At 57.8% G+C, this 55,754-nt stretch carries 60 protein-coding genes, 1 tRNA gene and 2 pseudogenes (1 of these 63 running past the window's edge); 23 read left to right on the forward strand and 40 right to left on the reverse strand.

Annotated elements, in window-relative coordinates; all coding sequences use genetic code 11:
• From DU29_RS0124010 to DU29_RS0124030, 5 genes are all read left to right on the forward strand, one after another.
• On the forward strand, nt 1-594 hold a 594-nt coding region (locus DU29_RS0124010; RefSeq protein WP_028624005.1), incomplete at its 5' end, for an ABC transporter substrate-binding protein.
• Nucleotides 595-744: 150 nt separating this feature from the next.
• A complete protein-coding gene (locus DU29_RS0124015) occupies nt 745-1,656 on the forward strand; it encodes a branched-chain amino acid ABC transporter permease (RefSeq protein WP_028624006.1) in 912 nt (303 codons plus the stop codon).
• Nucleotides 1,657-1,666: 10 nt separating this feature from the next.
• Nucleotides 1,667-2,689, forward strand: coding sequence for a branched-chain amino acid ABC transporter permease (locus tag DU29_RS0124020; protein WP_028624007.1), 1,023 nt, complete (start codon nt 1,667-1,669; stop codon nt 2,687-2,689).
• The gene (locus DU29_RS0124025; RefSeq protein ID WP_028624008.1) at nt 2,686-3,435 is read left to right on the forward strand and encodes an ABC transporter ATP-binding protein; all 750 of its coding nucleotides are present in this window, start codon (nt 2,686-2,688) and stop codon (nt 3,433-3,435) included. The genes DU29_RS0124020 and DU29_RS0124025 overlap by 4 nt, the downstream gene beginning before the upstream one ends.
• Nucleotides 3,428-4,114, forward strand: a complete 687-nt coding sequence (locus DU29_RS0124030) for an ABC transporter ATP-binding protein (protein WP_028624009.1) — start codon at nt 3,428-3,430, stop codon at nt 4,112-4,114. The genes DU29_RS0124025 and DU29_RS0124030 overlap by 8 nt, the downstream gene beginning before the upstream one ends.
• Before the next feature lie 237 nt (nt 4,115-4,351).
• On the opposite strand, the pseudogene DU29_RS0124035 reads toward DU29_RS0124030, so the two are convergent.
• From DU29_RS0124035 to DU29_RS0124100, 14 genes and pseudogenes are all read right to left on the reverse strand, one after another.
• Nucleotides 4,352-4,558 (reverse strand): annotated as a pseudogene (locus DU29_RS0124035) (NIPSNAP family protein); the annotation flags it as partial.
• Between the two features lie 112 nt (nt 4,559-4,670).
• Complete coding sequence (locus tag DU29_RS0124040) at nt 4,671-5,669, reverse strand: 3-hydroxybutyryl-CoA dehydrogenase (protein WP_028624011.1); 999 nt, start codon at nt 5,667-5,669, stop codon at nt 4,671-4,673.
• On the reverse strand, nt 5,666-6,772 hold the full coding sequence (locus DU29_RS0124045) for an NAD/NADP-dependent octopine/nopaline dehydrogenase family protein (protein WP_028624012.1): 1,107 nt from the start codon (nt 6,770-6,772) through the stop codon (nt 5,666-5,668). Before DU29_RS0124045 ends, DU29_RS0124040 begins: the two co-directional genes overlap by 4 nt.
• A gap of 363 nt (nt 6,773-7,135) precedes the next feature.
• Nucleotides 7,136-7,345: an alpha-hydroxy-acid oxidizing protein gene (locus tag DU29_RS1000000131780; protein WP_236645645.1), complete on the reverse strand. Its 210-nt coding sequence runs from the start codon at nt 7,343-7,345 to the stop codon at nt 7,136-7,138.
• Nucleotides 7,346-7,414: 69 nt separating this feature from the next.
• Nucleotides 7,415-8,692 carry an OprD family porin gene (locus DU29_RS0124055; protein ID WP_028624013.1) on the reverse strand — a complete coding sequence of 426 codons (1,278 nt, stop codon included), beginning with the start codon at nt 8,690-8,692 and terminating at the stop codon, nt 7,415-7,417.
• A gap of 220 nt (nt 8,693-8,912) precedes the next feature.
• On the reverse strand, nt 8,913-9,413 hold the full coding sequence (locus DU29_RS0124060; RefSeq protein ID WP_028624014.1) for a flavin reductase: 501 nt from the start codon (nt 9,411-9,413) through the stop codon (nt 8,913-8,915).
• Between the two features lie 19 nt (nt 9,414-9,432).
• Complete coding sequence (locus tag DU29_RS0124065; RefSeq protein WP_028624015.1) at nt 9,433-10,392, reverse strand: PDR/VanB family oxidoreductase; 960 nt, start codon at nt 10,390-10,392, stop codon at nt 9,433-9,435.
• Nucleotides 10,393-10,484: 92 nt separating this feature from the next.
• Nucleotides 10,485-11,225, reverse strand: coding sequence for an SDR family NAD(P)-dependent oxidoreductase (locus tag DU29_RS0124070; protein WP_028624016.1), 741 nt, complete (start codon nt 11,223-11,225; stop codon nt 10,485-10,487).
• A gap of 10 nt (nt 11,226-11,235) precedes the next feature.
• Nucleotides 11,236-11,712 (reverse strand): aromatic-ring-hydroxylating dioxygenase subunit beta, encoded by a 477-nt coding sequence (locus DU29_RS0124075; protein WP_028624017.1) that lies wholly within the window; start codon nt 11,710-11,712, stop codon nt 11,236-11,238.
• Nucleotides 11,713-11,731: 19 nt separating this feature from the next.
• Nucleotides 11,732-13,006 carry an aromatic ring-hydroxylating oxygenase subunit alpha gene (locus DU29_RS0124080; protein ID WP_028624018.1) on the reverse strand — a complete coding sequence of 425 codons (1,275 nt, stop codon included), beginning with the start codon at nt 13,004-13,006 and terminating at the stop codon, nt 11,732-11,734.
• Between the two features lie 52 nt (nt 13,007-13,058).
• Entirely contained in the window at nt 13,059-13,592 is a 534-nt protein-coding gene (locus DU29_RS0124085) for a nuclear transport factor 2 family protein (protein ID WP_028624019.1), read from the reverse strand.
• Nucleotides 13,593-13,608: 16 nt separating this feature from the next.
• The gene (locus tag DU29_RS0124090; RefSeq protein WP_028624020.1) at nt 13,609-13,968 is read right to left on the reverse strand and encodes a hypothetical protein; all 360 of its coding nucleotides are present in this window, start codon (nt 13,966-13,968) and stop codon (nt 13,609-13,611) included.
• Nucleotides 13,969-13,995: 27 nt separating this feature from the next.
• Entirely contained in the window at nt 13,996-15,168 is a 1,173-nt protein-coding gene (locus DU29_RS0124095) for an acyl-CoA dehydrogenase family protein (protein WP_028624021.1), read from the reverse strand.
• 26 nt (nt 15,169-15,194) lie between these two features.
• Nucleotides 15,195-16,310, reverse strand: coding sequence for an amidase (locus DU29_RS0124100; protein WP_028624022.1), 1,116 nt, complete (start codon nt 16,308-16,310; stop codon nt 15,195-15,197).
• Nucleotides 16,311-17,031: 721 nt separating this feature from the next.
• Here DU29_RS0124100 and DU29_RS0124105 point away from each other — a divergent pair.
• From DU29_RS0124105 to DU29_RS0124130, 6 genes are all read left to right on the forward strand, one after another.
• A complete protein-coding gene (locus DU29_RS0124105; protein WP_028624023.1) occupies nt 17,032-18,183 on the forward strand; it encodes an ABC transporter substrate-binding protein in 1,152 nt (383 codons plus the stop codon).
• Between the two features lie 91 nt (nt 18,184-18,274).
• Nucleotides 18,275-19,312 carry a branched-chain amino acid ABC transporter permease gene (locus DU29_RS0124110; protein ID WP_028624024.1) on the forward strand — a complete coding sequence of 346 codons (1,038 nt, stop codon included), beginning with the start codon at nt 18,275-18,277 and terminating at the stop codon, nt 19,310-19,312.
• Nucleotides 19,309-21,111: a branched-chain amino acid ABC transporter ATP-binding protein/permease gene (locus tag DU29_RS0124115; RefSeq protein ID WP_050483168.1), complete on the forward strand. Its 1,803-nt coding sequence runs from the start codon at nt 19,309-19,311 to the stop codon at nt 21,109-21,111. Before DU29_RS0124110 ends, DU29_RS0124115 begins: the two co-directional genes overlap by 4 nt.
• Nucleotides 21,108-21,902, forward strand: coding sequence for an ABC transporter ATP-binding protein (locus tag DU29_RS0124120; protein ID WP_177326982.1), 795 nt, complete (start codon nt 21,108-21,110; stop codon nt 21,900-21,902). The genes DU29_RS0124115 and DU29_RS0124120 overlap by 4 nt, the downstream gene beginning before the upstream one ends.
• A 165-nt stretch (nt 21,903-22,067) precedes the next feature.
• Nucleotides 22,068-23,054 (forward strand): ketopantoate reductase family protein, encoded by a 987-nt coding sequence (locus tag DU29_RS0124125; protein WP_028624027.1) that lies wholly within the window; start codon nt 22,068-22,070, stop codon nt 23,052-23,054.
• Nucleotides 23,055-23,076: 22 nt separating this feature from the next.
• On the forward strand, nt 23,077-23,841 hold the full coding sequence (locus DU29_RS0124130; protein WP_028624028.1) for a class II aldolase/adducin family protein: 765 nt from the start codon (nt 23,077-23,079) through the stop codon (nt 23,839-23,841).
• An 88-nt stretch (nt 23,842-23,929) separates the two neighbouring features.
• On the opposite strand, the gene DU29_RS0124135 is transcribed toward DU29_RS0124130, so the two are convergent.
• Nucleotides 23,930-24,910, reverse strand: coding sequence for an AraC family transcriptional regulator (locus DU29_RS0124135; RefSeq protein WP_028624029.1), 981 nt, complete (start codon nt 24,908-24,910; stop codon nt 23,930-23,932).
• 325 nt (nt 24,911-25,235) lie between these two features.
• On the opposite strand from DU29_RS0124135, the gene DU29_RS0124140 reads away from it, so the two are divergent.
• Together DU29_RS0124140 and DU29_RS0124145 are read left to right on the forward strand one after the other, a co-directional pair.
• Nucleotides 25,236-26,579, forward strand: a complete 1,344-nt coding sequence (locus DU29_RS0124140) for a spinster family MFS transporter (protein ID WP_028624030.1) — start codon at nt 25,236-25,238, stop codon at nt 26,577-26,579.
• Nucleotides 26,580-26,676: 97 nt separating this feature from the next.
• Entirely contained in the window at nt 26,677-27,153 is a 477-nt protein-coding gene (locus DU29_RS0124145; RefSeq protein ID WP_028624031.1) for a MarR family winged helix-turn-helix transcriptional regulator, read from the forward strand.
• A 589-nt stretch (nt 27,154-27,742) separates the two neighbouring features.
• Here the strand turns inward: DU29_RS0124145 and DU29_RS1000000133400 are convergent.
• The 10 genes and pseudogenes from DU29_RS1000000133400 to thrS all read right to left on the reverse strand — a co-directional run.
• A pseudogene (locus tag DU29_RS1000000133400) lies at nt 27,743-28,051 on the reverse strand (LysR family transcriptional regulator); the annotation flags it as partial.
• 903 nt (nt 28,052-28,954) lie between these two features.
• Nucleotides 28,955-29,031 (reverse strand) — tRNA-Pro (locus DU29_RS0124160).
• 89 nt (nt 29,032-29,120) lie between these two features.
• A complete protein-coding gene (locus DU29_RS0124165; protein ID WP_003179985.1) occupies nt 29,121-29,477 on the reverse strand; it encodes a MerR family transcriptional regulator in 357 nt (118 codons plus the stop codon).
• Nucleotides 29,458-29,760, reverse strand: a complete 303-nt coding sequence (gene ihfA, locus DU29_RS0124170) for an integration host factor subunit alpha (RefSeq protein ID WP_002553164.1) — start codon at nt 29,758-29,760, stop codon at nt 29,458-29,460. Before ihfA ends, DU29_RS0124165 begins: the two co-directional genes overlap by 20 nt.
• A 3-nt stretch (nt 29,761-29,763) precedes the next feature.
• Nucleotides 29,764-32,145: a phenylalanine--tRNA ligase subunit beta gene (pheT, locus tag DU29_RS0124175; RefSeq protein ID WP_028624034.1), complete on the reverse strand. Its 2,382-nt coding sequence runs from the start codon at nt 32,143-32,145 to the stop codon at nt 29,764-29,766.
• A gap of 26 nt (nt 32,146-32,171) precedes the next feature.
• Complete coding sequence (gene pheS / locus DU29_RS0124180; protein WP_007905876.1) at nt 32,172-33,188, reverse strand: phenylalanine--tRNA ligase subunit alpha; 1,017 nt, start codon at nt 33,186-33,188, stop codon at nt 32,172-32,174.
• Nucleotides 33,189-33,297: 109 nt separating this feature from the next.
• On the reverse strand, nt 33,298-33,654 hold the full coding sequence (rplT, locus tag DU29_RS0124185) for a 50S ribosomal protein L20 (protein ID WP_007905879.1): 357 nt from the start codon (nt 33,652-33,654) through the stop codon (nt 33,298-33,300).
• Between the two features lie 29 nt (nt 33,655-33,683).
• Nucleotides 33,684-33,878 carry a 50S ribosomal protein L35 gene (gene rpmI / locus DU29_RS0124190; protein ID WP_003442181.1) on the reverse strand — a complete coding sequence of 65 codons (195 nt, stop codon included), beginning with the start codon at nt 33,876-33,878 and terminating at the stop codon, nt 33,684-33,686.
• Nucleotides 33,879-33,938: 60 nt separating this feature from the next.
• On the reverse strand, nt 33,939-34,490 hold the full coding sequence (gene infC, locus DU29_RS0124195) for a translation initiation factor IF-3 (RefSeq protein ID WP_176469887.1): 552 nt from the start codon (nt 34,488-34,490) through the stop codon (nt 33,939-33,941).
• Complete coding sequence (gene thrS / locus DU29_RS0124200; RefSeq protein WP_028624035.1) at nt 34,490-36,412, reverse strand: threonine--tRNA ligase; 1,923 nt, start codon at nt 36,410-36,412, stop codon at nt 34,490-34,492. The genes infC and thrS overlap by 1 nt, the downstream gene beginning before the upstream one ends.
• 373 nt (nt 36,413-36,785) lie before the next feature.
• On the opposite strand from thrS, the gene DU29_RS0124205 reads away from it, so the two are divergent.
• On the forward strand, nt 36,786-37,088 hold the full coding sequence (locus DU29_RS0124205; protein ID WP_028624036.1) for a hypothetical protein: 303 nt from the start codon (nt 36,786-36,788) through the stop codon (nt 37,086-37,088).
• A 289-nt stretch (nt 37,089-37,377) separates the two neighbouring features.
• A complete protein-coding gene (locus tag DU29_RS0124210; RefSeq protein WP_007905882.1) occupies nt 37,378-37,590 on the forward strand; it encodes a cold-shock protein in 213 nt (70 codons plus the stop codon).
• Nucleotides 37,591-37,661: 71 nt separating this feature from the next.
• Here DU29_RS0124210 and DU29_RS0124215 read toward each other — a convergent pair whose 3' ends face one another.
• On the reverse strand, nt 37,662-37,982 hold the full coding sequence (locus DU29_RS0124215; RefSeq protein WP_028624037.1) for an I78 family peptidase inhibitor: 321 nt from the start codon (nt 37,980-37,982) through the stop codon (nt 37,662-37,664).
• A gap of 163 nt (nt 37,983-38,145) precedes the next feature.
• Entirely contained in the window at nt 38,146-38,451 is a 306-nt protein-coding gene (locus DU29_RS0124220; protein WP_028624038.1) for a hypothetical protein, read from the reverse strand.
• Nucleotides 38,452-38,582: 131 nt separating this feature from the next.
• Here DU29_RS0124220 and DU29_RS0124225 point away from each other — a divergent pair, with 131 nt between their 5' ends.
• A complete protein-coding gene (locus DU29_RS0124225; RefSeq protein ID WP_028624039.1) occupies nt 38,583-38,795 on the forward strand; it encodes a hypothetical protein in 213 nt (70 codons plus the stop codon).
• Nucleotides 38,796-38,827: 32 nt separating this feature from the next.
• Here the strand turns inward: DU29_RS0124225 and DU29_RS0124230 are convergent, their stop codons facing one another.
• The 8 genes from DU29_RS0124230 to DU29_RS0124265 all read right to left on the reverse strand — a co-directional run bounded on the left by DU29_RS0124230 (nt 38,828) and on the right by DU29_RS0124265 (nt 46,447).
• Nucleotides 38,828-39,856: a nucleoside hydrolase gene (locus DU29_RS0124230; RefSeq protein WP_028624040.1), complete on the reverse strand. Its 1,029-nt coding sequence runs from the start codon at nt 39,854-39,856 to the stop codon at nt 38,828-38,830.
• Between the two features lie 43 nt (nt 39,857-39,899).
• Nucleotides 39,900-40,304 carry a D-ribose pyranase gene (gene rbsD / locus DU29_RS0124235; protein WP_028624041.1) on the reverse strand — a complete coding sequence of 135 codons (405 nt, stop codon included), beginning with the start codon at nt 40,302-40,304 and terminating at the stop codon, nt 39,900-39,902.
• A complete protein-coding gene (gene rbsK, locus DU29_RS0124240) occupies nt 40,301-41,218 on the reverse strand; it encodes a ribokinase (RefSeq protein ID WP_028624042.1) in 918 nt (305 codons plus the stop codon). The genes rbsD and rbsK overlap by 4 nt, the downstream gene beginning before the upstream one ends.
• Before the next feature lie 45 nt (nt 41,219-41,263).
• Complete coding sequence (locus DU29_RS0124245; protein WP_028624043.1) at nt 41,264-42,283, reverse strand: LacI family DNA-binding transcriptional regulator; 1,020 nt, start codon at nt 42,281-42,283, stop codon at nt 41,264-41,266.
• Between the two features lie 3 nt (nt 42,284-42,286).
• Nucleotides 42,287-43,264 carry an ABC transporter permease gene (locus tag DU29_RS0124250; protein ID WP_028624044.1) on the reverse strand — a complete coding sequence of 326 codons (978 nt, stop codon included), beginning with the start codon at nt 43,262-43,264 and terminating at the stop codon, nt 42,287-42,289.
• Nucleotides 43,261-44,814: a sugar ABC transporter ATP-binding protein gene (locus DU29_RS0124255; protein ID WP_028624045.1), complete on the reverse strand. Its 1,554-nt coding sequence runs from the start codon at nt 44,812-44,814 to the stop codon at nt 43,261-43,263. Before DU29_RS0124255 ends, DU29_RS0124250 begins: the two co-directional genes overlap by 4 nt.
• Before the next feature lie 57 nt (nt 44,815-44,871).
• Entirely contained in the window at nt 44,872-45,828 is a 957-nt protein-coding gene (locus DU29_RS0124260) for a sugar ABC transporter substrate-binding protein (RefSeq protein WP_028624046.1), read from the reverse strand.
• A gap of 169 nt (nt 45,829-45,997) precedes the next feature.
• Nucleotides 45,998-46,447 carry a hypothetical protein gene (locus DU29_RS0124265; protein WP_028624047.1) on the reverse strand — a complete coding sequence of 150 codons (450 nt, stop codon included), beginning with the start codon at nt 46,445-46,447 and terminating at the stop codon, nt 45,998-46,000.
• A gap of 350 nt (nt 46,448-46,797) precedes the next feature.
• Here DU29_RS0124265 and DU29_RS0124270 point away from each other — a divergent pair, with 350 nt between their 5' ends.
• The 3 genes from DU29_RS0124270 to DU29_RS0124280 all read left to right on the forward strand — a co-directional run bounded on the left by DU29_RS0124270 (nt 46,798) and on the right by DU29_RS0124280 (nt 49,036).
• Nucleotides 46,798-47,886, forward strand: a complete 1,089-nt coding sequence (locus tag DU29_RS0124270; protein WP_028624048.1) for an asparaginase — start codon at nt 46,798-46,800, stop codon at nt 47,884-47,886.
• A 159-nt stretch (nt 47,887-48,045) separates the two neighbouring features.
• Nucleotides 48,046-48,336, forward strand: a complete 291-nt coding sequence (locus tag DU29_RS0124275; protein ID WP_033050875.1) for a DUF1654 domain-containing protein — start codon at nt 48,046-48,048, stop codon at nt 48,334-48,336.
• 4 nt (nt 48,337-48,340) lie between these two features.
• Entirely contained in the window at nt 48,341-49,036 is a 696-nt protein-coding gene (locus DU29_RS0124280) for an endonuclease (RefSeq protein WP_028624050.1), read from the forward strand.
• 78 nt (nt 49,037-49,114) lie between these two features.
• Here DU29_RS0124280 and DU29_RS0124285 read toward each other — a convergent pair whose 3' ends face one another.
• Entirely contained in the window at nt 49,115-49,480 is a 366-nt protein-coding gene (locus tag DU29_RS0124285; protein ID WP_028624051.1) for an SPOR domain-containing protein, read from the reverse strand.
• A gap of 250 nt (nt 49,481-49,730) precedes the next feature.
• Here DU29_RS0124285 and csrA point away from each other — a divergent pair, with 250 nt between their 5' ends.
• Nucleotides 49,731-49,922, forward strand: a complete 192-nt coding sequence (gene csrA / locus DU29_RS0124290) for a carbon storage regulator CsrA (RefSeq protein ID WP_008028241.1) — start codon at nt 49,731-49,733, stop codon at nt 49,920-49,922.
• A 301-nt stretch (nt 49,923-50,223) separates the two neighbouring features.
• Entirely contained in the window at nt 50,224-50,436 is a 213-nt protein-coding gene (locus tag DU29_RS0124295; RefSeq protein WP_028624052.1) for a hypothetical protein, read from the forward strand.
• Between the two features lie 162 nt (nt 50,437-50,598).
• Here the strand turns inward: DU29_RS0124295 and DU29_RS0124300 are convergent, their stop codons facing one another.
• The gene (locus DU29_RS0124300) at nt 50,599-51,057 is read right to left on the reverse strand and encodes a DUF2214 family protein (protein ID WP_028624053.1); all 459 of its coding nucleotides are present in this window, start codon (nt 51,055-51,057) and stop codon (nt 50,599-50,601) included.
• Nucleotides 51,058-51,222: 165 nt separating this feature from the next.
• Here DU29_RS0124300 and DU29_RS1000000133035 point away from each other — a divergent pair, with 165 nt between their 5' ends.
• A complete protein-coding gene (locus DU29_RS1000000133035; RefSeq protein ID WP_177326983.1) occupies nt 51,223-51,360 on the forward strand; it encodes a hypothetical protein in 138 nt (45 codons plus the stop codon).
• A gap of 333 nt (nt 51,361-51,693) precedes the next feature.
• On the opposite strand, the gene DU29_RS0124315 is transcribed toward DU29_RS1000000133035, so the two are convergent.
• From DU29_RS0124315 to DU29_RS0124330, 3 genes are all read right to left on the reverse strand, one after another.
• The gene (locus DU29_RS0124315; protein WP_028624054.1) at nt 51,694-52,053 is read right to left on the reverse strand and encodes a hypothetical protein; all 360 of its coding nucleotides are present in this window, start codon (nt 52,051-52,053) and stop codon (nt 51,694-51,696) included.
• Between the two features lie 40 nt (nt 52,054-52,093).
• Nucleotides 52,094-53,248, reverse strand: a complete 1,155-nt coding sequence (locus DU29_RS0124320; protein ID WP_028624055.1) for a polymorphic toxin type 44 domain-containing protein — start codon at nt 53,246-53,248, stop codon at nt 52,094-52,096.
• A gap of 272 nt (nt 53,249-53,520) precedes the next feature.
• Nucleotides 53,521-54,843 (reverse strand): hypothetical protein, encoded by a 1,323-nt coding sequence (locus DU29_RS0124330; RefSeq protein WP_028624056.1) that lies wholly within the window; start codon nt 54,841-54,843, stop codon nt 53,521-53,523.
• Between the two features lie 658 nt (nt 54,844-55,501).
• Here DU29_RS0124330 and DU29_RS0124335 point away from each other — a divergent pair.
• A protein-coding gene (locus DU29_RS0124335) for a ParA family protein (protein WP_050483169.1) crosses the window boundary here: on the forward strand, nt 55,502-55,754 show its 5' end (the start). 782 nt of this gene lie beyond the right edge of the window; only the first 253 of its 1,035 coding nucleotides appear in the window; the start codon lies at nt 55,502-55,504; the stop codon falls past the right edge of the window.

Here is a 55,754-nt window from a genome sequence, read left to right on the forward strand (position 1 = left end):
TACACCAAGCTCAACCAACTGGATTTCTCGGTCGAACTGGCACGCGTGCGTTCACTGGCGCCGGATGCAATTTTCGAGTTCCACCCCGGTGGTGCTGGCATCAACTTCGCCAAGCAATACGGCAGCTCGGGCCTGAGCAAAACGATCCCGATGGTAGTGCCTGTGTTCTCCATGGACGAACGCATGCTCGCCGCCACCGGCGATGTCGCCAAAGGCATGAACATCGTGACCTTGTGGAACCCTGGATCGAACAACCCGGCCAACCAGGCATTCGTCAAAGCCTTCAGCGAAAAATACAAGCGCGTGCCAACGGTCTATGCCGCTCAGACCTATGACACGGCGCGTCTGATCGGTGCAGCACTGAAGAGTGTGGGCGGCAACATGAAAGATCCCGAAGCCTTTCGACACGCACTGCGCAACGTCAAGTTCGACTCGATCCGTGGCGATTTCGCTTTCGGCAAAAACCAGCATGCGGTCATCGACTGGTACTTGCTGCGCGTAGAAGCCGATGCCAACGGCAAGCTGATTCAGGTGCCGGTGCAGACGATCGCCAAATCGCAAGTGGACAGCTTCGCCGCCGAATGCGCCCTGTGACCTGTGGCGAGGGAGATTGCCACCGCGGGACTGCGCAGCAGGCCGCTCTTTTGAAAATAAAGAGCGGGGGCCGCTTCGCGCCCCAGCGGGAGCGAGCTCCCTCGCCACGGGACTGCGCACATTTCCGGCACTTTTCACAGGATTCCCAGCATGCTGTTACTTGAACAAATTCTGAACGGCCTGCAGTACAGCGCCTTGCTGTTTTTGCTCGCCTCGGGCCTGACGTTGATTTTCGGCATCATGGGCGTCATCAATCTGGCCCATGGCGCCTTCTACATGGTCGGGGCGTTCTGCGCCGCCTACACCGCTTCGCTCAGCGGCTCGTTCTGGCTTGCCGGGCTGGCGGCGGTGATGGGCTCCGCACTGTACGGGCTGCTGATTGAAACCAGCATCATGCGCCGTCTCTACACCCGCGATCACCTCGACCAGGTGCTAGCCACCCTGGCCGTGGTGTTTTTCACCAACGAGTTGATCACCGTGCTGTTCGGTCGCAGCCCGCCGGCCATGCCGACACCCGAGTGGTACGGCACCTTCGTCGAAGTTTTGCCAGGGTTGATGTACCCGGTCAGCCGCCTGCTGTTCATCGCTGCCGGGGCATTGGTGGCGGTTGCGATGTGGCTGCTGATCAACCATACCCGCCTGGGAATGCTGATACGTGCCGGCGCCGACGATCACGAGATGGTGGGTGCCTTGGGCGTGAACATCGCTCGCCTCTACACCCTGGTGTTCGTCTTCGGCTGTGTGCTCTGCGGACTCGCCGGTTTCATGGCCGCCCCGCTGCTGTCGGTGGAAATCAGCATGGGCGAAAAAGTCCTGATCACCACGTTTGTCGTGATCGTCGTCGGCGGTGTCGGCTCAGTGCGCGGCGCGCTCGCCGGTGCCTTATTGATTGGCATGGTCGACGGCCTCGGGCGAGCGTACATCCCGCAATTGCTCGACCAACTGTTGCCTGCCGAAGTCAGCGGCACCTTGAGTGGCGGGCTTATTTCCGCCAGTGCCTACATCGTCATGGCCGTCGTCCTGCTGGTCCGTCCACGCGGCCTGTTGCCCGCCCGCGCCTGAGGAAAACTACATGTCCCGTCGAGTCCTGATCGATCTGCTCTGCCTGGCGACGTTCGCCCTTCTGCCGCTGCTTGCGTCGCTGCTGCACGAACCCTTCCTCATCAGCCTGTTCACCCGCCTGGCGATCTACGGCATGGCCGCGGCCAGCCTGGACCTGCTGATCGGCTATGGCGCGATGATCAGCTTCGGTCATGCGGCGTTCTTTGGTCTGGGCGGCTACGTGGTCGGCGTCATCGGTTTCCATACCTCTCAGGCCATGCCGCTGTGGGGCTGGGACGGTTCCAGCAGCGCGCTGATCGTCTGGCCGCTGTCGCTGTTGGTTTGCGCGCTGTTCGCCCTGGTGGTCGGCTATCTCTCGCTGCGTACCAGCGGTGTGCAGTTCATCATGATCACGTTGGCGTTCGGCCAGATGCTGTATTTCCTCCTCAGTTCGCTGTCGTTGTACGGCGGCGACGACGGCATCCTGCTCAGCGAGCGCAATACGCTGCCGGGTCTGGATCTGGACAACCCGGTGCAGTTTTACTACCTGTGCCTGGGGTTGCTGGTGGCCTGGCTGCTGTTCTGCCGGCGACTGGTGAACTCGCGCTTCGGCTACGTGCTGCGCGGCCTCAAGCAGAGCGAACGGCGCAGCGTCAGCCTGGGTCTGCATCCGCTGCGCTATCGGCTCACGGCCTTCGTCATTGCCGGGGTCGGCGGTGGCCTGGCCGGTATCTTGTGGGCCAACTATGCGATGTTTGTCAGCCCGGACATGGGCGCTTGGCACAAGTCCGGCGAGTTGATGGCAATGGTCATTCTGGGGGGCGTTGGCACTCTGCTCGGTCCGGTACTTGGCGCGGCGGTGTACCTGGGACTGGAGCAGGTGTTGAGCCTGTGGACCGAGCACTGGCTACTGATCTTCGGTCCGTTGTTGCTGGTGGTGGTGCTGTTCGGCAAAAAAGGCCTGTACGGCCTGCTGCTCAGCCCGTGGCCGCAACGGCGCAAGACTTCCGTGACGCCAACCACGTCCGCCATTGCCAGCGAGGTGCGCCCATGAATCCGCAACTGTCGATCCAGGCGTTGGAAAAATCCTTTGGTGCGGTGAAGGCCACCAACGGTGCAAGCTTCGATATTGCACCGGGGGAACTGCACGCGATCATCGGCCCCAATGGCGCTGGCAAATCCACGCTGATTTCGCAGATCGCCGGGGAGATTCGTCCGGACAAGGGGCGGATCTTTCTCAGCGGTCAGGACATCACCGACGTGCCCGCCCACCAGCGCCCTCGCCTCGGCCTGGCGCGCGCCTTTCAGGTCAGCCAGCTGTATCCGGAATTTACCCTGCTGGAAAACATTGCCTTGGCAATCGCTGCCCGGGATGGCCAGACATTTGGCATGTGGAAGCCGCTGGGCAGTGACGCTCGTCTGTTGGCGCCGGCAGCAGATTATCTGCAACGCGTGGGGCTAGATTCACGTGGGCAGGCGCTGGTCAGTGAGTTGTCCCACGGTGAACGGCGCCAGCTGGAAATTGCCCTGGCTCTGGCTCAAGAGGCCTCGGTGTTGTTGCTCGATGAGCCAATGGCGGGGATGGGCGCGGAGGAGTCGGCACGGATGACGCAGTTGTTGCTCGAACTCAAGGGTCGCTACGCGATCCTGCTGGTGGAGCACGACATGGACGCGGTGTTCGCCCTGGCGGACCGCATTACCGTGCTGGTGTACGGCCAGACCATCCTGACCGGCAGCGTCGAACAGATTCGCAACGACCCGCAAGTACGCGCCGCCTACCTGGGAGAAGAACATGCTTGAGGTCAGTGGATTGCAGGCCGGTTACGGCCTGAGCCAGGTGCTGTTCGACATGCACCTGAAGATCGAACAGGGTCAGGTGGTGTCGCTGATCGGACGCAACGGCATGGGCAAGACCACGACGGTGAAGTCGATCATGGGGCTGCTCAAACCGACCGCGGGCAGCATTCTGATTCACGGTCGGGAGATGCGTGGCGCCCCGCCCTATCGCATCGCCCAGGCTGGGTTGGGATTGGTCCCTGAGGGCCGCCGCGGATTTGGCAGTCTGAGTGTGCGGGAGAATCTGCTGGCGACGGCGACCCGGGGCAAGTGGGATCTGCCGCGGATCTACGCGCTGTTCCCACGTTTACAGGAGCGCCAGGATCAGTTGTCGAAGACGCTTTCCGGTGGCGAGCAGCAGATGATGGTGGTTGCCCGAGCGCTGCTGACCAACCCGCAGTTGTTGATTCTCGATGAGGCCACAGAAGGGCTGGCGCCGATCATTCGTGAAACGATCTGGAGTTGTCTGGCGAGTTTGAAAGCTGAAGGCGAGACGATTCTGGTGATCGACAAGAATTTGAAAGAGATGGCGCGCGTGGTGGATTGTCACCACATCATTGAGAAAGGGCGGCAGGTGTGGAGTGGGACGCCGGGGCAGCTCAGTGATACGCCGGAGTTGTCTCGGCGGTATTTGGGGGTTTGACGGCGGACGTCTTTACAGCGGCCCGACGCGATCTACTGTAGGAGCCGGCTTGCTGGCGATGGCGGTGCGTCATTCAACATTGATGGCGGCTGATACACCGCAATCGCCAGCAAGCCGGCTCCTACAGGCATTGGCGGAGTCGGGAAATCCCTGGCACGCCGCAGGCATCGTAGGAGCTGGCTTGCCAGCGATGGACGTGAACGCTAACGCGTGCTCGCAGGATAAACGCGCCAGCACTCACTGCAACGGCGAAAAACTTGCCGGCAGGTAAATCGTCGAATGCATTTCCAGCAGCTGCGGGCCCGAATTCTCCGGGGGCCAAACGCCGTCTTGTACGGCGCGAGTGCGCACGTCCAGGCGTTGTTCGAGCGAGGCGTAGGGCCAGATGTGCAGGTAACGTGGCAGTTGACCGTCGGTGGCATAGAAGGCCGCATACACCGGCGCAGCTTCATGACAACCTCGATTCACTACCAGAAAAAGTATGTTTTTAGACTGCGTTCGGCTCGGGCCGCGATCGAACGCAGCAGGTGCGGAATCGGGCGCGCGGTATTCCAGGTCAGGACCTCACCACCCCACCATTGAATACCGGCGACAATCCCATCAACTCAAGCTTGCGGGTGAACTCACCCAGCCGCAGCAATTTGTAGGCTTCAAGATCCACGTCCTGATAATCATAAAATCCCTGCCCCTCGCGCAGCCCGTTGTGCCCGAGGGCCATGTTGTCGGCGATGACTTTGGGCGGCAGGAAGCGGGGATCGATGGCTTGCGCCAGGTAGTGCGAGGCATAGAACAGAATGTCGCCGCCGCCCCAGTCGATGAATTCGAGCATCCCCAATACCGAAAAACGCAGGCCGAAACCTACGCGAATCGCCGTGTCGATATCCTCGGCGCTGGCCACGCCCTCCTCGACCATCCGCGCCGCTTCATTCATCGCCAACGCCTGGATTCTCGGCACGATGTAACCGGCCGCCGCGGAACACTGCACCGGGACTTTGCCGATCCGCTTGAGCAAGGCCATCAGGCGCTGTACTGCCTGCGGGCTAGTAGTCTCGCTGCGGCTGACTTCGACCAGCGGCATGAGGAACGCAGGGTTCAGCCAATGCGCGTTGACGAAGCGCTGCGGGTGGGTGACCAGCGCTGCCAGCTGCGTCACCAGGAACGTTGAAGTGGTCGATGCGATCACCGTTTCAGCGTTGCACGACTCACTTAACCAGGCAAAGGTTTGCGCCTTGAGTTCCAGGACCTCGGGGACGGCCTCGAACACCACGGCGGCGGCTTGCAAATCGCCGACGCTCTGCTCGCGATCACACACGCGCAAACGGCTCAGCGCCTGTTCGGCTTGCGCGGCGTCGAGTGAACCCAGGTGCGCCAGTGTTGCCAGTTCGCTGCGCAAGTGGTCCTCGATCTGGAGAAAGTAGTGGTCCTGCGCCGCCGCATCGCGCTGCTTGATGTCGATCAGAGTCACCGGCAACCCGGCGAACATGAATGCCAGGGCAATCCCTTCGCCCATCCGCCCGGCACCGACGATGCAGATGCGCTGCTCGACGGCGCTCACGCCTGCAGTCCTTGGGTCAGGCAGTGCTGCATGGCGCTGCGACTCAGTTGATCCAGGCCGAGGTTTTCCAGGGTTCGTCCCTCGCCGTACAGGTCGATGCCGCTGACCACTGTGGCCAGGCTCAGCAAGCCTTGGGCGACTGGCGTCGGCACATTGGCCCAGCGTCCGACCGAGACCAGAAATGACAGGCCCAGGCGTGTGTCTTCAAGCATGTAGCGGTGTTTTTGCAGGTCGATGTCTTCTCGCCAGTCGCCGCTATCGGTCAGCTTGCCGTGGGCGCCGCGGCCGTACATCCACTCATCGCCGTCGCTCGCGTAGTGGTCAGCCAAGGGGAAATGCGGCGCGCCATAGCCCATGGCTTCACGGATGGCGATACGTTCAGCGTCAAGGGCGTTGGTCACTCGACGGATCGAAGGCACCGTGCCTTCGTTGTGAATATCCCAGGTGTCGAAATGTTCAAGGGGGCCGGCATTCATCAGGATCAGCGGCGGATGGATGATCGGCCCGGCGTTCATCAGTGCGCCGCTGAGGGCGTCTTCGATGGGTTCGACGCTTGGGTAGGCTTCTCGCAATACGGCGAATGCGGACTCGCTCAGACGACTCGGGAACACCCCGGTTGGCAGACGGGTTGCGTAGCCGCTGATCACCACCTGATTGTCGCCGTGTTTGCGAGCGAGATAGGGCAAGGTGCCGGTTTCGGCGAACGCCACTTCGGCGTGGTTGCCGGCCTTGGCCATCGCTTGGGCGAACACCATGCTGCCGAATGTACCTGGCGGCAGGAACACCACCTGGCCGTCGCGCAGCAGAGGGGCAAGTTCGGTAGCGAGGGCCTGGTGGGAGGTCGATGGCAAGGCAATGACCAGCAGCTGCGCATCGGCTACGGCTTGTTTCAGGTTGAACGCAAGGGTCAGACTGTCGCCGGGCTGGCCCAGGCTAATTTTGCGTTCACCACGGAAGTCGCGCACCAGCAGATGACCAAGCCCCTGCAAGGTTTCCAGCGCGGCACTGTCCCGGCGCCACAGCCGCACCGAATGGCCTTTTTCCGTCAGCTCGATCGCTGCCGCATAACAACCATGACCACCGCCGATAACACTGATATTCATGAATTCACACTCCTGTAGATAAGCCCCGATCCTAGCAACGGCCCTGGCGAATCACTGGCCGAAACGCGCAAGCTTCATTCCGATTCTGCAACGCAATACCCCCACTGACCTGTAGGAGTGAGTCTGCTCGCGAAGGGGCCGGCACATTCAAAATCTCTGCTGCCTGAAGCGCCGCCTTCGCGGGCAAGTCGAATCGTCGCACCGCCGCTCCCACAGGTTCTTCGTATGGGTTGGGATTTGTGGCGTTGCGCAGATCATTGTGGGAGTGAGCCTGCTCGCGATGGGGTCGGCACATTCAACATCTCCATTGGTTGTTGCTCCGCCATCGCGAGCAGGCTCACTCCCACAGGCTTTCGGTATGGCTCAGGGTTTGTGCGGTTGCATGCGGCGCTGGAACAGGCTGTCGGGCTCCAGGTGGTTGAGGTGGGTGCAGCCCATCAGGTTCATGCTGCGCGTCAGTTCTTCGCTTAATAAATCCACAGCGCGGGTGACTCCGGCTTCTCCTGCCACCGCCACGCCGTAGAGGCTTTGAATAGAGCAAAAAAAATGCCCGGGAGGAGCGATCCGGGCCAAGGAAAAACCATCTGGAAAATTGCCCGATGCGCAGGCAATACTGGAAGCCGCGAACGGCTCCCGCAGACTTCAGAACTTCCAGGTGTAAGTGGTGATCAGGCGGTTTTCCTGATAGTCCGGACCTGACGCATTCCCATTGCCATAACGGGTCTTGACGTCGATGCGCCGCCATTCGAAACCAACGTCCTTGAGCGCCCCGCTCTGCACCACGTAGCCGAGCACGATGTTGCGTTCGCTCTCGACGTTCTGGTCGAGGGCGTTATTGCCCCGATCGACACCGGTGCCGCGCATGTACCGCGTCATGAACTTCAGCCCCGGCAAACCCATGCCGGCAAAGTTATAGTCGTAGCGCAGTTGCCAGGAGCTTTCGTTTGGCTTGACGAACGCCACCGTCGACCAGTTCACCAGGTAGGGTTGCGGCGCATAGCCGTTCAGCGTCGGGAAGCTCGATTCGCCAAGCATGCGCTGGTATCCGACGCCGAACGTGTGGGCACCCTTTTTCAGGGAGGTCATGATCCCGTAGGACTTGTTGTCGATATCGCCATACAGCGCTTTGCCGTCCTCACTGTTATTGAAGTAGCGAAGGTCGGTCTTCAAGCCGTAGCCGGCACCCAGGTCATGGTTATAGGCCAAGCCCAGATAATGTTGTTTATATATGTCTTCCAGCTGACCGAAAAAATAAGTACCGGACAGATTCGGCGTAAACATGTAAGTGGCACCGCCGAAATTCAAACCATCACTGCGACGCTTAACATTGGGACCGTTAAACAGATACATCTTTTCCCTGTTGGAAGACTCCCGAGAGCTGATTTCGGTAAAGCGCCCACCGGTCAGCGTCAGCTTGTCTACTTCTTTGGATTCGATCTGCACACCGTGATAGGTAGTGATCAACTGCCGGGAATCATCGATATAAGCCACCGGCAAGGTCGGACGAAGTTCACCGACCTTGAGTTCGGTCTTGTTGTAACGAACTTTCCCGGTCAGTGCCGCACGCCCATAGTCCCGGACTTGTTCGCCCTTGCTTGCGTCATACGGAATGATGCTGTCCGGGCCACGGCCACCGCCGCCGTCCAGGCGATAGGCATACTGCGCCGAGAGGTCCAGGCCGAACTGCAGCGTACCCTCGGTGTAACCCGAAATGGCGCGGAAATCGAAACCCTGGGTCCAGCTGCCGACGCGTGATTGCGACGCGTCATCCTGTTTGAAGTCGCGGTCGATGTAGAAATTGCGCATCCCTAGGCTGACCTGGCTATCTTTAACGAAATCTGCCTGCGCAACCAGCGGTGTGAAGATCCCCATCACGGCTGCAGTGGATAGCCCACGGTTTATCCAGTTCTTCTGAAACATCGAACTTTCCTTTATTTTTTGCATGCACAAAGGCACGGCTAGTGGAAGCAGATCAAATCAGCAAAGTGCAACTTTGGCAGTCAATCCGCAGTATTGTTTTTATAACCACTTACTGCAAAAAAAGTCGTAGTACAGTCATTCGCCAGAACAGCGACAACCGCTTTATAGTTATTTTTCAAACAGTCAACGATACGGGAAAGTCATATCGCATCTTACCCACTCAGAAGTTCGCTTTCGAGGCATCTCCCAAGCGGTGGTAAGCGCGATTGAAATACACCAGGCCTTCCTGGCTTTCGCCATTACGAATGCCCAACACTTCGCAATAGAAAATGGTGTGTGAACCGACTTCATGGGCCTGGGCAATCCGGCAGTCGAAACTCACCAGTGCTTCATCGAGCAACGGTGCACCACTTTCCAGGGTGCTCCAGGATGCGCAGGAAAAACGCTGATCGGTATCGAGGTTGCGGTTGGAAAACGCGCCCGACACTTCCTGGTGACCTGCGGTCAGGACGTTCACGCTGAGCACGCCATTGCTCTTGAAATGCACGTTGGAAAACGACGAGCGATTCATGCACACCAGCAGCGTCGGCGGCTGGTCGGTGACGCTGCACACCGCCGAAGCGGTGAAGCCGAAGCGCCCGGCGGGGCCGTCGGTGGTGATGACCGAAACCGCGCCACCAAGCATTGCCATTGAGTTACGAAATCCAGTTGTATCGACCATGGTCTTACCCTCCGGTCTATCAGATATCCAGCACCAGCTTCGAGGACTTGGCCCGGGAGCAGCACACCAGAATCTGGTCATTGGCGGATTTTTCGTCGTCCGTGAGATAGACGTCGCGGTGATCCGGTTCGCCTTCGATAACGTCGCACAAGCAGGTGCCGCAAACGCCCTGCTCACAGGACACTTCAATCTTGATGCCGACAGCCGTCAGGGCGTCGACGATGCTCTGGCCTTCGGCAACCTGTACGGTCTTGCCGCTGCGTTGCGCCACCACTTCGAAACCGGCACCTGAGGCATCGACTTCGACCTGGAAGTACTCGCGGTGTACATGATCGTCGGCGTAACCCGCTGCCAGCGCCTGGGCGATGACCCAGTCCATGAACCCGGCCGGCCCGCAGACGTACACGTGCACGCCGGCTTGCGGGGTGCCCAGCACGTTGGCCAGGTCGAGTTTCTGTTCGGGCGCTTCGTCGTCGAAATGCGTGTGCAGGCGTGAAGCAAACGCCGCGCTGCCCAGCTCTTCGAGAAACGCGCTGCGGATGCGCGAACGGCCGCAATAGTGCAGGTCGAAATCGCTGTCGCGTGCATTCAGCGCGTAGGCCATGGCAACCATCGGCGTGATGCCGATGCCGCCGCCGATAAGGATTGAGCGCTTGGCGTCGCTGGCCAGCGGGAAGTGATTGCGCGGCAGGCTGATCTCGATTTCGCGACCTTCCTGCAGCAACTCATGCACCGCCACCGAACCGCCGCGCGAGGCAGGGTCCTTGAGTACGCCCAGCCGATAGGCGCCGGCGTTGGCCGGGTCGCCGCACAGGGAATACTGGCGAACCAGGCCGGTCTTGAGGTGGATATCGACATGCGCGCCCGCTTCGAAAGCTGGCAACGGTTGCCCTGCCGGATCGCTGAGATCCAGTACGACCACCCCTTCGCCCTGCTCTTCGCGTTTGCGCACGACGACTTTCAATAATTGATCGCTCATACAGGACCATCCCGAATTGCTTGTGAGGGGGGCGCAGTTGAGCGGCCCCGTCGTTTCTCTAAAACATTTTCTTCAAACATGCAGCGCCAGACTCAGCGCATGAAGATCCCGCCGTTCACATCCCAGGTCGCCCCGGTAGTGAAAAAGGCGTCTTCGCTAGCCAGTTGCACGATCAGCTTGCCGAGGAACGCGGCATTGCCCAATTGCTTGACCGGGATCGCCTCGATCAGTTTTTCCAGACGCTCGGGTGGCACGGCAGCACGTACCGCCGGCGACTCGATAGGGCCGGGAGCGATGGCGTTAACCGTGACGCCGGACGCTGCCAGCTCCTTGGCAAAGATCTTGGTCAGGGTGACGATCGCGCCCTTGGACGCGGCGTAATGCGCGCCGGTCGCGGTGCCGCCGTTCTGCCCGGCCAGGGACGCCATGTTGATGATCCGCCCGTAACCCTGGGCCGCCAGGTAGCTGCCGAACACCTGGCAACCGACGAAGGTGCCGCGCAGATTGACGCTGACGACATGGTCGAACTCTTCCGGGCTGATCTGCATCACCGGAGTGGTCAGGGTGATCGCGGCGTTGTTTACCGCCACATGCAACACGCCCCAGTGCGCCACCACAGCGGCCAGTGCTGCTTCGAAATCAGCCTTGCTCGTCACGTCGAGCTTGAGCGCCAGCACCCTTTCGCCAGAGGCATCGAGTTCAGCGGCAGTGACTTGCGCCGACTCCAGCGAACGGTCGCTGATGACCACCCGGTAACCGGCGGCCAGCAGTTGTTTGGCGATGCTTTTACCCAGCCCTTGGGCCGCGCCGGTGACCAATGCAACCTGTGTCATGGCAACGTCCTCAGAGGATGTAGCCGATACCGGCGAGGGTATCGGTGGAGTTGATCAGCTGGATCAGCTTGCGCTGGATCTTGAAACTGTCGCCGCTGCGCACCAGTTGAAACGTGACATCGGCGGTGTACTGCTTGAGCACGTCTTTGCGGAACTCACGGAGGTTTTGCGCACAGCGCACGGTGACAATGCCGTCTGCATCCGATAGCACCCGAAAGCGCGACTGGCTGCGCACGGTGCGCGCCCGCGGGGTGGTCGAAATCGATTCGCCACTGGTCAACCGGGTCACGCGCAACTGGCGCATTTGGTGATCGTCGTAGGCATAGTTCAGGGTGTTCTCGTAATCGGTTTCCAGCGGGTCGATCGGGATGATGTAGGTGGCGGTCTCGGTCCACAGGTCGAGCCACTCGGCAAAATCGCCGTGGTCGAGCATGTCAGCTTCCTGCCAGATGAAAGCGCTGACCTGGTTGAGCAATTGCAGATTGATCATGGTGTTCTCCGTCGACTCAGGCCGACATCATCTTTTTCCACTGCTGGTAGCCAGCGCGCATGCCGGTCTCGGCGCTCACGTCACTGACCAGCCCGTCTTCGGATTTGGTTTCGCCCGGCAAGCCGCGGTTGAGCATGATCCACAGGTCGGTGCCGGCACTGGCGCCGCGCTGTACACGCTCCCAGGCTTCGGAATCGTCCGGGGTGCCAAAGCCCATCGGGCCCTGGAAGTGTTCGTGCAGGCGCAGGCGATAACGATTGGCCACCGCCGGGCCGCCGTCCATGGTGATCACCGCGTGATGGATTTCGGTCTCGTCCACGGCGATCGGCTGCAGCACCCGGAAGAACGCCATGGAACAAGCGATGTTGGGGAACAGGTTGAGGTTGAAACCGGAACCGCCTACCGCTCGCACAATGCGCCGCACCGACTGTTCGTCCTGGCCTTCGGCGCGCAGCTGGACGGCCAGGTCTTCGAAGCGCTCGGGGATCGGCAGGTCGAGGTTGGCTTCCAGGTCGACCAGGTCAGGAATCATCACCATCACGCTGTGGCCGTTGCCCAGGTCTTCGACGTAGCCAGGCCCTTCAACGAAGTCGAACAACGCCAGGGTCTGCTCATCCACCGACGACAGGAACGACTTGTGCACCAGCGGGAAGTGATACGCGTCGGTGGTGTTTTCCAGCTGGATCTTCCAGTTGCCCGGGAAGCGGAAACGATGCTCGCCACCGACTTTCACCGGGTAGCCGGCACCCTGCTTCATGAACAGGTCGATCCACTTTTTTGCCGGGCCGAGGAAGTCGGCCAAGGGCTCGATATCGTCCTTGAAGGTGGCGAAGATCATGCCGTTGTACTGCTCGACCCGCAGGCTGATCAAAGGCAGTTCGGACTTGTCCAGGCAATCGCCGTAACTTTCCGGGTGCGGTACGCCGCGCAGGCTGCCATCCAGGGCGTAGCTCCAGCCGTGGTACGGGCACACGAAGCTGTTGGTCTTGCCTTTCTTGTGTTCGCAGACCGTGGCGCCACGGTGGCGACAGCGGTTGAGCAACACATGCACTTCCTTCTTGCGGTCGCGCACGACGATCACCGGTTGCTTGCCGACGTAGGTGCTCTTGTAGCTGCCGGACTCGGGAATCTCGCTGGTGTGGGCAACCCAGATCCAGGTGCTGTAGAAAATCTTGTCCAGCTCTTGATCGAAAATCTTCGCGTCGGTGTACAGCGAAGTGTGCACTCGATCATGCAAGACCAGGTCGGACGGACTGGCGTTCAGGTTTACAGCGGATATCAGGTTATTCACGATCACTCCTCGTCGGCTGGCTCGCCGACTCTAAGAATTCTGGGTATTGCTGTCAGGACTGGCCGGATTTGTCGGGTACGGGCAGGTGCGCGTCACTGTTCCAGGTGTCCACCGGACGGCTGAACAGGTTCTCGGTCTGGAAGTGCGCCATTCGCCAATGCCCCTGTTCCTGAGCAAACTCCACGGTCAGGCGGGCGCTGTTGAGGTGCGAGGCACCCGAGGCGAACGTCGAGGTCTGCAACATCACCCAACTGGCCTGCGCGACGGCGCCGCTGACCTGGATCAGTTCCGAGGTCAGAAAGTGCACGTTCAACGCGAAGTGCGCCGGCTCGACCCTGTAAGTCGCGAACATTGCCTTGATCGCATCACGCCCGTGGTAGCTGCCGAAACTGTTCTGGTACTTGGCGCCCTTGCCTTCCCAAACCGCCTGCGCGGTGAACAATCCGGCCAGCTCATCGAGAGGCGAATCGACGCCCAGCTCATCGCACAGAACCATGTAGCGATTCATGCAGGCGCGGATCGCATTCTCGCTTTCCAGGTGTTCCAGCCGCTGTTCCAGCGCGCGCAAATGCTCTTGTGATGACATGGCGATGTCCCTCGACTCAGCGCTGGATGATCAGTTCGCGCCCGGTACGGGCCTCGACCTTGCAGTACTTCCAGAGTTTGTAAGGGCCATCGCCGACGTCAGTGGTGCGGAACAGATTGCAGGCGGCGTGGACGGTCTCGATGTCTGGCACATCGGCCAGCAGATAAGTAGTCCAGGGCCAGCCAGCGGACGGGCCGACCATGCTCTGGTCGTCGTCCATGTTGCCCAGCACGGTCACGCCGGGCAGATCGGCGATGCCATTCCACATGGCGCCGAACGCGGCCCAGACTTCCAGAGCCTCGGGACGTGGAGCATCAAAGAAGTTCTGGTTGATGCCGATGCAGAACAACACTCGCAGGGCTTTTTTATCGGTCATGGGGTTCACCATTCAGTAGGAAAAAAGTTACAGGTAGCCAGGCAGCGGCTTGTTGCCGAAGAAGATCGCGCCGGCGTTCTGGTAGGTCATATCGCCCATGAAGGCGTGCTGGGTAATGACTTGTGTATCGTTGACAAAACGCGACAGCGGGCTGCTGCGGTACACGCCGCTCATGCCCGAAAGCATTTGCGCGGTGCGTGCGACATCCGCCGCGACCCGGGTAGCGTGGGTTGAAGACAGGCGCAGCATGTTGGTCTGCTCGACGGTCACCGGATCGCCGGCCAGGACACTGGCCCAGGCATCGTCAATGGACTGGTAGAACCACGAACGCGCAGCACGCAGCGCAGCCTCGGCCTTGGCCATCTCGACCTGGGCCAGTGGCCGGTCGGACAACGACGGCGCGCCGGTCACGGAGATGCGTCCGCTGGCCATGCCGCTCAACTCATCGAGCGCTGCCCGCGCAACGCCGAGGCCGACCACCGACAACACCTGTGTCGCGAACGACAGCGACGGATAACGGAAGAACGGTTCGTCGAGATTCGACGGGCCACCGCGTACGAAAGTCCACTCCTCCGGCACCACCACGCCTTCAACCACGACGTCATGGCTGCCGGTGCCGACCAGGCCGACGACGTTCCAGGTTTCCTCGATGCGTACCTTTTCCCGCGGCATTACCGCCAGCCGTGGCAGGCCGAGCATGTCGCCGTTTTTCGGGCTGATGCCCACGCCAATCAACGATGCGCCCATGCAGCCGCTGGAGAATTTCCAGCGCCCGTTGACCTCCAGGCCACCTTCAACAAAGGACGCAGGCTGCGGTGGGAAAATCCCGCCAGCGAACACCACGTCAGGCGAATCGGCGTAGATTTTATTGATCGTTTCCAGCGGCAGTGCAGCCAGGTAAACCGGGCTCATGCCAAAGCTGGCAACCCAACCGGCGGACCCGTCGGCGATGGAGATATCCTCGACCATCTGGCAGAACTCCGCCGGCGAACGCTCGTCCCCCCCGAAGCGCTTGGGCACCAGCGCGCGATAGACGCCGAGCGTACGGAACTGCTCGATCACGTCCTGCGAGATGAATTTTTGCTGGTCGAACTCTTCGTTCCGGGCACGCTCACGAATATCCACCAGCAGCGTCTGAAACGCGTCATTCGCCGTGATCGGCGCGCGGCGCTGTTGATCCAGCTCGCTTGGCGCAGTCATGGTTTTCTCCATAGTCAGCATGTCGATTACTCTTCCAGGCGCCGGACCAGCTCGCGGCCGACTGCACACAGCAGTTCGTCCGAGCCATGGGCGGCAATCAGTTGAAGGCCAACCGGAAGTCCCGAAGCGCTTTCCAGGGGAATGCTCAGAGCCGGGTGACCGGAAAGGTTGAAAGCGCGTACCAAGGAGGTCATCCCCAACGCAGCGCGGGTGTCGGCCGCATCGGCGACCAGCAAAGGGAAATCGGGCATGGTCGGCATGGCCAGGATCGGCGTAATCGCCAGGGCGGCGTCCACCTCTGCGGTGAAAGCGCGGCGCACGATCTCGGCTTCTTCGACGGAATCGGCAGTGGTCAGGCTGGCGGCACGCAGGCGGCCGGCGACATCCTCACCAACCTTGCCGGTTTGCAGCAGATGGCCACACGCGGCCCAGGTTTCGGCGTTGATGACCACCATCCCGGCACCGTATGCGGCGAGCATGCCTGGCAGCGCTTGCTCGCTCAGCGGAAACCGCGAACGAGCGAGGGCCTGGTTGACGACGGCGTGGATTCGCTCGTCGGCGTGCACCGTGACCACGCCGATCGAAAGGTTTTCCGGCAGCGCTGCTGGCGCCTTGAAGCTCGGGTCGATGACATGCATCGCTTCAATCAGGCAGTCCATATCCCGTGCCAGCGGCCCTACGCAGTCGAGGGTGCTGTGCGCCGGCATGACGCCCTTGCGGCTGACCCGGCCGAACGTTGGTTTGAGCCCGAAAACCCCACAGCACGCTGCGGGAATCCGCACCGAGCCGCCGGTATCGGTGCCCAGCGCGAAGTCGCACAGACCGGCAGCCACAGCCGCCGCCGAACCACTGGAAGAGCCACCGGGGATGTAGCCCGGATGACGAGGATTGGCTGCAGTACCTGTCCAGGCGTTGAGCCCGGTGGTGCCGAAGGCCAATTCATGCAGGCCGGTTTTTCCGGTGATTCGGCAGCCTGCATCCAGGACCGCCTGAACCACGTGTGCATGTTCGGTGGCAGCGGGCGCATCGGCCAGCGCCTGGCTGGAGGCACGGGTCGCATGGCCGGCAATGTCGATGGTGTCTTTCACCATGACCGAAAGGCCGCTACCGCCTAAGGCTAAATCCTCGACAACAATCGACATGCTCTCTACCTGCTCGTTTATGTGTCATCAAAACGGACGCCCTCTGCATGAAGGCGCTGCAAATGCTTAAATCTAAAATCGTAATATTTACGTGAAATGTCAATTGAATTTTATCCAATAAAAAAGTGTGTATTTTCGGTGCAGATTTTCACCATGCGCACCAGCTGCGTGCAGTTTGGTAACACTATAAAAAAGCATATAATTCTCCATATTCTTATTTTTTTCCTCTGTTTATCAATGTGTTACGTCTTTGACAAAGACCAAACCACTCCAGGTATTTCCAAAAATTACGAACGACTGCAGCTGACGGATTCGTGCATTCAGAAAAATATTTCAGCGCGGAATCAGCTGCAATAATCACTAAAAAAATACGTGGTTTTTTGATTTTTGATGTCGGCTTTTTTCAGCTAATTCGAAGCTTCGTGATCCAGATCAAAGCCTTGTTCGGCATGGCGTGGTGGCGACTCGCCCTGCCCGGCGGCGACCCTCACCCTTCCCGTCAAATCACCCCACCGCGAAGGCCTCCAGACGAATGCATCGCAGGCCCCGGTAACACCCGCAGCCGATGCACCAGAAAAATTTCTGGCATGCAATCTGCTCGTTGGTCTGGCAGCAGTTAGAAAAAAAACAGGGCCGTACCTTGGGCCGCATTCGCATCACGTGGTGATCGAGGCGGTCGGCCATTAGCCTTTTGCAGCGTTGCAACTCTTCGGAGAAAGTCATGCTTTTCAGAAAAGCCGTGTCCACCTTGTTGTTGAGTGCCGCCTGCGCCGCCGCCGCGCAGGCTGAAGTGAAAATCGGTGTCATCACCTCCTCCACCGGACCAATCGCGCTGGTCGGCCTGCCTCAGAAAAACACCGTCCCATTGCTGCCGACCCAGGCTGGCGATCAGACGGTGAAGTACATTTCCCTGGATGACGCGAGCGACCCGACGGCCACGGTGAAGGCCCTGAAAAAGCTGATCGATGAAGAAAAGGTCGACGCCATCATCGGCCCGAGCGGTTCACCCAACGCCATGGGCGTGATCCAGTTCGTCGCAGAAGCAGGCGTGCCGTTACTGGCGCCGGTGGGCACCGCCGCCGTGGTACTGCCCATGACCGAGCAGAAGAAATGGGTGTTCAAGACCACGCAAAACGATGATCTGATCGCCACGGCGCTGTTCGAACACATGGCCAAAAAAGGCGTGAAGACCCTCGGCTTTGTCGGCACCGGCGACCCTTATGGCGAGAACTGGGCCAAGGTCATCGCCGGCCTCGCCGCGCAGCAGAACATCAAGGTCGTGGCCAATGAGCGCTTCCAGCGTCAGGACACTTCGGTCACCGGGCAGAGCCTGAAAATCCTCGCCGCGCGTCCCGATGCGGTTCTGGTTGCAGCGCCTGGCAGCTCGGCGGTGATGCCGCAAACCACCCTGTTCGACCAAGGTTATCGCGGCCAGATCTACCAGACCCATGGCGCCGCACTGCCCGACTTTCTCAAGCTGGGCGGCAAGAAAGTCGAGGGCACCGTCCTGGCCGCGAGCCTGATGCTGGTACTGGACGAGATTCCCGACAGTCACCCTTCGAAGAAAATCGCCAGCGATTACACCGCCGCCTACGAAAAGCTCAACGGCAGCAAGCCGGCGACCTTCGGCGGTAACACCTTCGACGCCGGCCTGTTGCTGCAACAGGCGATTCCGATTGCGTCCGCCAAAGCTGCACCGGGCACTGCGGAATTTCGCGCGGCCTTGCGTGATGCACTTGAGCAAAGCCACGAACTGGCTGGTACCCAAGGCGTTTACAACATGACGGCGCAAGACCACAGCGGCTTCGACGAGCGCGGTCGCGAACTGATCGTGGTGAAGAACGGCAACTGGATGTTGTTGAAAGACAACTGACCCGGGCGCACGGCCCGCTGCCCGACTGCCGGCGAGTCGACCTTCGCCGGCAGGCGCGCGTGATCTTCAATCTGTAGAAAGAGCTCTCATTATGAATTTCCAGATAGCCATGCTGCTGGGCCAGGACGGCATGACCAACGGCGCGATTTACGCACTGCTGGCCCTGTCGATCCTCCTGGTGTTCACCGTGACCCGGATCCTGTTGATCCCCCAAGGTGAATTCGTGACCTATGGCGCCCTGACCATGGCCACTTTGCAAAGCGGGCACCCGACTGCCCTGGTCTGGCTGCTGCTCGGCCTGACGCTGATCGACTGCGCACTCGATGTATGGGGTGCTGCGCGCACGAGCCAGGCGTTTCGCTTTCCCAAACGTATTCTTTTCAAGCTCGGCTACGCCGGGCTGCTGGCGGTATTGATCAACACCCTGCCCCTGGCCGAATTGCCAATGGCGGTGCAGGCATTGCTGACACTGGCGCTGGTGGTGCCCCTGGGGCCGCAGATCTACCGCCTGGTGTTCCAGCCGATTGCCTCGGCCAGTTCGCTGGCGCTGCTGATCGTGTCGATCGCCGTGCACGTCAGCATGGTCGGTATCGCCCTGTTGCTGTTCGGGCCCGAAGGCGCCCGCACCCGGCCGTTCTCCGAAGCCGGACTGGAACTCGGCCCGGTGACGTTCAACAGCCAGACCCTCTGGGTGCTGGCAGTGTCCCTGGGGTTGATCGTCGGGCTGTACCTGTTTTTCGAGCGCACGCTGTATGGCAAGGCCCTGCGTGCCACTGCCGTGAACCGCATGGGCGCGCGGCTGATGGGGATCTCGCCGACGCTGGCCGGCAAGTCGACTTTCCTGCTCGCCGCGCTGATCGGCACGCTGTCGGGGATCTTGATCGCACCGATCACCACGCTGTATTTCGATTCCGGTTTCATCATCAGCCTCAAGGGTTTTGTTGGCGCGATCATCGGCGGGCTGGTGAGCTACCCCGCTGCTGCACTGGGCGCGCTGGCGGTGGGCCTGATCGAGGCGTTTTCGATGTTCTGGGCCAGTACCTATAAAGAAATCATCGTGTTCACCCTGATTATTCCGTTCCTGCTGTGGCGTTCGTTCACCAGCCGTCATGTGGAGGAAGAAGAATGAGTCCGCGTTATCTGTTGCTTGCCCTGTTGCTGGTGGTGGGCGTCGCGCCGCTGCTGTTGCCGCCGTACTACGTGACCCTGCTCAACTACATCGGGATGTACGCCATGGTGGTGCTGGGTCTGGTGCTGCTGACCGGAGTCGGCGGCATGACCAGTTTCGGCCAGGCGGCATTCGTCGGGCTGGGCGCGTACACCTCGGCTTATCTGACCACCACCGAACAGTTGCCGGTTTGGCTGGCCTGGGCCGGCGCATCACCGTGGCTGACGCTGCTGGTGGGGGTGCTGCTCACCGCCTCGGTGGCGCTGATTCTTGGCGCACTGACGCTCAAATTGTCCGGGCACTACCTGCCACTCGGGACCATCGCTTGGGGGCTTTCGCTGTATTACCTGTTCGGTACGCTGGAGTCCCTCGGCGGCCACACTGGAGTCGGTGGCCTGCCCTCGATTTCCCTGTTCGGCCTGACGCTGGATAAAGGCGAAGACATCTACTACCTGATCTGGGCACTGCTGCTGGTGGCCATCGTCATCACGCAAAACCTTTTGAATTCCCGCGAAGGGCGGGCCATTCGAGCCCTCAAGGGCGGTCAGGTGATGGCCGAGTCGATGGGCGTGAATACCTTCCGCTCGAAGATGGTGATCTTCGTCATCTCTGCGGTGTTCGCGGCGATTTCCGGCTGGCTGTACGCGCACACCCAACGCTTCGTCAACCCGACACCGTTCGGCTTGAACATGGGCATCGACTACCTGTTCATGGCCTTGATCGGCGGCGTTGGCAGTGTCTGGGGCGCCCTGCTCGGCGCGGGCATCCTGACGATGCTCAAGCAATGGCTGCAGGACTGGTTGCCGCTCCTGCTGGGTCACACCGGCAACTACGAAACCATCGTATTCGGCATTCTCATCGTGGTGCTGATGCAACGTGCCCCCGGCGGCCTGTGGCCGTTGTTGACACGGCTGGTACCGGCCCGTTTACGCGTTCGCCCCAGGGCGCAAGAGGTCGACGCAAGCGCCGCTCCTCTGCCACGCCGGCAACTGCCACAGCATGGCGAGCTGATCCTCGAAGCACGCAACGTGACCAAGCGCTTCGGCGGACTGGTGGCCAACAACGACATGAGCCTGGAAATACGCTCCGGTGAAATCCTCGCGCTGATCGGCCCTAACGGTGCCGGTAAAAGCACCATGTTCAACCAGCTATCGGGGGTCGATACCCCTACCAGTGGCGACGTGCTGTTCATGGGCCAGAAGATCAACGGTCTGAGCTCGCGACAGGTCGCCCGCCTGGGTATGAGCCGCACGTTCCAGCACGTGAAACTGCTGAGCAACATGAGCGTGCTGGAGAACGTCGCCATTGGCGCGCATTTGCGTGGAAAGCAAGGCGTGCTGTCGGCGGCCCTGCATCTGGAGCGCCGCGAAGAGGCCGAACTGCTCGGCGAAGCGCGACGTCAGCTGGAGCGCGTGGGCCTGGGTGACTACCTGCAGGCCGAGGCCGGCAGCCTGTCCCTCGGCCAGCAACGCATCCTCGAAATCGCCCGCGCCCTGTGCGCCGATCCCTGCCTGCTGCTGCTCGATGAACCCGCAGCGGGCCTGCGTCATAAGGAGAAGGAAGCCTTGGGCATCCTGCTCAGCCGCCTGCGCAGCGAAGGCATGGCGATTCTGCTGGTCGAGCACGATATGGACTTCGTGATGGGCCTGGTGGATCGCGTGGTGGTCATGGAGTTTGGTCAGCGGATCGCCCAAGGCCTGCCCGAAGACGTACAGAAGGATCCGGCCGTGCTGGAAGCCTATCTGGGAGGAGTTGAATGATGAACATGCAAGTTGAACCGCAGCTCGCGCCGCGTAACCAGGTCAACGATGCCGTGCTGGAGATCAAGGACCTGAGCGTGGCCTATGGCAAGGTCGAGGCGCTGAGCAACGCCAGCCTGACGGTCGGCAAGGGTCAGATCGTCACGGTGATCGGCCCCAATGGCGCCGGCAAGACCACCCTGCTGTCGGCGATCATGGGCGTGCTTGGTTCCCGCGGCCAGGTGCATTTCGACGGCAGCCTGGAAACCCTGCCGGAGGTCGAAGTGATGGTCTCGCGGGGCCTCGGCCTGGTGCCGGAAAAACGCGAGTTGTTCACCAGCATGAGCGTGGCCGACAACCTGCTGCTCGGCGCCTTTCAACGCCATCGCAGCGGCGACCGTCGCTACAGCGAGACCCTGGGCGAAGTCTATGAACTGTTTCCACGGCTGTGGGAACGTCGCGAGCAACTGGCGGCGACGCTGTCTGGTGGTGAACGGCAGATGCTTGCCGTCGGCCGGGCGCTGATGGCCAAGCCCAAGCTGCTGATGCTCGATGAGCCGAGCCTGGGTCTGGCGCCGCTGATTACCCGGGAAATCTTCCGCATCATCACGGCCTTGCGTGAGCAAGGAGTGTCGATCCTGCTGGTGGAGCAGAACGCACGGGCCGCGCTGCGGGTGGCGGATTACGCCTATGTGCTGGAAACCGGGCAGATCGCAATGCAGGGGCCGGCCAAGCAACTGGCTGATGACCCGCGGGTGATCGAAGCGTATCTGGGGCTGGCGAGCAAGCATCAGGAGATGCTGGCTACGTGACAACACGCCACCAATCTCGTAGGAGCCGGCTTGCTGGCGATAGCGATGGGTCAGTCGATGTGGATATCGCCTGGTTGGACGCTTTCGCCAGCAAGCCGGCTCCTACGGGGATCGCGGTGGGTCAGTGGGATGGATGTCGATTCCTTTGAATAATCCGGAGCTACGATGAACGCTACCCCCTTGCGCATCGGCATCGCCGGTGCCGGTGCCATTGGCTGCACCCTGGCCGCACGGCTGGCTGTCGGTGGCCTTAATGTCAACGTTCTCGCCCGAGGTGAAACACTGGCTGCCATTCGCCGTGACGGCATTCACCTGTCTGATCTGGACGGGCAGCACCACGTGCGGATCGAGGCCAGCGACAACGCCGCGAGCCTTGGCGTGCAGGACCTGATTTTTCTCTGCACCAAGTCCCACGGCCTGGCGGGTTTGCTGCCGCAATTGCAACCGATGATCGGTGCCGAAACGGTGGTGATCCCGGTGGTCAACGGTGTGCCCTGGTGGTACTTCCACGGCGAAGGCGGACGCTACGACGGGCGACAAGTGAGCGCGGTTGATCCGCAGTCGATCCTCAGCCAGGCTCTGGACCTGCGGCACGTGATCGGCTGCGTGGTGTTCATCACCGCGCACTGCCCGTCCCCTGCCGTGGCCGAATCGCAGACCCCGCATCTGATGATTTTCGGCGAGCCCGACAACCGCCTCAGCCCGCGCCTGGAGCAGGTGCGCGCGCTGATCGAAAGTGTCGGGATCGAAGCGCGGGCCACCGACCGCATTCGCGACAACCTGTGGACCAAGATCATTGCCAACATCACTTCCAACCCGCTCTCGGTGATCACCGGCGCCACCCTCGAACAGCTTTACAGCCTGCCGGAGCTGCGCGACGTGGTCAGCAGTTGCCTGCACGAAGCGCTGTTGACTGCCGCCGCTCACGGGGCGCGCGTGAGCATCGATCCGCTGACCTTTCTCGAACTCGGTGCCGGCATGGGCGCCGTGCGCACCTCAATGCTGCAGGACTATGAAAAAGGCCGCCCGCTGGAGCTGGCCGCCATCGGCGACGCGGTGCTGGAACTGGCCGATTGCATGGCGATCCCGATGCCCGTCACCCGCCACCTGATTGCCCTCGCACGCTTTCGCGGCGAGCAGATCCGCCACTGATTCCCCAGACAAGGACTCCGACATGAACCAGACCGAATTAGCCAAACCGCCGCAGTACAGCGATGAAGAATGGGCACTGCGGGTGCAACTTGCGCACTGCTACCACCTGGTGGATTTCTTTGGCTGGACCGAAACCATCTTCAACCACATCTCCGCGCGCCTGCCCGGCCCGGCGCACCATTATCTGGTCAACCCGTTCGGCTTGAATTACACCGAAGTGACGCCGGCCAACCTGCTCAAGGTCGACCTGCACGGCAAGAAACTCGAAGACTCGCCGTACGACGGCAACCCGGCCGGTTTCGCCCTGCACAGCGCAGTGCACGGTGCGCGCGCGGACATCCAGTGTCTGATTCACACCCACACCACGCCGATTTCGGCCATCGTCATGAAGAAGGCAGGTTTTGCCCATCACGACTTCTACGGCGCGCAACTCTACGGACGGATCGGCTATCACACCTTCGAAGGCATCACCCTGTTCGATGATGAGAAATTCCGGATGATCGACAGCCTCGGCGACAAGCACATCCTGGTGCTGCGCAACCACGGCATCGCGGTCGGCGAGAGCAGCATCGCCAAGGCGTTCTTCCTGTTGTGGACAGTGCAACGTGCCGCCGAAATCCAGTGCCAGGCGGGTGCCTTGGGCGGTGAAGACAATCTGCTGCCGGAAGAGATCAGCCAAAAATGCGCCGAGCTCTCGGCCATGCTGATTCGCGACAGCGGCTTTGCGGTGAAATTCTTCGACGGCATGGTACGCAAGATGCACGCTGCTCGCGGCCAGTGTTGTTAATCGCAGGAGCGGTCAGTGACTCATTCAAAGGACCAACTCGCAACTGGACCTGGCTCAGCGGTTTGTCCAAGGCTGATCCTGCAGAGCATCAGGCCTGACGTCGCAGCGTCTCGGACGGCAGGCAGCCGTATTGCTTGCGGTACTGCATGGCGAAATGTCCGAAGCTGGCGACGCCGTGACGCAGCAGGATATCCGTTACGCTGTCCGCCGGCCCGGCCTGCTGCAAAGTCAGGTGCACCAGCGCCAGACGGCGGGTGCGCACATAGTCGCTGGGCGTTTGCTGGAGAAAGCGCGTGAAGCCATTTTGCAGGGTGCGGATCGACACCTCGCAGTACTGCGCCAAACTCGCCAGGGCAATCGGTTCGGCCAGATGCTGCTCAATGTAGCCGCGGGCTTTCATGACGTGATGCGGCATCGGCTGGCGCTGGTCTTGCAGCAAATCGTCCGAGTAATTGTGCGGCAACTGGGTCAGCAGCACCGACAGCAGATAGTCCGACAGGCTGCCGCCCATGGCCGAAGCCAGCAACATCTGGCCGGTGTCGCCGTAGAGCTGGCAGATGTAATCCAGCGTCGCGCGTACCGTCGCCATGCCTTGATGAGCCGGGTCGACCTGAATATCGAACACCAGCGGCTGGCGCATCCGGCGATTGAGCAACACCTGCAACTGACGTTCGAGGGCTTGGCGATCGACACGCAAAATGAGGTTGCGACAGTCCTTGTCGATACGGATAAAACTGCGCTCGGATGGCGAGGAAATGGTCAGCCCGCCCTTGCGCAGAATTGCATTCTGCTTGCCCAGGCTGACCATGCCGCCACCCTCGAGGGTGACCCGGATCAGGTAGAAGTCGCTGATATCGCCGGCGTCGATTTCCACCGGTGCGCCGTAGTGCAGATCGAACAGCGCCGAACTGCCGAAGAACACGCCATAGAGCTGCGATTGCAGGGCGCCGCCCTGGTGCATTTTCATCTGATGGGGCCACAGGTAATGACTGACGCGATCCCGGACCTCGCCGAATCCATCGGAACTCAGCAAGCAATGTTCACGGAGCGAAAAGCGTTGATCCAACATGCGCAAGCGCCTCCAGAAAATGACCTAGCCGAGTCGCAGACACGGCGAAATTTAGTGGAAATGGAAAGCAATTTTTGCGCCACCCAAACGCTTTCTGCGCGCCCGGAACAGGCACTGCGCCTGGCGCATAGAGTCCCGCCAAACAAGGGCCTAAAAAGGTTCTGCACCACCCCCATGCCAACGGATTGGCAACCTGGACCGCACAACAAAACCAATAACGCACCAGGGCCTAGCGCTCAGGTAACGATGGCGTCACCGATACACCCAATTGCACATCCCCGCTGCCGCCGACTGACTGATTGCCAACCCTGAAGGGGCCAACAGCATGACCAGCAAAACACCCACCGAGGTCACCCGCAAAAGCTATGCCTACGAATGGTACATCGTCGCCATTTGCATGCTCGCGTACATTTTTTCGTTTATCGACCGGCAGATCCTGGCGTTGATGATCGAGCCGATCAAACACGATCTGCAGCTCACCGACACCCAGTTCAGCTTGCTGCACGGGCTGGCTTTTTCTCTGTTCTATGCCTTTATGGGCATGCCGATCGCGCTACTGGCGGACAAGTTCTCCCGCCCGAAAATCATCGCCATCGGCGTCGCGTTCTGGAGCCTGGCGACCGCCCTGTGCGGGCTGAGCAAAAATTTCCTGCAGATGTTCATGGCCCGCATCGGCGTAGGGATTGGTGAAGCGGCACTGTCGCCAGCCACCTACTCGATGCTCAGCGACATGTTCCCCCGGGAGAAGCTCGGGCGCGCCGTGGCGATCTACTCCATCGGCTCGTTCATCGGTGGCGGCGTGGCGTTTCTGATCGGCGGATATGTGATCGATCTGCTGAAGAATCTCGACAGCGTCGCCGTACCGCTGCTGGGCGAAATGCGCCCGTGGCAGGTGACGTTTTTCCTGGTCGGCTTGCCGGGCGTGCTGGTTGCCCTGTTGATTGCGCTGACGGTTCGCGACCCGGCGCGCAAGGGCCTGAAACTGGACGCCGAGGGCAAGGTCCATGCGCCCAGCATGAAACAGGCGTTCGCCTTTCTGGCGTTACACCGCAAGACTTTCTCCTGCCACTACCTGGGTTTTTCGTTCTACGCGATGACCCTGTTCTGCATGCTCAGCTGGACCCCGGCTTTCTACATGCGCAAATTCGGCCTGGCCCCGAGCGATACCGGCTACATGCTCGGGATCGTAGTGTTGCTGGCCAATACCAGTGGCGTGTTTTGCGGCGGCTGGTTGATCGACTGGCTGGCGAAGAGAGGTTACAGCGACGCGCCGATTCGCGCGGGCGTGATAGGCGCGATCGGCATGGCGGTGCCCGCCGTCGCGTTCACCCAGGTCAGCGAACTGTGGATGTCTGTAGCGCTGCTGGCGCCGGCCATGTTCTTCGCCTCGTTTCCGATGCCGGCCTCCACTGCGGCCATGCAGATTTTGCCGCCGAACCAGATGCGGGCGCAGATCAGCGCGGTGTTCCTGTTGATTTCCAACCTGATCGGCCTCGGTCTCGGGACTACGGCGGTCGCGTTGATTACCGACAGGCTGTTCGAGAATCCGGCGATGGTCGGCTCGTCGATTTCCCTGCTCAACGCCTTTGCGGTTGCGCTTACCCTGGCGTTGTTGATCAAGGGTTGCCGACACTTTCGTGAGAGTCTGAAGCGCGAAGGTCTCGCCTGAGGCGTGCTGTGGCGTGCCCGCTGGTTTTTTGCAGCGGGCGGCGCGACAATGGCGCCCGCTATCAAACCCAGCTCACGAGAAAGACTACGCCACCTTTATGACCACCCCGAAAAAGCGCCTGAGCCGATACAACCCCGCCAGCGAAGACTTCAAGAAGGAGGAGTTTCCCTTCTACTGGCTGGCGCGCCTGCACGGCCGTTACTCCATGGCGATGGAGAAAGCGCTGAAAAAAATCGATATGGACATACCGCGCTGGCGGATTCTGTTCATCCTCAAGGAAAATGGCGAGTCGAGCATTTCGGAAATCTCAATCCATGCCATCGCCAAGCTCTCGACCATCACCAAAATTGTCTATCGCATGAAAGCTGACGGCCTGGTAGAGACCAACACCAGCGCCAGCGACGGGCGCGTGACGCAAGTCTCACTCACCGAAGTCGGCCGCCACACCATCGAAGAAATCCAGCACGGCACCAGCGATATCTTCCGCACAAGTTTCAAAGGCCTGACCGAGGCCCAGATCACCAAACTGAACGGCACCCTGGAAAAAATCTTCAATAACCTGCCGGAAGACTGATCCGGTGGGACCAACGCTGTGGGCACCAGCGAAAGTCTACTTCTCCTGAATCGCAGCCTCATGCTGTGACCTGAAAATGACGGGAGATGAGGGCAGGACTTTCGCCTTCTGGCGACAGGCGTCGCTAAGCCGAAAACAAAAAAACCCGGCGCTGTGGCCGGGTTTTATAAAGTTATATGCATTCGCGGGTGCCTAGTTAGCCCCGCCGTTGTCACGGTTTGTCTGGGCATCCTGATCAGACCCTGGGTTCCCAGGCGGCGGATTCCAGTCTACCGGCCTTTCGCCCGTGCCCTGCTTAGGCTCGGACTCAGCCTGATCAAGACCGGAATCATGACCTTCGCCCGTGTCGGGTGTTTGCTCTTCTGGGCCCGGATATGGAGCTTCAGGACCGTTGTTATCGTCAATCATAATTCTCTCCTGTCTGCAGCGCAGGGTCTGCGCATACATTTGAGAGGAACTGGTTGGAGAGAGAGTGCGATTGGCTCGACGAGCGGACTGGAATCAGAAGGCTGATTAAAATCCGACGTCCTCTCACACCACGTACCTACGCTTGCGTATACAGCGGTTCAGGTTAAATGGATAAGCCGGTTTACGCCTGGACTCTCAGCGCACTGATGATAAAAGCATGCAGGCTATTCACCGCTTTAGAGCCGCAAGAGGCCCGGCTACGCAGGATTGACACCTCCAAAGGTTCAATACTCCCCAGGCCGTGCTCGCTACCCAGCACCTGGAGCGATGCAGATGCAGATACGGTGCACTGAGTGATCGCAGCAATCTCCAGCCCACCCTCCACTGCCGCCACCTGACCTGCCAGGCTTTAGCTGAAGTAGACCACCTTGAATTGGCGTCCGCGTTGAGTAAGCGAATTCACCGCATAGAGCCGAGCCAGTCTCGCGCTCCCCCGTAAGCATGGTTTGGGCAGGACAGGTGATCTTTCTTCAAGCGTTATTGACCAGTGATCGCTCGCAAGAATGACATATTGCCAAGCTCACATGACGACGCCATAGTATCACTTTGATATTACGGAGTTTGTATCATGCCTTGGCAACGCTCAGATAAAAAGCGCTACTCCGGGAAGATCGAGAGCATCTTCGTCTCAATCACCGAAGCGTGGGATGTCGAACACTTTATTGATGAATATCTTGAACTGCGTGGATTCCAGGTCAACGACATGAACAGGGACCGCATCGCGCTACGGTTGGAAGCGGTTCCAGGTCAGCGGCCCTATCGCGCAGTCCAGTTGGTAGCGTGGCTAGACGAGAATTATACAGCTAGCGCCCGAGCATCGACTAAGCGTTACGAAGCTGATGCTAGAACGTCTCTTCAACAGCCGGCCAGTACAACTACCACGGCAGTTTCAGACCGCTCTCTAGATCAGCCGCGTAGCGTAGCTGACTTCGATACAAGCTCCGCAGGTGACAAGCTTAACCATATGGAACAACCGAGTACCAGGCTCCCCGCTCCCCTCTACCAAGTGCAAGTGGCTGTGCCTAAGCTGAGGTCGGCTGGGTCCAGCGTTACTCCAGAAGTATACAAGCCGTTTGGAGACGGCCAGCGGGGAACGGGTACGAATGAGTCCCCGCAATTTGTGCATAGCCGAGGCAAGAGTCATGGGGACGCTGTGTAATACAGCTCCGACAGCACTCCAAGCTTTGAGTAATGCGTGTGGCTGAGCCGAAAACGAAAGAACCCGGCACAGTGGCCGGGTTCTGTTAAGCCATATGCGTTCGAGAAGTCACGCAAATGTCACGCACATGAAAAAGGCCAATGCGCGAACATTGGCCTAAGTCATTGAAAAATATGGTCGGGACGGAGTGATTCGAACACTCGACCCCTAGCACCCCATGCTAGTGCGCTACCGGACTGCGCTACGCCCCGACTAGGCGTGAAACTCGTTCTTCACCTCGAAGAACGCTCAAGAATATATCGCAAGCTTTTGAAAACTGGAAGTATTTAAAAGCAGGATTTTATTTCTTGAGTACAACCAGCACATCTTCCAATTCGGCAATCATCTGCCGGATCATCTGCTTGTACTGGGTGGTGTCATCTTTGGCTTCATCGCCGGACAAGCGCAAGCGCGCGCCGCCGATGGTGAACCCCTGATCGTAAAGAAGCGCGCGGATCTGACGGATCATCAGCACATCCTGGCGCTGATAATACCGGCGATTTCCGCGGCGTTTGACGGGGTTGAGTTGAGGAAACTCCTGCTCCCAATAGCGCAGCACGTGCGGTTTTACGGCACATAGCTCGCTGACTTCACCGATGGTGAAGTAGCGTTTGCCTGGGATGACGGGTAGCTCGTCGTTATGACTTGGTTCCAGCATAAGCCTCAACTCGGGCCTTCAACTTCTGCCCTGGACGAAAGGTGACCACACGGCGAGCCGTGATCGGGATTTCTTCCCCCGTTTTCGGATTGCGGCCAGGCCGCTGGCGTTTGTCCCGAAGGTCGAAATTGCCGAAACCGGACAATTTGACTTGTTCGTTGTCTTCAAGAGCGTGCCTGATTTCCTCAAAAAACAGTTCGACCAATTCCTTGGCTTCCCGTTTATTCAGGCCCAGCTCTTCATACAGACGTTCCGCCATCTCAGCTTTCGTCAGAGCCCCCATACGTCACTTCCTTAACGTGGCGTTCAACCTTTGTTCGAGCGAGGTGAGGATGTTTTGCGTTGTGGTATTCACCTCATCGTCATTAAGAGTGCGCGATGGATGCTGCCAGGTCAAGCCGACGGCGAGGCTTTTTCTATCAGGATCAATGCCTTTACCCTGATATACGTCAAATAGCCTGAGGTCTGTCAGCCATTCGCCTGCATTTTCACGGATTACGTCCAGCACGGCACTGGCCGCAACGTCCGTAGCCGCAATCAGCGCCAGGTCACGTCGCACTTCAGGAAAGCGCGATAACTCCTGGAATTCAGGCATTTTACCCAGTGCCACTTCCGCCAGAACCAGCTCGAACACGAAGACCGGACGATCGAGACCGAGGGTTTTCGATAATTCAGGATGGATCGCGCCAACGAAACCAACCAGACGCCCTTCGCGTTCAATGCGCGCGGTTTGCCCCGGGTGCAGCGCGGGGTGTTTGCCCGGGACGAATTTGAACGAATCCAGCGCACCGGTAAAGCCCAGCACGGCTTCCACATCGGCTTTGACGTCGAAGAAATCGACGACATCGCGACCCTGCGCCCAGCCTTCCGGCAGACGGCTGCCGCAAACGACGCCGGCAATCATCGGCTCTTGCTTCAGATCGTCGAGCTGACCGACAAATCGCAAGCCGCTTTCGAACAAGCGAACGCGATCCTGTTGACGGTTCAGGTTGTGCTGCAACGACTTGACCAGACCCGGCCATAGCGAAGAACGCATTGCCGCCATGTCGTTCGAGATCGGGTTAGCCAACAGCAGCGGCTCGACACCCGGATTAAACAACTCGAATTGTTTCGGATCGATGAAGCTGTAAGTAATCGCTTCCTGATAACCACGCGCTACCAGCAGACGACGCAGTTCAGGCAAATCGCTGCGTGCTTCGGCCTTGGCTTGCGGTGCCAGACGCGCTTGCGGGTAACGGACCGGCAAACGGTTGTAACCGTAAAGACGGGCCAGCTCTTCAATCAGGTCCACTTCCAGGCTGATGTCGAAGCGGTGGCTTGGCACTTCAACGCGCCACTGCCCTGCCCCGTCAGCGGAAACGCTCAGACCCAAAGCATTGAGAAAACGCTCGACTTCGGCCGGGTCCATTTCCATGCCGAGCATCTGGGTGATGCGTTGGGCGCGCAAGGTAACCGGGGCAATCTTCGGCAGGTATTCTTCGTTGACGGTTTCGATGATCGGGCCAGCTTCACCGCCAGTGATTTCCAGCAGCAGGCCAGTGGCGCGCTCCATGGCTTCACGGGCCAGTTGCCAGTCCACGCCGCGCTCATAGCGGTGCGAAGCATCGGTGTGCAGACCGTAGGAACGGGCCTTGCCAGCGACGGCGATCTGGTCGAAGAACGCACTCTCGAGGAACACGTCGCGCGTGGTCGCAGTATTGACGCCGCTGTGCTCGCCACCCATGACGCCGGCAATGGCGAGAGCGCGGGTGTGGTCCGCAATCACCAGCGTATCGCTGCGCAGCGTGACTTCCTGACCGTCGAGCAGTACCAGCTTCTCACCTTCTTCGGCCATGCGCACACGGATGCCACCGTTGATCTCGGCGAGATCGAAGGCGTGCAGCGGTTGACCCAGCTCCAGCATCACGTAGTTGGTGATGTCGACGGCGGCGTCGATGCTACGTACGTCTGCGCGACGCAGACGCTCGACCATCCACAGCGGCGTGGGCTTGGACAGATCGACGTTACGAATCACACGACCCAGATAACGCGGGCATGCAGCGGGTGCGAGGACTTCAACCGAACGCACTTCATCGTGCACGGCAGGAACGCTGGCCACGACCGGCCGGGTAACTTCGGAGGAATACAACGCGCCGACTTCACGGGCCAGACCTGCCAAAGACAAGCAGTCGCCACGGTTCGGCGTGAGGTCGACTTCGATGCTGGCATCGTCGAGCCCCAGGTACTCACGAATGTCCTTGCCAACCGGCGCATCGACCGGCAGCTCCATCAGGCCATCGTTGCCTTCGCCCACCTGCAACTCGGCTTGCGAGCACAGCATGCCGTTGGATTCAACACCACGCAGCTTGGCTTTCTTGATTTTGAAATCGCCCGGCAATTCGGCGCCGATCATAGCGAACGGGATTTTCAGGCCCGGGCGCACATTCGGCGCTCCGCACACAACCTGAAAAGTCTCGGAGCCATTGCTGACCTGGCAAACGCGCAGCTTGTCGGCGTCCGGGTGCTGCTCGGTGCTCAGCACCTCGCCCACTATCACGCCATTAAATTCACCGGCGGCCGGCGTAACGCTATCGACCTCAAGACCGGCCATCGACAGACGAGCAACCAGCTCGTCGCGACTTACCTGCGGGCTTACCCAGCCACGCAGCCATTGTTCACTGAATTTCATCCTGCTCTCCTAAGAATTCGTTACGACTAGCGAAATTGCGCGAGGAACCGCAAGTCGTTGTCGAAGAACAGACGCAAGTCATTCACGCCGTAACGCAGCATGGCCAGACGCTCAACGCCCATGCCGAAGGCAAAGCCCGAAAACTCTTCCGGGTCGATCCCGGACATGCGCAATACGTTCGGGTGAACCATGCCGCAGCCCATGACTTCCAGCCAGCCAGTCTGTTTGCAGACGCGGCAGCCTTTACCGCTGCACATCACGCATTCCATGTCGACTTCAGCGGATGGCTCGGTGAACGGGAAATACGAAGGACGGAAACGCACGGCCAGTTCTTTTTCGAAGAACACCCGCAGGAATTCTTCGATGGTGCCTTTGAGGTCGGCGAAATTGATATCGCGATCGACCAGCAGGCCTTCGACCTGATGGAACATCGGCGAATGGGTGATATCGGAGTCGCTGCGATACACACGACCCGGGCAGACGATGCGGATCGGCGGCTGTTTCGATTCCATGGTGCGGACCTGTACCGGCGAGGTATGGGTGCGCAGCAACATGTTGGCATTGAAATAGAAGGTGTCATGCATCGACCGGGCCGGGTGATGGCCTGGGATGTTGAGCGCTTCAAAGTTGTGGTAATCGTCTTCGACCTCAGGACCTTCGGCGATGCCGTAGCCAATGTGGGTGAAGAACTGTTCGATACGCTCCAGAGTGCGCGTGACCGGATGCAGACCACCCGAGGTCTGGCCGCGGCCAGGCAGGGTCACATCAATGGACTCGGCAGACAGTTTGGCGGCCAGGTCGGCCTCTTCAAACAGCGCCTTGCGGGCATTAAGAACCTCTGTGACACGCTCCTTGGCAACGTTGATCAGGGCGCCAACTTGCGGACGCTCCTCTGCCGGCAAGTTCCCCAGGGTCTTCATCACCTGAGTCAATTCACCCTTTTTGCCAAGGTAGTGAACCCGGATTTGCTCCAGGGCATTGATATCTTCAGCGCTTTGCACAGCCTCTAGTGCTTGAGAGACGAGCGCATCCAGGTTTTCCATGTACAGACTCCAGATACAAAATAGGGGAAGAGCTTGAAGGCTCTTCCCCTATTTATGACGTTTAACACCTGGCCCCACGGAGGTGAGGCCTGGTGATTGTCGGGGGTACTTAAGCCAAGGTGGCTTTAGCTTTCTCGACAATCGCAGCAAACGCCGCTTTTTCGTTCACTGCCAGATCAGCCAGAACCTTACGGTCGATCTCGATGGACGCTTTTTTCAGGCCGGCGATGAAACGGCTGTAGGACAGACCGTTAATACGTGCACCAGCGTTGATACGAGCGATCCACAGAGCGCGGAACTGACGTTTTTTCTGACGACGGTCACGGTAGGCGTATTGGCCTGCCTTGATTACCGCTTGCTTGGCAACACGGAATACGCGCGAGCGAGCGCCGTAGTAGCCTTTAGCAAGTTTCAGAATTTTTTTGTGACGTTTACGGGCAATGACGCCACGCTTTACACGAGCCATGAGTTACTTCCTCTATTCTTAACCAAAAATTAGCAAAGGCGCAGCATACGCTTGACTTTTGCAACGTCGGACGGGTGCAGCAAGCTGCTACCGCGCAGCTGACGCTTACGCTTGGTCGACATTTTGGTCAGGATGTGGCTCTTGAAAGCGTGTTTATGCTTGATACCGTTAGCAGTTTTCAGAAACCGCTTAGCAGCACCACTTTTCGTTTTCATTTTTGGCATGTTCGGATACTCCGCATTCAGTTGATAAACATAATCAGAAGGCCTGCCGTGCCCTGATGATTATTTCTTCTTTTTCGGGGCGATGACCATGATCAGCTGGCGTCCTTCCATCTTAGGATGCTGTTCGACCGAACCGTACTCGAGCAAGTCACCTTCAACCCGCTTGAGGAGTTCCATCCCCAGCTCCTGGTGGGCCATCTCACGGCCGCGGAATCGCAAGGATACCTTGGCCCTGTCCCCATCACTCAGGAAACGTACCAGGTTGCGCAGTTTTACCTGGTAATCCCCTTCCTCCGTCCCTGGACGAAACTTGATTTCTTTAACCTGGATCTGCTTCTGGTTTTTCTTGGCCGCGGCAACCTGTTTCTTCTTCTCGAAGATCGATTTGCCGTAGTCCATCAGTTTGCAAACAGGGGGTACTGCATCGGCGGAAATTTCCACCAAATCCAGTTTGGCCTCTTCAGCCTTAAGAAGCGCGTCTTCAATTGACACAATCCCAAGCTGTTCACCTTCAGCTCCAATTAACCGAACCTCGCGTGCCGAGATATTCTCGTTGATCGGGGCTTTCGGTGCAGCTCGTTTATCTTGTCTCATTTCACGCTTAATAGTAATTACTCCATATCTGGGCGACCACGCCGGGAAACCGCTTGCGCGAGAAACTCAGCGAACTGGGCGACGGGCATCGAGCCCAGGTCAGCACCTTCACGAGTACGCACAGCGACAGTCTGCATCTCGACTTCCCGATCTCCGATAACCAAGAGATAAGGGATCTTGAGCAAAGTATGCTCGCGGATTTTAAAGCCGATCTTTTCATTTCTCAAGTCAGACTTGGCACGAAATCCGCTTTCGTTGAGAGTTTTTTCAACCTCGGCGGCGAAATCGGCCTGTTTGTCAGTGATGTTCATGATCACTGCCTGTGTCGGAGCCAGCCACGCGGGGAATGCCCCTTCGTAGTGCTCGATCAGGATCCCGACGAAACGTTCGAAGGATCCGAGGATCGCCCGGTGCAGCATGACCGGGTGCTTGCGACTGTTGTCTTCGGAGACGTATTCGGCTCCCAAACGGACAGGCAGGTTAAAATCGAGCTGCAGAGTACCACACTGCCAAACACGGCCAAGGCAATCTTTCAACGAAAACTCGATCTTAGGACCGTAGAACGCGCCCTCGCCCGGCTGCAGATCATACGGCAGGCCAGCGCTATCAAGGGCTGCAGCCAATGCCGCTTCGGCGCGATCCCACAGCTCGTCGGAACCTACGCGTTTTTCCGGACGAGTGGACAGCTTCATTTCAACGTCTTTGAAGCCGAAGTCGGCGTAGACGTCCATGGTCAGCTTGATGAACGCGGCGGATTCGGCCTGCATCTGCTCTTCAGTACAGAAGATGTGGGCGTCGTCCTGAGTGAATGCACGCACACGCATGATGCCGTGCAGCGCACCCGATGGCTCGTTACGGTGGCAGGCACCGAATTCGGCCAGACGCATCGGCAGCTCGCGGTAGCTTTTCAGGCCTTGATTGAACACTTGCACGTGGCAAGGGCAGTTCATTGGCTTGATTGCGTAGTCGCGGTTTTCCGACTGAGTCGTGAACATGTTGTCGCCGTAGTTGGCCCAGTGCCCGGATTTCTCCCAGAGACTGCGATCAACGACCTGCGGGGTCTTGATTTCGAGGTAGCCGTTGTCGCGCTGAACCTTGCGCATGTACTGCTCGAGCACCTGGTACAGAGTCCAGCCGTTCGGGTGCCAGAACACCATGCCCGGCGATTCTTCCTGGGTGTGGAACAGGCCCAGACGCTTGCCGATCTTGCGGTGATCGCGCTTTTCGGCTTCCTCGATGCGCTGGATGTAAGCCGCCAGCTGCTTCTTGTCAGCCCATGCGGTGCCGTATACGCGCTGAAGTTGCTCGTTTTTGGCATCGCCACGCCAGTAGGCGCCGGACAACTTGGTCAGTTTGAAAGATTTCAGGAAGCGCGTGTTCGGCACGTGCGGACCACGGCACATGTCGACGTATTCTTCGTGATAGTACAGACCCATGGTCTGCTCATTCGGCATGTCGTCGACCAGGCGCAACTTGTAGTCTTCGCCACGGGCCTTGAACACTTCGATCACTTCGGCGCGCGGAGTGACTTTCTTGATCACGTCGTAATCTTTTTCGATCAGCTGCTGCATGCGCTGTTCGATCGCGGCGAGGTCGTCCGGGGTGAAAGGACGCTCGAAGGCGATGTCGTAATAGAAGCCTTCGTCGATGACCGGGCCGATGACCATTCTGGCGGTCGGGTACAGCTGCTTGACCGCGTGGCCGACCAGGTGAGCGCAAGAATGGCGAATGATCTCCAGCCCCTCTTGATCCTTTGGCGTAATGATTTGCAGCGTGGAATCGCTGTCGATGATGTCGCTGGCGTCGACCAGCTTGCCATTGACCTTGCCGGCCACGGTGGCCTTGGCCAGACCGGCACCAATGGATGCGGCGACCTCGGCTACGGAAACCGCGTGATCGAATGAACGTTGACTGCCGTCGGGAAGAGTAATAGTTGGCATGGCGCCTCCTCTCCTAGTGGTGACCCCTACCAAAGGTCACGTGAGTTGGGATGAGCCAGTACAAGATTCGATCCAGGCCATTCAATGACGAACGCCTGCCTTACAGCGGCAGGAGCCTTGCGGCCAACCGGAAAACCGAACCAGAGTGACTGGGATTCAAATCAGGGTTATTCGAACACTTGCCGCCGCCGGGACTGAAGGTCATCCGGGGCCTGCGAACGCCCGAGCGGGGCATGCTAGCACAGATGAACGGTCATCGCGGCAACGGGGAATCCAGCGAGGCCAATCTACGGTTTTTATGCCAGAGTGCTGAACTTGATCGCCGCTTTACCCCTCAGATAACAAGACATTGACCCACAAGGAGCATCCCAGCATGCATCTGAAACGTTTATTCGCCGTCATCGCCCCCGTCGTTCTGCTGCTGCCGCTGGCCGCTCACGCCGATTGGCCCAAGGGCGAGCGCGAGAAGTACATGACTCAGTGCACTACGGCTGCCACTCCACAGATCGGCGCGGCAGCGGCGAAAGCTCACTGCGCATGCGGTGCTGATGCGATCAAGTCTTACCCGGCTGCAGATATTCAGGCTTTGATGGACAATAAGGCCACCCCGGAACTGCAGCAGAAAGCATTGGGTCAGATCGCCAAATGCAAAGCCGATGTCCCCGCGAAAAAATGAGAAAAGAGACGCTCTGAACAGGTCGCAGGCCGATAAAAAGCCCTGGATTTGAGACTTTTCACACGATTTACGCAGGTCTTTCAGCTTTTTTTATCGTCTTTACTTTCGGCTGAAAGCCTTGTAAAACGGGGCTTCCAGCTACACCCAGCAACAAAGAATGCGTTGGTGAGGGTCAAACAGCACGTCCGGGGGGGTCCCAAATCGAACATTTCGACTATGATACCCCGGTGTGCCCAGTTGGCCTGAGCAACACAGTACTGAAAAAATATATGTTTCTTGGAGATACACCATGTCTAATCGCCAAACCGGCACCGTTAAATGGTTCAACGATGAAAAAGGCTTCGGCTTCATCACTCCTCAAGGTGGCGGTGACGACCTGTTCGTACACTTCAAAGCTATCGAAAGCGACGGTTTCAAAAGCCTGAAAGAAGGCCAAACCGTTTCCTTCGTGGCTGAGAAAGGCCAAAAGGGTATGCAAGCTGCACAAGTCCGCGCAGAGTAATTTTCTGCCGCACTAAAAAAACCCCGTCCATGTGACGGGGTTTTTTATGTCCGATACAAAAGCCGGAACAATCAGCCGCAGTTGACGCGAGTGACGATCTGACTGGCGTCGGTGTTCAGGTTCAGACGATCGGAACGGTATTCCAGCGTCACCATGTCAGACGGCATCAGGAACCGTGCATTCTGCGCACCTGCGCGGGTGCGAGCCTGTTCCAGCAATTCGGGCGAAGCCTTTTTGCCTAGGGTGAATTCCGCAGCCTTTGCCTCACAACGGCTATGACCGGCATCAGTCGTCGTGACAGGGTCCGGTGCCGTCTCGGTAGACGTGCTGCTGCAACCAGCCAGCAGCGTTGCCGCCAGCAAAGTACCCAATGACGCGAGCTTCCAAGGCATGAAGCCTCCTATTTCGTTAATTAAACTGAGATCGTGCGACCGCCGATCCGGCGTTTCGTTTCAAGAAGAGTGCTAGCACTCTGCCTACGAATCGAAGAATCCGCGAGTTTGCCTGAGCAGAATGCCCCGTCCATCCTTCAATCGTGACTGGATATGAACAGGCTCAATACACGTCGATGTAGTCGAAGGGCGGATTCGGCCAGTTCTCTTTGAGCGCGTTAAAAATCTGCATGACCCAGACTTCGTCACTGGCTGCGACACGCCCGACATACCCCGAGCCTTTGGCCCACGTCTCAAGTCGAAACAAAAGCCCGTCGATGTCAGTACCGCCCACGGTGCCGGACGAGATATAGGCAATGCCGCCTTTGGTGACTCGCAGCTGCGTATGCTCATCGTCGCTGGCAGAGGCCAGCAACTGACGCACCGCTTCAAGGGTCAGGCCGTCCGGAGTGTTCAAATCGATCTGCACAACGTGATCCTTCGGAAATCATCAAAGACCAAGTGTCGCATAGCCCTTCTCTCATGCCTAAGTCGGAGTGCCAAAAGCCCTGCAAAATGGTTAACTCGCACCCAGACTTTTCCATATTCACGAGCGCCATCATGACCATCGTAAGTATCGACGCCGACATCAAGGCCAAGTGGCCACAAGGACATAGCTCCTATAGCCCGGGCAGCCCGGAAGAGTTGGCAATCATTGGTATCGATCTATTGGTCAAGGAACTGGGCACCGAAGCGGCCCAGTCATTTATTGCGCAGGTATTTGAGAAGTACCTCGTCGAATATATGGACATGGTGCATCCAGGCAAGGAATAAAACCCGCAGGCGGTTGCCTGCGGGTCTGACGCTTACTTCAATCGCGCCAAGCGCTGGGTCAGCAGATCGAAAAAGCCCTGCGCATCACCGTTCTCCACCCAGAAAGCGTTCTTCGGCGCTTTCAAGCCGTCATACCAGTCGACAACGGTCTGACCAAACGTCGGCCCTTCGCGACTGTCGACCACCACGTTTACCGAGCGCCCGGTAAACAGCTCCGGCTTGAGCAGATACGCAACCACCGTGGCGTCATGGACCGGGCCACCCGGAAGACCGTAGTGTTCCATGTCACCTTTGACGTACTCGTTGAGAATCCCGCTGACCAATTTGCTTGCGTTGTTATTCAGCGCAGCAATCTGCTTCAGACGGGTTTCGCTGGTAAGGATCTTGTGCGTCACGTCCAATGGCAGATAGGTAAGTTTGACCCCGCTTTTCAGCACGACTTCAGCTGCCTGCGGATCGGCGAACAGGTTGAATTCGGCCACCGGAGTGATGTTGCCACCATTGAAGTGCGCACCGCCCATGATCACCACTTCCTTGATGCCCTGAACGATCTCGGGCTCTTGAATCAGCGCCAGGGCCAGGTTGGTTTGCGGGCCGAGCATGGCGATAGTGATGCTGTGTGGCTTGGCAGTCTTCAATGTGTCGATCAGATAATTGACTGCACTGCCCTGCTCAAGACCCTTCTTCGGCTCGTGGACCGCTACCCCCGACAAGCCTTCCTTACCGTGAATGTTCTCTGCGTAGATCGGCGTGCGCATCAACGGCCTGGGCGCGCCGGCGTACACCGGAACATCTTCACGCCCCGCCCACTCACGAGCCAGGCGTGCATTACGCGATGTCTTGTCGAGGCGCACATTGCCGGCAACGGTGGTCAACGCACGGATATTCAACTCTTCCGGCGACGCCAGCGCGAACAGCAATGCGACCACATCGTCAGCACCGGGATCGGTGTCGATGATCAGATCGATTTTTTCCGCCGCGTGGACGCTGGTTGCGCTAATCAGGGACAAAAGCAGGAAACTCCGAAGCAGTTGGGGCAGTTTTTTAGCATAGCGGTGCATGGCGCACTCCTTGTGCGTGGGAAAACCAGGAAGAAACAGCCGATCAGAACGTTACCCCAGCCACTAGAACAATGTTGCAGTACGGCTGACATTCGCCTGTACGAACAATCGCCCGTGCTTGTCGGCTAAGGACCTTGAATTGGTCGTGGCTGAGCAACTCACGTCGCCCCAGCGCTCCCTCGGCATCCAATGCATCCAGCGTCGTCAGCGCAGAGGGTTTCTTTTGCAGAATTTCTTCGGCGAGCACATGGCTCTCGACCTGCATCTCGCTGAGCACCACGTTCAGGGTGCTGACGAAATCCGGGATGCCGTGGGTCAGCGCCAGATCGATCAGCTCGACACCCGGCGGCACTGGCAGTCCGGCATCGCCGATCACGACCATGTCGCCATGGCCAAGCGAGGCGATCAGCCGTGACAGTGCGACATTGAGCAGAGGAGTTTTTTTCATGATGCTGTGAATGCCTTAACGTCTTTCAAGGTGGGTATCGAAGGTTGAGCCCCTGAGCGAGTCACAGACAGCGCGGCGGCGACCTGACCGAAACGGATCGCTTCGGCCTCGCTCTGGCCGGCGGACAGCGCTGCTGCGAAACCGCCGACGAAGGTGTCCCCAGCCGCAGTGGTATCGACCGCCTTCACCTTCGGCGCCGGGAAATGCTCAAAACTTTGCCCGTTGGCAAACAGCGAACCCTGCGACCCAAGGGTGATGATGACCTTGCTAGCGCCCATGGCGATCAGACGGGTCGCCGCCATTTCAGCGGTTTCCAGTGAGTCCACCGGCAATCCGCTCAGGGCAGAGGCTTCGCTTTCATTGGGAATCAGGTAATCGATGGCCGCGTACCAGTCTGACGGCAGCGGACGACTGGCCGGAGCGGGATTGAGGATCACGGTTTTACCCAGTTCCCGGCCGCGCTTGAGCGCGTGGCCCACTGTCGCATCGGGCACTTCCAGCTGACAGATAATCACGTCCGACGCCTGCAATACCGCATCGAAATGATCGATCACGTCTGCCGTCAGCGCACCGTTCGCGCCGGCCACGATGACAATCGCGTTCTGACTGTTATCGTCGACCACGATCAAGGCCACACCGCTGGCACCTTCCACGGTGCTGACGGCCTGACAATCAATGTTGTCGGCCAACAGCGACTCGCGCAATTCGTTGCCGTAGGCATCGCTGCCGACACAACCGACCATCGAAACCTGCGCACCGAGGCGCGCTGCGGCAACGGCCTGGTTCGCACCTTTGCCACCGGAGACGGTGGTAAAAGATTGGCCAATCAGCGTCTCACCGCCCCGGGGCAGACGTGAAGCCCGGGTCACCAGGTCCATGTTCAGGCTGCCTATCACCACTACTTTTGCTGACATACATTGCTACTCATCAATTCGGTTTCAGCGGGTCTGGTTACTGGTTCAGCGAATTTGGGCAGACAGGCCGGCGAGCGGCGCGGTCGATTCCCGCAAAACGATACTGGGCGTGACGATCCGCTGATCGGTAGGCAAAGTCGGGTTGGCGATCCGGCGCAAAAGCACTTCGGCCGCCATTTCCCCCAACTGCACAATGGACTGGCCGACGGTGGTCAGCGCCGGATACACATAACGGCTCATCTGGATGTCATCGAAACCGATGACCGACAATTCATTTGGCACACGAATGTTGCGCTCGGCAGCCGCGCGCAATACACCTATGCCGATCATGTCGTTGCCGGCGAAGATGGCGCTGGGCGGCTCCTTCTCCAACAGAATCGCGGCGGCGTTGTAACCGCCGGTACTGGTGAAGTCACTCTCGAACATGCGCCCGCGAGACACTTCGACGCCCGCCTCGGTCAAGGCGCGGCAATAACCAGCCAGACGCATCTGCGCGACGCTGGTGCTGGCCGGGCCGCCAATCGTGGCGATGTCCCGGTGACCCAGTTCCAGCAGATGGCGGGTCGCCAGATAGGCACCGAATTCGTGATCGATGCGCACCAGGTCCGCATCGAGCCCTTCCAGCCCTCGGTCGACAATAACCATCGGCGTACGCACGCCGGCGAGGCCTTCCGCCAAACCGCCATCACCGCCCGCCGAAGCCACGATCAGACCGTCGATGCGCTTTTCCAGCAACACACGCAAATAACTGCGCTGCTTGTCCGGGTTGTCATCGGAGTTGCAGAGGATCACGCAGTAACCGTTGCGTTCGCAGTAATCCTCAATGCCTCGTGCCAGTTCGGCAAAATACGGGTTGAGACTGTTTGGCACCAGCAGTCCGATGGTCGCCGTGGTTTTCGCTTTCAGCGAACGAGCCACCGCACTGGGCACGTAGTCGAGCGTCTTGATGGCCGCTTCGACCTTGATCCGCACCTCTTCACTGACCGGGCGCGTCTTGTTCACCACGTGGGAAACCGTCGTGTAGGAAATCCCCGCGAGTGCTGCCACATCCTTGATTGTTGCCATGACTCAGGTCCGCCGGCTTGCGCGCTGACTGCGATAGGTGTCGAGCACTACGGCAATCACAATAACCGCGCCGGTGATGATGCGCTTGGTCGGTTCAGTTGCACCGATCTGCGCCAGGCCGGCTGCCAGTACGGAGATAATCAGGACGCCAAAAAACGTGCTGATCACCGAGCCGCGCCCACCCATCAGACTCGTGCCGCCAATCACCACGGCGGCAATGACCTGCAGCTCCAGACCGGAACCGGCATTCGGGTCCGCCGCTTCCAGGCGCGAAATCTGAAACAGCGCGGCGATACCGGCCAGCAGCCCCATCAGACTGAATACCAGAATCTTGTAGGGCTTTGGATTGATCCCCGCCAGACGCACGGCCTCTTCGTTGGTGCCGATGCCGATCAGGTAACGGCCGAACACCGTGCGGGTCAACACGGCCTGGGCAATGAAGATGATCAGCAACGCAATGATGAAAGACGGCGAAATGCCGAAAGCGATCGGGTTGGACAGCCAGGCGAATGCATCACCGATGTAGGCGGTGCGCGAGCCGGTCATTTGATAAGCCACGCCACGGGCCATTTCCAGCACGCCGAGCGACACGATAAATGAAGGGATGCGCCACGCCACCGTGATCGAACCGGTGATGGTCCCGGCCAATGCCGCCGCTGCCATGCCCAACAGCGCTGCCGGCAGAACGCTCCAGCCCCAGCCGAGAATCGCTACACTCACCGTCGACGCGGCGAGCGCCAGCACCGAGCCTACCGAGAGGTCGATGCCGCCGATGATCAACACGAAGGTCATGCCCACCGCCAGCACCATCAAATCCGGAATCTGGTTGGCCAGGGTGCTGAACGTATCGTAAGAGAAGAAATGGCTGCTCAAGGCAGAGAACAGCGCGATCATCGCCAGCAAGGCACCGGCCAGGCCGAGGTAGGTGCCGAGGCCGTAAAAGTTGCCACTACGTTTGCCGACAGACGTTGCAGTTTTCATGAAAAATCCCTAGGCGCTGCTTCGTTGAGCAACGCATCACGTTTTTGGTAGCCGGCAAACGCGGCTGCAAGCAAGTCATCCTGGGTCCAGCTATCGCGCTCGAAGGTCTCGATCAGGCGCCCCGCCGACAACACGCCGATGCGGTCGCAGATCAGCATCAGTTCACGCAAGTCGCTGGAGACCACGACCAACGCTTTACCCTGCCGCGTCAGCTCGCCCAGCAAAGCATAAATGTCGAATTTGGCACCGACGTCGATGCCTCGGGTGGGCTCGTCAAACAACATCACCGAGCAATCGCGCTCCAGCCATCGACCAATGACGACTTTTTGCTGATTGCCGCCGGACAGTTCTGACACGAGTTGCGTCGGACTGGAACTGCGGATGCGCATGGCGTCTATCTGACGCTGAGCCAGAGACACTTCCTCACCGTCATTGACGAACCCGGCGCTGGATATCACCGGCATGTTGCCCAAGGCAATGTTGGCACTGATCGATTGGGTCAGCAGCAGGCCCTCGCCTTTGCGGTCTTCGGTGATCAGGGCAATGCCATGCGCCACCGCGTCTGACGGTGATCGAATGCTCACCACGCGCGCCGGCGAACCCAGCGCCACGGTGCCGCTGTCCGCCACATCGGCGCCGAAAATCAGGCGCAACAGTTCTGTGCGCCCTGCCCCGATCAAGCCGGAAATTCCGTAGATTTCCCCGGCGCGCACTTCAAAAGACACATCGCGAACCTTGTCGGACCTGCTAAGGCCAGTGACCGTCAAGGCGGGTGCACCGATATTGCGCGCTCCCATGTCAATGTGTTCGCCCAGCTCCCGGCCGACCATCAGCGTGACCAGTTGCTCACTGCTGTAATTGGCCATCGGTTCGACGCAGACCAGATTGCCGTCGCGCAGCACCGCGATGCGCTGGGCCACTCGCGCCAATTCTTCGAGACGGTGCGAGATATAAATGATCGACACGCCACGCGCTTGCAGACGGGTGATTTGCTCGAAAAGCATCTCGACTTCACGGGCCGTCAGCATCGCAGTAGGTTCGTCGAGAATCAGCACGTGGCAATCGCCGATCAGGTTGCGGGCAATCTCGACCATTTGCTGATGACCGATACCCAACTCACCGACAAGGGTATCCGGATCAATCGCGTCGAGCCCGACCTGAGCCATGGCCTCAATGGCCGCCTTGCGTAATTGCTTGCGACTGATCCAGCCCGCGTTGCTGGGCAGATTATCAAGGAACAGGTTCTCGGCCACCGACAGAGTCGGCAGCAGATTGAGTTCCTGCATGACCATCCGAATACCAAGGTCTTCAGCCTGGGTGCGACTGCCAGGACGATAATCCTGCCCCTGAAACTGCATCTGGCCAGTGGTCGGTGCGACCAGCCCGCCGATGATTTTTGACAGCGTACTTTTACCGGCACCGTTTTCGCCGGTCAGCGCCAGCACTTCGCCGCGCATCAGCGTCAAATCAATACCCGTCAGGACAGGTTGAGCATAGGTCTTGCCGATGCCGCTGACCGAGAGGACAGCGATCGGAGCGGAAACTGACATAAAAAAATCTCCATGCGCTCGACCGGTCGGACGAGCGCCGTTGTGTCGCCAGAAGGACTACTTGGTAACCAGCTCGACCGGAGTTTCAATCACGCCGTTGGTACCGCTGTCGACCTTCTCGCCCTTGATGATTTTCAATGCCGTTTCAATGCCGAACACCGCTTGTTTTGCAGCGAACTGGTCCGCCGTGGCCAGGACCCGGCCATCTTTCAACATCGGTTTGATTGCATTGATGTTGTCGTAGCCGACCACTTGCACCTTGCCGGCTTTCCCCGCCGCGCGCACCGCCGAAACGGCACCTACCGCCATGCTGTCGTTACCGGCCAGCAGCGCCTTGATGTTCGGGTATTCGCTCAACATGGAGGAGGCAACCTGATTGCCCTTGTTGATTTCCCAGTCGCCGGACTGCAGCGACACGACCTTGATCTGCGCCGCTTCCATCGCATCTTTGAAGCCTGCGGTGCGGGCCTGCGCGTTGGTCGTAGTGGAAACACCTTCAATGATGCCGACTTCGTCACCCGCCTTGAGCTGTTTGGCCAGGTACTCGCCGACCAGACGCGCGCCTTTGCGGTTGTCCGGGCCCACGAACGGAACGGTGATGTTTTTGCTTTTGACCACCGCTGGATCCAGCTGGTTATCGATGTTGATCACGGTGATGCCGGCGTCCACAGCCTTTTTGATCACAGGCACCATCGCCTTCGAGTCGGCGGGTGCGATGACCAGGGCGTTAACTTTGGAAACGATCATTTGTTCAACAATGCGGATCTGGTTGGCGGTGTCTGTTTCGTCCTTGATGCCGTTTGAGATCAGGTCGAATTCGCCGGAGTGTTCTTTCTGATAAGCCTTGGCGCCATCTTCCATGGTCAGGAAAAATTCGTTGGCCAGTGATTTCATGACCAGTGCGACTTTAGGTTTTTCCGGGGATTCGGCGAATGCCGAGGAGAAAGGCATGGCAGCGGATGCGGCAGCCAGCATAGCGACAGCAAGAAGACGTCCAGCGAATGGCAGCTTCATGGGTTCACTCCGATCTTATGATTATTTTTTTGGCAACGCATTGCGCTGACGTCACCGTTGCGGTCGATACTACCGCCGGAAAGGTTGCCGCGCAAACGTTTGCGTTGATCGAACTATGCGAACCCTACAGATAATTGTCAACCGCCGAACGGCCATTCATACACGCCGATTATGCGGTGGTACTAACCAGCCCTCCCGACCCACCGCCCTTGGCCAATTCCTTGATCAAGCTGGCAGTCACCTGCGCCAATGCGCCATTTGTCTCGACAATCTGGCCTTGCATCGACATCACGGCCGTCGCCTTGGCTTCCTCTGTCGGGTAAGCCGCGGCCTGCGCAGCGGCCAACTGCTGCTGTTGTTCGCGTAACTGCTGCTGCAGTTCCTGCATGCGTTTGAGCAGTACTTTAACGGCAATGCTTTGAGTGCTTCCACTCTCTTCCCTGGCTTCTGCAGGTGCGCCGCCACCCGTACGAACCTGATTCGAATCACCCTCTTTTTCTTCACCCAGGACCAGTGCCGAGGTTTGATCGGCGGACTCGTTCAACGCATTGATGGTGGCCGTGGACTTGCCACCGATGGTGACAGCAGCCGGATTGGGAAAACCTACGGAAAACGACATGTGAGCTCCTGAGAAAAGATCCTTTGAAGGGACATCGACCGTCCCGCGAGTTTCTTTAACTTCCATTTGCTCAGTGAGTGAAAACCAGGTGAAAGCACACACGAGTTCTGCCGGGAACCCGAACGCTAATACGTTGTGTAGTCGGAATACCGGACGACAGGAATACAGCACTGTAATTTCACAATCTGGTTTAGTGATAAATATCATCAACTTGGAGGCTTTTCTCAGTCCTGCGTATGACTGGTACAGATCCTGCTCTCTATGATTAGCCTCAGGCTTTCAGATCAGCTTGAGGCACTTCCAAAAGAAAACTGCGTCAGCACCATCTAACAATTAAAGAGATAAAAATAATGACAGCTGCTTTCAGATCCCTCGTTCCGGGCACTTTGGCCCTCCTCCTGCTATTACCCTCCGCCCTTCAGGCGAAAGAAGTCGAGACACAACAAAAGCTGGCCAATGTGGTGATTCTCGCCACGGGCGGCACCATCGCCGGTGCGGGCGCCAGCGCTGCAAACAGTGCCACCTACCAAGCGGCGAAAGTCGGCATCGAACAATTGATCGCCGGGGTCCCGGAACTGAGCCAAGTGGCCAACGTTCGCGGCGAGCAGGTCATGCAAATCGCGTCGGAGAGCATTACCAACGACAACCTGCTGCAACTGGGTCGCCGCGTGGCCGAACTGGCGGATAGCGCTGATGTGGATGGCATCGTCATCACCCACGGCACCGACACGCTGGAAGAAACTGCGTACTTTTTGAACCTAGTGGAAAAAACCGACAAGCCAATCATCGTCGTCGGCTCGATGCGTCCAGGCACTGCAATGTCGGCGGACGGCATGCTGAACCTTTACAACGCAGTGGCCGTGGCCGGCAGCAAGGAGGCCCGCGGCAAAGGCGTTCTGGTGACCATGAACGATGAAATCCAGTCGGGTCGCGATGTCAGCAAAATGATCAACATCAAGACCGAGGCATTCAAAAGTGCCTGGGGTCCGCTTGGCATGGTCGTTGAAGGCAAGTCTTACTGGTTCCGGTTGCCGGCCAAGCGCCACACCATGGATTCTGAATTCGACATCAAGCAGATCAAGACTCTGCCGAACGTAGAAATAGCCTATTCCTACGGCAACGTCAGCGACACGGCTTACAAAGCGCTCGCTCAGTCCGGCGCCAAAGCCATCATCCACGCCGGTACCGGTAATGGCTCAGTGTCCTCGCGCGTTGTGCCAAGCCTGCAAGCCCTGCGCAAAGACGGCGTACAAATCATTCGCTCTTCTCACGTAAACGCTGGCGGTTTCGTACTGCGCAATGCCGAACAGCCGGATGACAAATACGACTGGGTTGTCGCTCACGACCTCAACCCGCAAAAAGCTCGGATCCTGGCCATGGTTGCACTGACCAAGACCAGCGACAGCAAAGAGCTGCAGCGGATGTTCTGGGAATACTGATCTGACCCCCCCGGCTGAGCTCAGTCGGACATCGCTGCATCCACTCGCCAGTTCTGGCGAGTGGCTCGTTTTACTCCGACAAATTTAATTCCCCCGTCCTACACAAAATGGCAAAAATCGCTGTCAGAGGATTTTCTTGAATCTTAAGCAGTTGCGAAAATGCCTACAGTTAAATACTGTATGCACGTACAGCTTAATAAGGATAATCCTGTGGCCATCGCTCCCGCCTCACCCGACGCCTTTGAACTCATGGGCATTCGCGTCCAGAAAATCATCAATTCTCCAACCGCTCAAAAAGCCAAAGCCGCACTGATCTTCCGTCTTCCGGACGAACCGGTGGCGGATTGGGAGCGCCTGCTCGAAGAGATTGATGAGAACGACAACGTCACCCTCGCTTACCGCGACGATGGCGGCGTGCAGATTTTCTGGGTTGTGCCGAAGGAAGATTGAGTCAATGAGTGTCCGTTGTTTTGTTTTGCTGTTGCTGTTGCTGTTGTTCACCACGGTTGCTCAGGCAGATGCACCCCGCACCTTCAACGAAGCCAAGAAAGTCGCCTGGAAGCTCTATGCGCCGCAATCCACCGAGTTTTATTGCGGATGCAAGTACACCGGCAACAAGGTCAACCTGTCGGCCTGCGGCTACGTCCCGCGAAAAAACGCCAAACGCGCTTCCCGAATTGAATGGGAACATATCGTCCCGGCCTGGCAAATCGGGCATCAGCGTCAGTGCTGGCAACAGGGCGGACGCAAAAACTGCACACGTCATGACCCGGTCTATCAGAAAGCCGAAGCAGATCTGCACAATCTGGTGCCGAGCATCGGAGAAGTGAACGGCGACCGCAGCAATTTCAGCTTTGGCTGGCTACCGGAGCAGCCGGGCCAGTATGGATCTTGCCTGACTCAGGTGGATTTCAAGGCGAAGAAGGTGATGCCGCGGCCTTCGATTCGCGGCATGATCGCCCGGACATATTTCTACATGAGCAAACAATATGGCCTGCGGCTGTCGAAACAGGATCGGCAATTGTATGAAGCCTGGAGCAAGACTTATCCCGTTCAGGCGTGGGAACGGCAGCGCAATCAGAGCGTGGCTTGTGTGATGGGACGCGCCAATGAATTTGTCGGCCCGGTAGACATGAAAGCGTGTGGTTGACTGTTCGCGAAATGCAAAGGCCTCGGGTTTCATTACCCGAGGCCTTTTTTTATGCGTGATCGCGCCGGCGATCAAGCCTTACTGAATCAGCGGGTGCTCGATAACCAGCACTTCGATGTTCTGCTTCTTCGCCTTCTTGAGTGCTGCGAGCACCTCTGCCTGTTTGGCCTCTGCTTCGGCTTTCGATGCATAGGGCCCCATCAGAATCCGCGTTTTACCCTCCTCCCTGATCACGCTGGAGACGTAACTGTGCTCGATCAGCCATCCGCTAAGGTCGCTGACCGCCTGGGTTATCTCGCCGCGCACTTCGAGGTGCCATTGAGGCGCAGCGGCCGGTGCAGACGTCGCCTCCGCTGCCGGCTTGGGCTTGGGCGCATCGGTATTCTTGCCTTCGCCACATGCCGCCAGTGCCAGTACTGCGATTACCAAGGCCAATTTGCGCACTACGCTTCCCTCTGAATACTGAAAAAGGGGATTTTACCATCCATGAATACTTCCTGAGTGCCGCAAAATGGGCTCAAAACAACGAGAATGATGGGTGCGGCCTCTGTATAGTTACGCCTTGGGAATTAATGCAGCATCTGCGCGTCAGAAAGAGGCACCCAAACCGTGAAGCTTCGCACTAATCTATACATACCACCGACCTCTGCACTGTTCGAATCAGGTGCCCTACAAAGAAATCAAGGAGAAGACCATGCTGATACTCACCCGCAAAGTCGGTGAAAGCATAAATATTGGCGACGACATTACGATCACCATTTTGGGCGTAAGTGGCCAGCAAGTCAGAATCGGCATCAACGCCCCAAAGGACGTAGCTGTCCATCGCGAAGAAATTTATCAGCGCATTCAGGCAGGTTTGACCGCCCCGGACAAACCACAGTCCTGAATTCTGCTGCAATCAGTAGCCAGCCCGTTCACCTCCTGAGCTCCGGCTGGCTAAGATTCGAGTGTCACCCTCCCCGCCTGACCCTCCGCTGATTCTATCGACCTGCTCGACGAGTTGGCTGTCAGACGCTTCGCATTCATCCAGAGAAAAGTGCGACAGTAGCTGACAAGACTTTATTCCCCCCCCAAAAAATGTTTTCAGGCAAATGCTCACTGGTAAACCGCTCAGCGATGGCAATATCATGGTGCCACTGGCGTTCAACCAAGGGCGCCAGAGGACAATCATTTAAAAGGGAATTCACTTGAAAGACATCGTCATCAGCGTCAACAACGCCGTCATGTACATTCTGCTGGCAATCATCGTGATTACCTCAGTAGTCGGCATGTTCGTTCAGGGCTTCTGGTCCGGTGTCGGCGCGTTCATCCTGGGTACTCTGGTGTGGTGCGTCATTTCGGGCTTCTGGTTTGTCCAGTCGGCGACGTACGAAGAACTGCGCAAGTTGAACGCGAAGTAAGCTGAATTCGGTTAAAGGAATTGACCGGAAATCGATTCATCAGAAGTACTGGTGAAGCGAAGGCCTGCTCCAGGGCAGGCCGTTACAGGCTCGCAAGAACTACGACATTTCAGATCGCTGCGTAAATCAAGCAGCAGTTGGCGAAGCTTGCGTAGGACCGCGTCATTGAACAAACGCCACTCCCCTCGCCATACCTGTCGCCGCCACAATCATCAACATCATCAGTAGCGCCTGAACGTGGCAGATCCGCGCGAACACCTTCGCACGAACGGTATCGATAGGCGCGCCTCGCCCCAGCGCGATCCGCCATTTGATCAGCGTCGCCATCGGTGCGATTTCCAACAGGAGGATGAGGACTAACAGCGTCATCTTCAGATGAAACAGCGGTTGATGAAGGTAGTAGTCGGCGCCCTTTTCGTACCCGGCAAAAGCCCGCATCCCACCTGTGACCAGCAGCAACAGCGCTGAAATCCCCCACAGATTATCCGCGCCCAACACGCTGCGAGCCTCGCCCACCCCGGTGGCGAGACGCCGAAACGCTGCGCCACGCGTCAGCACCGCCCAAAAGCCGAGCGCTAATGCCAAGAGGTGAATCGCGGCGAGAGACCAATGAACATACATCGAGAGACTCCCATCAGATCATCGTTGGGTGAGCCTGAAAGTAGTAGTCCATGAATGCACTGTTCGCCCGCCCGCTCAAGTAGAGAGCGACACTAAAAAAATGAATTTGCCCGTTGTCCTGCCGGTCAAGAATTATGAACGCAGTAATCTGGCGAGGTAACAGCAATGACAATCGAAGCAGAGACACTCGTGCAACTGACCGAAGCGCTTCAGCAGTGCGGCCTGACCCTGGTCTCGGACGTGAACTTCACCCGAGCACCTTACCGACACGATCATCGCTGGGTTTGCATTCTGGCGGAATGATTGATCTGCCGACGGCAGCGCTGAATGCGCCTGCCGTCGGCGCCCTTTTCGCTCGTTCGCAAGTGCCCGCACAGTATCGAGTGTGCAAGTTATCCACCCGCAGATTTTCGGGCGCCAGTAAATCGCAGACAACAAAAAAAGGCCCACCTTTCGGTGAGCCTTTCTAGACCGCCCAGCAGAGCGGATTTTGTTTGGTAGGCGCGATTGGACTCGAATCCACGACCTCACCATGTCAAGTTCTGCCAGTGATTACCAAGCACACGTTGTTTGGCTCTAGCTTGGGAATTACCGAAATCGATCACACGTGAATTTGTTATGGGCATTGACGCTCCTCTAGGGCTTGGCCAAATCCCACTGACAAACCTTCAACCGCTCTACATCAGTGCCACTCTCTTTGCGCATATCAATATTGCCGTCTGCATCGAGGAAGATGTCGGTATCAGGCCACTTCGGTTTGATACTGATGCAGTGCCAGCGGCCTTCCTCGCTACGCCACGAAAACTCCATAAAAAACTCGTCGTCCGGGGCGACGAGTCCTTTGTCACTAACGCTGCTACCGGGCGAAAACCGGCCCCTGTATATCTGATCCTTGACGTTCCAGATATAAAGCAACTCTTCCCGGCCATCCTTCGAATAGTGGACAGTCGCACTTGGCAAGGCGCTACGCCATAGGACAAACACCAATATCGGCAACGCCGGGATCCATAACCATCGAATGTACGGTCGCCGAGATTTAGTTGCAGACGTGGACACTAGCACCATCCCCCCAATTTTCCGGTGTAACAGCAAGCACCTCATCCATGACCATCTTGGCAGTTATTCCACCATCGGGATGTTGATTGGCGAGCTTGACGCCGATACTGATGGAGAGTCGATCGGCCACATCATCCCATGATCGGAAATCAGTCCACGGACTAGCTGTAGGATGGGGACCTGGTAGCTTCCATTCTGCTATGGGCTTCGTCAGCACCTCATCTCCCTTCCTTATACTATCTGAGACAATTTGCTCGGCTCCTGCACCATCCAGAAGAACGCTTTCAGAGATTCCGCCTATGATTCCAACGTACCCGTAATGGATGTTTGACCATATGTCGTAGTAGTAGTCGTACTTTCCTTGTTTGTGTCGCACGCCTGGGAAGAGCTTACGGAGTTTCGGCTTGTGGTCCCACTCCATACCCTGCCCCACTTTTTTTGTCCAAATTGCCGCCGCCGCGACCTTCTGTGCTTTCGCGATATCGCCAAAATTTGGCCGCCCCCCCATGCGAGCAAGCAGCGGTAGTTCCAAGAACTGTTTCGCCGCAACGTCGGGATCGTAGTCAATGAGCCGTCTCATCTTCAACACAGCCGGGTCGTGGATGTTACGGTTCATCTCGCCTGCAATGTAGTTCGCCAGTGGCTCCATCTGGTCAGGATGATTACATACGACAGGTTCCGCTTTCTCAGCACCCCGTTTTGCGGGCGGAGAGCCAGGGTCGACAAGCGCATTAGCGGCCACTGCTTTCTCTTCCAGTTTCGGATCGGCGAGCAATGTAGCCATCTTTCCTTCGTCAACCGTGCCGTCTGGACGAATCGCCCCCAGTGCCATGAAGTTGATTATGGTTGCACCACCAGCGTCGCCCATAACAAAGCCACCACCGACATCGCCTGACCCGGTGATGATCGTTCCGCCATGACTCGTAGGGCTTCCCATGTGGGCCATAGGACGCCCATTCACTTGAATCGAGGGAAACCCGGTTGTGATGACAGCGCCACAGCCACAGGTATCGCCAACACGTGCAGCACCCATGAAGTTGATGTTTGTGTCGGCAGAGGCAGAGGCAACCGGGGTGGTGCCATGGCCGGGCATAGGGCAGACATGCTTGTCACCCAGTCGTGCAGAGGAAATCATGAATCGTCCTTGAATTGCTGTAAGGAATACCAGCTGTAACTGGGGCAGAATTACTTTACCGGGACGCTCAGGTGCTGCTGCAGGACAAAATCCCAAACCTTCACTGACAACTCCCTGTGTTCCGTGTCACTTGCCGAGAAGCGGAGGATACCCGGTTGTGGGAGCGCATTAAATGGTGGCGACTGGCTAATGATCGCGTCAAAAGCCATTCGCTCCGCAGTCTGTCAAACGCCTTGAAAGGCACATCCGACTGGATGCTCTAAACCTGATACTCAAACAGATAAAGCAGCTCCCTGCTGGGTAGACTTCCCCCATGTTTTTTTAAGAAATTGTCGCGCAGCACCAGCCGCACCTGATCTCATTCGATCGTTTATAAGTGCACCTTTTGCTTCAAATATTAATAAATGCCTTGAAACAAGAACAACTAGATCAGACTCAACCCGCTCCTCTTTACTCCTAAACCAATATCCAGAAGATACATGTTTTGCTGACGGGAAAGCCTCAAGAAGTATGCGTCCAGTTTCTCGCTCAGCGAACCAGCCACGTATTTTTTCGAGCTTTATTTTCGCATCTGAATTATTATTCAAGATCGTCAGCAATGATGAAAATGGAAGACTCATTAGAGTTAGAAGACAGTAGATCGAATAACTACCATCTGCCTTAACGAATGGACGAGCAGCGATAGGATTGAATCGACATAACCCATCGAACCCTTCAATCCCGCTCAGCGTAGATAAGCTCAACTTATCCAAAATACTGACAGCAAAATCGCAATCAAAATCTGAGCTCACGACCCAGTCAGGATCAAGCTTAAACATGTTCTTTACTGCATCATCTTCAACAAGATTTGTGAGATAATTCCTAAGCGAATCATTACTGACCGACTTCCATCCGCCTACAACCTGTTCAGCACCGACAAACTTGGAGTATCGTGCAATTTCGCTTATGAGTCGCTTTCGACTATAGCCATACATCTCAACCCAAAGACCGTAGAAGACTTGAAACCTACCCCATATAGTTTTTCTAATAAGTACCAATAGCTTGCCAGCATTTGCGAAATCGCCTGTTCGCAAATAGCGATTATCATACTCTGATGTAATCTCAACAATCATTCTATCAAAGAAATCATCACCGTATGGATTGCGATAATAGGCAATATGGCTATCTGCGAGTGCCTCGATAGGCGACTGCCCTTTTCTCTTATTACTAGTCGATGCAGCATAATTCTGCTTCATTAGCTCCAACCAAAACTCACCAACTTTATCACGAGGAAGCGCTTCCTTAGGGCTCTCCCCCTCACAACCAAGCAGCAAAGCCTGCAACACTTCAAGATCAGCGTGTTCAGGATAGCTGGATGTATGCCCCTCTTTCATGATAGCTTTCATAAAGCTATAGAGCGCAGTAAGACCTAAAGCATCGTGCAGCTCATAACTTTTTATACTCTTAAGAAACTCATTCGTTGTAGCTAGCGTTTCCGAAATTCTGCCGTCCTTTAAGATGTCTTTTTGCCAGTCAGCGATCATATGTTCGGGGATAGAATCGGTACTCAGGAATGTCACGTTCCCTGGCATTTGAAAAGCAATTTTTTCGGGCATCCTTACCTCTGTTCAGTTGATCAAGTTTGATTACACTCAACGTCTGCGCTGAAGATAACAGAGGTAAGGATAAGAGCAACATTTTTAATCGAGTTACTCCGGTACCCAGCGAACTGGACATACACGACAAGCGGATGACACTGCCGGGTAGGCACACACCTATCGTTTCTCTAAATACCAGCACCAAAGCACCGCTGGCTAGTATACCGACACTGCCCACCCCAGCGATGCAAACTAAAAATGGTCATCATCACACTACCAATGTAGAGCTTCTTTAGGTATACGGTGTAGGCAGCATAGCTAATTTAGCTGAACGCCAATGTTGTAAATATATACACACAAACAACTTATTGCTCTCACGGCAACATTAGTAAAACCGCCTCCCCTTTACGAAGACCAAGCACAACAAGGACTTACCACTTACAAAATCAACATAATACTATACATACAACTAGCCATTAGCTCCTTTCTTTTTGATCGACGTAGAAACTCGCCCCTCACGGATTTAACTAGGCTCTTCACACATACAATTATAAAACAATAATTACAACAAATAAATTTTTGTTTAAAGCAAAGCTATTGATGTGCTACCCTTTGCAGAGACACAGACTAACGTACCGCGCACCGAAAGCATAAACAAGCTCACAGAGAGAAACCCATGACAAGTCGTAAAGCCTCTCCAGCAAAAAAAAATATTACAAAATCGGTTTGCTTTTTCAACAATAAAGGCGGCGTTGGGAAGACCACTCTTGTTGCAAACTTAGCCGCTGAGCTTGGATTAAACCACGCAAAAAAAGTACTGGTTATAGATGCAGACCCACAGTGTAATTTGACTCAGTATGTACTTTCCGACGATGAATTCCTCGACACTTATAGCTCCAAAGACCCTCAGTCGATATACAGTGTCATTC

It is taken from the genome of Pseudomonas sp. Ant30-3 (assembly GCF_000690905.1).
In the GTDB taxonomy this organism is placed as follows: domain Bacteria; phylum Pseudomonadota; class Gammaproteobacteria; order Pseudomonadales; family Pseudomonadaceae; genus Aquipseudomonas.

Coding starts and splice junctions, on each gene's coding strand:
- DU29_RS0124270 (WP_028624048.1), top strand. CDS start 46,798: ATGACAGCTGCTTTCAGATCCCTCGTTCCGGGCACTTTGGCCCTCCTC.
- DU29_RS0124165 (WP_003179985.1), bottom strand. CDS start 29,477: ATGCTGGAACCAAGTCATAACGACGAGCTACCCGTCATCCCAGGCAAA.
- DU29_RS0124125 (WP_028624027.1), top strand. CDS start 22,068: ATGAACGCTACCCCCTTGCGCATCGGCATCGCCGGTGCCGGTGCCATT.
- thrS (WP_028624035.1), bottom strand. CDS start 36,412: ATGCCAACTATTACTCTTCCCGACGGCAGTCAACGTTCATTCGATCAC.
- DU29_RS0124130 (WP_028624028.1), top strand. CDS start 23,077: ATGAACCAGACCGAATTAGCCAAACCGCCGCAGTACAGCGATGAAGAA.
- DU29_RS0124330 (WP_028624056.1), bottom strand. CDS start 54,843: ATGCCCGAAAAAATTGCTTTTCAAATGCCAGGGAACGTGACATTCCTG.
- DU29_RS0124215 (WP_028624037.1), bottom strand. CDS start 37,982: ATGCCTTGGAAGCTCGCGTCATTGGGTACTTTGCTGGCGGCAACGCTG.
- DU29_RS0124030 (WP_028624009.1), top strand. CDS start 3,428: ATGCTTGAGGTCAGTGGATTGCAGGCCGGTTACGGCCTGAGCCAGGTG.
- DU29_RS0124110 (WP_028624024.1), top strand. CDS start 18,275: ATGAATTTCCAGATAGCCATGCTGCTGGGCCAGGACGGCATGACCAAC.
- rpmI (WP_003442181.1), bottom strand. CDS start 33,878: ATGCCAAAAATGAAAACGAAAAGTGGTGCTGCTAAGCGGTTTCTGAAA.
- DU29_RS0124230 (WP_028624040.1), bottom strand. CDS start 39,856: ATGCACCGCTATGCTAAAAAACTGCCCCAACTGCTTCGGAGTTTCCTG.
- DU29_RS0124060 (WP_028624014.1), bottom strand. CDS start 9,413: ATGGTCGATACAACTGGATTTCGTAACTCAATGGCAATGCTTGGTGGC.
- DU29_RS0124300 (WP_028624053.1), bottom strand. CDS start 51,057: ATGTATGTTCATTGGTCTCTCGCCGCGATTCACCTCTTGGCATTAGCG.
- DU29_RS0124225 (WP_028624039.1), top strand. CDS start 38,583: ATGACCATCGTAAGTATCGACGCCGACATCAAGGCCAAGTGGCCACAA.
- pheT (WP_028624034.1), bottom strand. CDS start 32,145: ATGAAATTCAGTGAACAATGGCTGCGTGGCTGGGTAAGCCCGCAGGTA.
- DU29_RS0124135 (WP_028624029.1), bottom strand. CDS start 24,910: ATGTTGGATCAACGCTTTTCGCTCCGTGAACATTGCTTGCTGAGTTCC.
- DU29_RS0124120 (WP_177326982.1), top strand. CDS start 21,108: ATGATGAACATGCAAGTTGAACCGCAGCTCGCGCCGCGTAACCAGGTC.
- DU29_RS0124115 (WP_050483168.1), top strand. CDS start 19,309: ATGAGTCCGCGTTATCTGTTGCTTGCCCTGTTGCTGGTGGTGGGCGTC.
- DU29_RS0124140 (WP_028624030.1), top strand. CDS start 25,236: ATGACCAGCAAAACACCCACCGAGGTCACCCGCAAAAGCTATGCCTAC.
- rplT (WP_007905879.1), bottom strand. CDS start 33,654: ATGGCTCGTGTAAAGCGTGGCGTCATTGCCCGTAAACGTCACAAAAAA.
- DU29_RS1000000133035 (WP_177326983.1), top strand. CDS start 51,223: ATGACAATCGAAGCAGAGACACTCGTGCAACTGACCGAAGCGCTTCAG.
- DU29_RS0124210 (WP_007905882.1), top strand. CDS start 37,378: ATGTCTAATCGCCAAACCGGCACCGTTAAATGGTTCAACGATGAAAAA.
- DU29_RS0124245 (WP_028624043.1), bottom strand. CDS start 42,283: ATGGCAACAATCAAGGATGTGGCAGCACTCGCGGGGATTTCCTACACG.
- DU29_RS0124090 (WP_028624020.1), bottom strand. CDS start 13,968: ATGACCGATAAAAAAGCCCTGCGAGTGTTGTTCTGCATCGGCATCAAC.
- DU29_RS0124280 (WP_028624050.1), top strand. CDS start 48,341: ATGAGTGTCCGTTGTTTTGTTTTGCTGTTGCTGTTGCTGTTGTTCACC.
- DU29_RS0124065 (WP_028624015.1), bottom strand. CDS start 10,392: ATGAGCGATCAATTATTGAAAGTCGTCGTGCGCAAACGCGAAGAGCAG.
- pheS (WP_007905876.1), bottom strand. CDS start 33,188: ATGGAAAACCTGGATGCGCTCGTCTCTCAAGCACTAGAGGCTGTGCAA.
- DU29_RS0124250 (WP_028624044.1), bottom strand. CDS start 43,264: ATGAAAACTGCAACGTCTGTCGGCAAACGTAGTGGCAACTTTTACGGC.
- DU29_RS0124095 (WP_028624021.1), bottom strand. CDS start 15,168: ATGACTGCGCCAAGCGAGCTGGATCAACAGCGCCGCGCGCCGATCACG.
- DU29_RS0124015 (WP_028624006.1), top strand. CDS start 745: ATGCTGTTACTTGAACAAATTCTGAACGGCCTGCAGTACAGCGCCTTG.
- DU29_RS0124265 (WP_028624047.1), bottom strand. CDS start 46,447: ATGTCGTTTTCCGTAGGTTTTCCCAATCCGGCTGCTGTCACCATCGGT.
- DU29_RS0124205 (WP_028624036.1), top strand. CDS start 36,786: ATGCATCTGAAACGTTTATTCGCCGTCATCGCCCCCGTCGTTCTGCTG.
- DU29_RS0124275 (WP_033050875.1), top strand. CDS start 48,046: ATGCCTACAGTTAAATACTGTATGCACGTACAGCTTAATAAGGATAAT.
- DU29_RS0124045 (WP_028624012.1), bottom strand. CDS start 6,772: ATGAATATCAGTGTTATCGGCGGTGGTCATGGTTGTTATGCGGCAGCG.
- DU29_RS0124260 (WP_028624046.1), bottom strand. CDS start 45,828: ATGAAGCTGCCATTCGCTGGACGTCTTCTTGCTGTCGCTATGCTGGCT.
- DU29_RS0124255 (WP_028624045.1), bottom strand. CDS start 44,814: ATGTCAGTTTCCGCTCCGATCGCTGTCCTCTCGGTCAGCGGCATCGGC.
- DU29_RS0124055 (WP_028624013.1), bottom strand. CDS start 8,692: ATGTTTCAGAAGAACTGGATAAACCGTGGGCTATCCACTGCAGCCGTG.
- DU29_RS0124070 (WP_028624016.1), bottom strand. CDS start 11,225: ATGACACAGGTTGCATTGGTCACCGGCGCGGCCCAAGGGCTGGGTAAA.
- csrA (WP_008028241.1), top strand. CDS start 49,731: ATGCTGATACTCACCCGCAAAGTCGGTGAAAGCATAAATATTGGCGAC.
- DU29_RS0124085 (WP_028624019.1), bottom strand. CDS start 13,592: ATGTCATCACAAGAGCATTTGCGCGCGCTGGAACAGCGGCTGGAACAC.
- DU29_RS0124145 (WP_028624031.1), top strand. CDS start 26,677: ATGACCACCCCGAAAAAGCGCCTGAGCCGATACAACCCCGCCAGCGAA.
- DU29_RS0124320 (WP_028624055.1), bottom strand. CDS start 53,248: ATGATTTCCTCTGCACGACTGGGTGACAAGCATGTCTGCCCTATGCCC.
- rbsK (WP_028624042.1), bottom strand. CDS start 41,218: ATGTCAGCAAAAGTAGTGGTGATAGGCAGCCTGAACATGGACCTGGTG.
- DU29_RS0124100 (WP_028624022.1), bottom strand. CDS start 16,310: ATGTCGATTGTTGTCGAGGATTTAGCCTTAGGCGGTAGCGGCCTTTCG.
- ihfA (WP_002553164.1), bottom strand. CDS start 29,760: ATGGGGGCTCTGACGAAAGCTGAGATGGCGGAACGTCTGTATGAAGAG.
- rbsD (WP_028624041.1), bottom strand. CDS start 40,304: ATGAAAAAAACTCCTCTGCTCAATGTCGCACTGTCACGGCTGATCGCC.
- DU29_RS0124105 (WP_028624023.1), top strand. CDS start 17,032: ATGCTTTTCAGAAAAGCCGTGTCCACCTTGTTGTTGAGTGCCGCCTGC.
- DU29_RS0124020 (WP_028624007.1), top strand. CDS start 1,667: ATGTCCCGTCGAGTCCTGATCGATCTGCTCTGCCTGGCGACGTTCGCC.
- DU29_RS0124025 (WP_028624008.1), top strand. CDS start 2,686: ATGAATCCGCAACTGTCGATCCAGGCGTTGGAAAAATCCTTTGGTGCG.